Here is a 49,019-nt window from a genome sequence, read left to right on the forward strand (position 1 = left end):
TTGTCGAGCTTCAGCGACGCTGCGAAAGCGGTGGTTCAGGCGATGAAAATGTTGCCTGTGCCGCCGCCATCGCAGCCTCGCCGGGGCTCGACAGCTCCCACATTTGGGCGGTGTTGTTGTCAGGAGTTGTGCTTGGCGTGATGGTACTGCCAACCGAGATCAACCCAGCACTGCCGATCCCCTGTGGGAGCTGTCGAGCTTCAGCGAGGCCGCGAAAGCGGTGGTTCAGGCGATGAGGATGGGTCAGAGCTTCGGCAACTGCCCGACGCGGCCCATCATTTCAGTGACGATCTGCAGGTCCAGCAGGAACTGCTCAACCGTTTTGAACTCACTGTCGGTGTGCCCGGTGTACTTCTCTTCCGGACGGGCCAGGCCAAATTGCACCCCGTTGGGCAAGTCGTGGACCGAGGTTGCACCGGCCGAGGTGCCGAACTTGTGCGGCATGCCCAGGTTTTCCGTGGCGACCGCCAGCAAGGCTTTGACCCACTCACCTTCAGGGTTGCGGTACATCGGTGTATCCAGCGAATAGGCGAAGCTCACGTTGACCTTGGCTTGCTGGTTCCAGGCATTCAGTTTCTGTTCGATCTGTGCCTTGAGTGCCTCCGGGGTTTTACCCTTCGGCGCCCGCAGGTTCACCGCCAGCTTGAAGGCTTTGTCATCCAGGCCGACAAAGGTCGGCGAGGTGGTCAACGGCCCCATGAAGTCATCGGCGAAGCCCACGCCCAATTTGCCGCCAAGGTAATCCAGGCCCCAGTTGTCCGCTGCATAACGCGCTGCATCAGTGATGTGGTTGTGCTTGAGGGCAATCTTGCCGTCGACGCCGTGGATCAGTTCCAGCATACGAGCCACCGGGTTGACCCCGGTTTCGGGTTCGGAGGAGTGGGCGGATACGCCGGTGACAGTGAGTTTGACGTCCTTGCCATCGACCTTGGCGCTGACCTGGAAATTGCCGCCGTTGCGCTTGGCATAATCATTACCGGCCTGCTGCAGGCTGGCCGCTAACTCAGCAGGCTTATCGCTGACCAACGTGGCGACCGACACCGATGGAATCTGGTTGGTGGCCTTGCCGCCGGTCATTGCGATGATTTCCGCGCCTGTGCCTTCGCCTTTGCGCACCGGGAAGGTCGCCATGACTGTGCCCGAGCCTTTCTCGGCGATCACCACCGGGTAGCCGCCATCCAGCGCCAGGTTGTATTGCGGCACGGGGTTGCGTTCGAAGTAGTAGGGAATCGCGTCACCGGCGGTTTCTTCGGTGGTGTCCACCAGCAGCTTGAACGTGCGCGCCAGCGGCAGTTTTTCTTCCTTGATCACCTTCATGGCATACATCGCCACGACGATGCCGTTCTTGTCATCTTCGGTCCCACGGCCATACATGCGGTCGCCGATCAGCGTGACCTTGAACGGGTCGAGCTTGGTGCCATCTTGCAGCACCCAGTTTTCCGGCGTGACCGGCACCACATCGGCATGGGCATGTACGCCGACGACTTCATCACCGCTGCCTTCCAGGGAGATTTCGTACACACGGTTATCGACGTTACGGAAGTTCAGGTTGAAGGATTTGGCCAGGGCCTGGATCTTGTCGGCGATCTTGAGGAATTCCGGGTTTTTGTACTGTGGCAGCCCGTCTACGTTGAAGGTCGGAATCTCCACCAGTTCGCGCAAGGTTTCCAGGGCAGCCTTGCCGTACTTCACACGGGTGTAGATACCGAGAAGGCGATTGATCTCGTTCTGTTGCTCGGCGTTCAGGGTTTTGTTGTCGAGAAAGGCGCTGATAGCCGGGCCGACGTCAGCCGATTTACCCAGCTCGCCCTTGGCCAGGTTGCCGAGGAAGCTGCGGAAATCGGTGACCGATGTCTCGCCGAAGCTCTTCACAATCGCCGCGCTTTGGTCTGCGCTGATGTTGGCGAAAGCGGGGGTTGAGAGTGCCGAAAGGCTAGCCGCGAACAGGGTGGCAACGGCCAATTGCTTGAGTGGAAAGTGCATTGTTTAAGGCATTCCTTTGCAGGTAGTGAGTAGGGTGTTTCTGACAGGCAAGTCGGAAACATTTCCACACACTACCACTACTCAGGTGCCCAAGGTCAATGCTGGCCAGGATGGGGCTCAGGGTATTCATCCGTCACGCTCAAGGCTCTGGCGTAGGGCCCGTCCCACAGTTGCTCATGCAATTGCCCTACACGCCTGGCCATCGCTTCACTGCGCATCACCACCTCCAGATTGCGCGAGTTATCCAGGTAACCGCCCAACCAGTTGCTGGTGCCGATCCACGCCACTTGCCCGTCGATCTCCATGGTCTTGCTGTGGATCACTCGGGCATAAGGGATAAAACCTTGCTTGGCTTCGGGCAGGGTGACGATCTTGATTTCGACGTTGGGCAATACCGCCAGGCTCTTGAGGTAGGGCAGTTCCAGCTTATCGGTGTTCCAGTTGGACACCATCAGTTTGATCGACACCCCACGGGCAGCAGCGGCACGCACGGCGTTGTCGATCACCGCGTAGTACGGGCGGGTTCGATCAGGCCCGTAGGACAGTGGCGCGTAATCGAGCAATTGCACACGCACTTCTTTTTTTGCTTCGCTTAGCAGGCGTGGCAGTTCCAGCTGTGAGTCGCCTACGCCTGGCGGGTTGTAGCGTTGCGGGCTGGCCACCAGGTAGTTGCCGGTGCGTGCGGGCGCCTGGCCGGTGGCCGGCAGCGGCACCGGTTGCTTATCGGCGAGCGCAGCCTGGGCTTGCCAGTCTTGATCGAAGATCTCCTGCACTTGGCCCACGACGGCTGCGTCACTGATGCGCAGCCCGGTTTCGTGGATATGTTCCAGGGAGCGCCAGTCGAAATTCTGGCTGCCGATAAACGCCTGCGTGCCATCCACCAGCAGGTATTTGGCGTGGATGATGCCGCCGCTCAGTTGCCCGTAGGGCAGCACCCGCAAGGTCAGGTTGGGGATCGCACGCAGGCGTTCCAGGGTGGCAGCTTCTGACAGCCTGAGGCCTTTTTCTTCCAGCAAAAAACGAATTTTCACGCCGCGCTTGCCGGCAGCCTCAAGGCGTTCGATGACCGTGTTCATCACCGAGCCGGGATGGTCGACGGCGTAGAACTGGCCGATATCAATGCGGCTCTTCGCACTGTCGAACAGCTCGATCCATACCGGGCCAGTCTGGCGCAAATCGGCGGTGACCAGGGCGGTATCCACCGGCACGGTGTGCACCAGCTCAAACCCCGGAATGGAAAAGTCCGCCTGGGCCAGCGGACTGAGCAACACGCCGGCGAGGCTGGCGATACGCAACTTCATCGAAAGGGACATAGGCGTCTCATCGGACAAAACAAAGGGGCGGGCGTATTACGCGCCCGCCCGACGGGTCACGCTGTGCGGCTGTGCAAGGAGGTTGGTACAAGGTGCGGTACTTCGCCTTGTACGCGGGCTCCGCTGGCCGCGCGGATCAACAGGATCTTCAACTGGTCGTTGATGCGTTCCAGACTGTCCTGGAAAAAGTTGTGGAACACCACGCAGAACAGCGCGATGGCAATACCCAGCCCGGTGGCGAACAAGGCCGTGCCGATACCACCGGAAATCTGCCCTGGGTCGGAAACACCCGCCGTGGCCAGCGCCTTGAAGGTGTCGATAATGCCGAGGATGGTACCCAGCAAGCCCAGCAGCGGGGCGGCGGTGGTAATGGTCTCGATGATCCACAGGCTGCGGGCCAGCGGGGCGCGTGTCTTGAGGTATTGGGTGTCGATTTCGTCGTCCAGGTCCTTGCGTGAACCGTTGGAGGCTTTCTGCGTCAGCACCGGCAGGATCATGTTCAGCGGCAGGCTGTCGCGACGGCTCAGGTTTTCCGGCAGGTCACGCTCGCTGTGCACGGGGGCGCCGAGGGCGTCGATCAACGCCCGAGCCTGGCGGCGCACGTAGGCAAAGTAGATGCCGCGTTCGATGGCGATGAAGATCGCAATGGCCATCGCCGCGTACATCACATAGAAGGTGACGTCGTGGAGCAGGTTCATATCCATGCTGGTGTTCCTCTTGGGTCAGTCTTAGAAATTCGCTTCCAGCGAAACCGTTACGGTGCGGTCCAGGCCAACGATGTAGGCCGGGTCGCCATCGCGAAAACCGCTGTAGCTGGCCGCGTTGGTCTTGGTGGTGTACACGCCGTCCAGGTACTTCTTGTCGAACAGGTTGTCGACGTTCAGGCGCAGGGTCGCGTCCTTGACGACTTTCTTGTCCACCGGCAGGTAGATACCGGCGCCAAGGTTGAACACGGTGCGTCCGGAAATGGCTTCGTCGTTGGTCAGGTCGCCATAGAGCTTGCTGGTGTACTTGCCGCCGAAGGTGCCGTAGAAGCGCCCGTCGTCGTAACCAATGTTGGCCGCCAGCATGTTCTTGGGCACGTTGGCGAACTGCTTGCCGCTGGTGGGCAGCACGATGGGCTTGCCGGCGTTGTAGACGGTCAGGTCATCCTGCTGCTCGGCCTTGGTGTAGGTGTAGGAGGTGTAGTAGTTGAAGTGGTGGGGCAACTGGCCACTCCATTCCAGCTCCAGGCCTTTGTTGACCACGGAGCCCGCGTTGATGTCGGCAAAGTCGCCGTTGATGTCCCGGGACGAAACCTGGCGGTTCTTGAAGTCCATGTAGAACAGGGTGGCGGCCAGGGTCATGTCGTCGCCGCTGTAGCGCCAGCCCAGTTCATGGTTCCAGCTGGTTTCCGGTTCGGCGTCGATCGAGCCGGCGCCTTTGTCGTAGAGCACGTAATTCTGCGGTACCCGCATGTTGCGCGACAGGCTGTAGAACAACTGGTCACGCTCGTCCAGCTGGTATTTCAGGCCGGCGTTGGGCAGCAGTTTGTTGTAGGTCTGGTTACGTTTTTCCGGGCGTTCGTTAAGGCTGCCATGGTTGGTGCCTTCACGCTCGACGTTCATGTAGGCCAGGCCGGCGATGAAGGTCCAATCCGGGTTGATGTACCAGGTGTCCTGGGCCCAGACCTTTTGCGCCGGGGTCACGGTGAAGCGGTCGCGCCCCTGGACCTGGTTGCCGTTGGCATCGACGATGGCGCTGTTGGAATCCGGCCAGGTATCCACTGGCTTGCCGTTGCTCTTTAGGGGAATGAACGGCTGGGTCTGGCTCTGGCGTGCGCGCTCGTACCAGTAGCCGAATTGCAGGCTGTGGTCGCCCAGGTCCCAGGTCAGTTTGGTGGTGATGCCCGGCCGCCAGGTTTGCGTGCGTGAAGGGCGGTAGTACACGCCGCTGTTCGGTGTGCCATCGGCGTTGTACTGGGCGGCGGTGGGCAGGTTGCCCAGATCGAACACGCCACCCTGGTTGGAGCCACGGTTGAGCGCATAGGCGGACGAGCCGACGCCGCTGCCGTTGCCCCAGTAGTAATACGGGATCACCGACAGCGCCAGGTTGTCGGCCAGTTTGAACTGGGTGTTGAGCACGGCGGTGAAGGTCTGGAACGGGTTCTGCGCCAGGGCGTAGTAGCTGTTGTACTTGCCGTTGCTGCCCACGCTCGGCGTGGCCGGGTAGGGATCGTACTTGCGGCCGTTCTGCTGGAACTGCGCCTTGGTCAACTGGCTGTAACTGTTGTTGTCCTGCTCGTGGTACTTGAGGATCAGGTTGGCGGTGTTGCCGTTGCCGGCGTCGAAGAAGCTGTTCCACTCCACCTTGTCCGCACGCACCGCGCCTGAGCCACGCCACATCTGCCCTTCGGTATGGGACACCGACAGCCAGTTGCTAAGACCGTTGATATCACCGGTATTGAGGCGGGCGAAGGTCTTGCGCGTGGCGTTGCTGCCGACCACCTGTTTGACGAACGCGCCGGTTTCCTTGGTCGGGCGAATGGTCACGATGCCGATGTTGCCGCCGCTGGAACCAATGTGCGGGCCGTCGGATTCCGAAGCACCCTGGGTGACGAAGATCTGGTCGATGTTTTCCGGGTCGCCCAGCAGGTTGGAGTACAGCGCGTAGTTGCCGGAGTCGTTGATCGGCATGCCGTCCACCGACATGCCCACCTGGTCGGAGTTCATGCCGCGCATGGTGAAGCGAAAACCCGAGAGGCCGGTGTTGTCTTCACTGGAGATGTTCAAGCCTGGGGTGTACTTGAGCTTATCGATGGCATTGCCTGTTGCTGCCTGCTTGTCCAGTGCTTCCTTGGTCACCGTGGAGCGGCCCTTGATGCTTTCTTCCGGGACCATGTAACCGCCCCCTGCGCTCGCCTTGCCTTGTACCCCAATGGTGCCGACATCACTGTCGCTGGTCTCTGCCATGACCAGTCCCTGGCTCATGCTGGTCGCGGCAACGAGTGCCAGATGAATGCGGGTGAACTTCATCACTGTCGTCCTGATGTCGGGTGCTTATTGCACGCTGTAGTTGAAGGTGGCGGTGAAGCGCTGCTCATTGCGGCCCCCGAAGGCTTGTTCGGGGAACGGTTTGACTTGCTTGATGCGACGCAAGCTGTTGGTGGCGGCCCGGTTGAGCAACATGCTTGAGGCCTGAGTCTGCAAGCCGGAATCGAGCACACGGCCCTGGCGGTCCACCAGCAACCACACCACCACCTCGCCGCTGGGGCGTTCGAGCGACGCCTGGCGCCCGGTGGGGTACTGCTTGTAGGTGTCCAACTCGTTGCGCAAGCCTTTGAGGTAACCGCCTTCCAGGGCCTGGCCATCGACCTTCGGTGGCGCCGGTGGGGCGGGCGTCGGTGCCGTTTGGGCGACGGCGACCGGGGCTGGCTTGGCGGCCACCGGTGGCGGCGTTGGCGCGGGCTTGGCGACCACGGGCGCCGGCTTGGGCACAGGTTTTGGCTTGGGTTTGGGTTCGGGTTTAGGCAGCGGCTTGGGCGGTGGCGGTGGCGCCGGCGCGGCCTCTTCCTCTTCTATTACCGGCGGTGGCGGTTCTTGTTCCACCACCGGTTCCGGTATGACTTCCGGTTCCGGCTCGACCAAGGCCAATTCGACCGCCGACTCGTCATACACCGGCTCGACCTTCAAGGTCTGGGACTGGATACCCAGTGCAATCAGCACCAGGGCGATCAGGGCCGGGACACTGCCCAGCAGCTGACGCGCACGAAACAGAACGTACATGATCAAGACTTACGCGTAGCAATGGACACGGAGGTGAAGCCACCCAGGCGCAGGGTGTCCATCACTTCCACCAGGCGCGAAACCTCTACGCCTTTGTCGCTGTTGACGATGATCGTCGACTTGGTGTCGGGCTTCTCGGCCGCCTTCAAGGCCGGCACCAGGGCATCCACCGTCAGGTCCTTGCCGTCCAGTTGCAACTGGCCTTCCAGGCCCAGGGTGAGGATGAATTTGTTTTGCGGTTTGAGCTGCTGCGAGCTGCTGGCGCTGGGCAATTGGGTCTTCATGCCGAGCGCGGGAATCACGTTCAGGCTCACCAGTACGAAAAACACCAGCAGGAACATCATCACGTCGATCATCGGGATCAGTTCGATGTGCGCCTTGCGTTTCTTGGGTTCGTCCCAGGTTCTCATTCCGTTACCCCGTTATTGAATTAGGGGCAACACGCTAGCAAGCAAAAATGACCGAATGGTTAACTTTAATTGACGGTTTGAAGGCTCTAGGACGGGTCTTTCAGAAAACTTACCGGTCAGTTTTGGCACGTAATGAAACTGACACTCGGGGCGTACATGCTTGAGAAATTTATCTTGAGAGCCAGCTTCCATGGACACAGCATTGCCTCAATTGACTACCGCACGCCTGTTGTTACGAGCGCTTGAAATGCGTCAGACCGAGGTGCTTTTTACCCTTGCCGCCGTGCGTGACGACTGGGAGCGCTGTCTGTGAGCGGCGGGGTAGACCACGACCGGCGCCGGATACTTGGCGGGCTGGCGGTCGCTACCGCGTTTTCGATCCTCAGCCCGTTTGCGCGCAGTGCCGGGGTGGATTATCCGTTCACCCTCGGCGTGGCTTCCGGCGACCCGTTGCCGGATGGCTTTGTGATATGGACGCGCCTGGCGCCGTTGTTCAACGCCGCGGATGGCCGTGGCGGCCTGAGTCGCTCAGTGCCAGTGCGTTGGCGGGTGGCCAGCGATGCGGCGATGACGCGTATTGTGAGGCAGGGGGAGGTGCTGGCGACGCAGCGTTTCGCTCACGCAGTGCATGTCGAAGTGGCGGGGCTGGCGGCGGATCGGCCGTATTGGTACCAGTTTGAAGGGCTCGGTGCGCAGAGCCAGGTGGGCCAGTCCCGCACGATGCCGCCGCTGCAGGCCATGGCATCGGCCCGGCTGGGGTTTGTGTCGTGCTCGCACTGGGAGCGCGGTTACTTCAGTGCCTACCGACACCTTGCCGCGGAGCGGCCCGACCTGGTGTTTTTCCTCGGCGACTATATTTACGACAGCTCTTACGCGGCGGATTCTGGCAAGGTTTTTCGTTCTCACGGCAGTGGCAATGCGCAAAGCCTGAGCGACTATCGCAACCGCTACGCGTTGTACAAGACCGATCCGGACCTGCAAGCCCTGCACGCCGCCGCACCCAGCGTGGCGACCTGGGACGATCATGAAGTGCAGAATGACTATGCCAACCGCTGGTCCCAGGATCCCAAGGTTGCGGTGGCGCAGTTTCTCCAGCAACGGGCGGCGGCTTACCAGGCGTTTTACGAACACATGCCCTTGCGCGCCAGTAGCGTGCCCAAGGGCGCGGACATGCGTATTTATCGACGTCTGGACTACGGCCGGCTTGTACGTTTCCATGTGCTCGACGGGCGTCAGTATCGTTCCGAGCAACCGTGCATCGCAGCCAATGGCAGCCACCAGGGGCATGTTGTCACCACCCCTTGCAGCAACTTGCGCGACCCCGCCCGCACGTTGCTCGGCTGGCAACAAGAAGCCTGGCTGGACCAGGGTTTTGCCCAGTCGAAGGCGCAATGGAATGTGATCGCCCAGGATCTGCTGGTGGCGCCGCTGATCCAGCGCGATCTCACCAACCACAAGCCGGGGCGCTGGACCGATGGGTGGGATGGCTACATGGCTAACCGCTCACGGATGCTGGCGTCGATTGTGCGCAATCGCGTGAAGAACCCGGTGTTCTGGGGCGGGGACATTCATTCGTTCTGGGCCACTGACCTGCATGCTAACGCCGACAATCCGGACTCGGCGGTGGTTGCCACCGAGTTCGTTGGCTCGTCGGTGACCTCTGACGGCCCGCCCTATGACGCGTTCATGAAGATCATGCCGCTTAACCCCCATGTGAAGTTCTTCGACAGCCGCCAGCGCGGGTATGTGTCGGTGGAGTTGGCGGCCGACAGCATGTTGACGAATTTTCGGGCGATCAGTGACCCGCGTGACCCGGCGGCGACGGTGTCGACGTTGAAGTCGTTCGTGGTCGAGCCGGGCAGGGCAGGGGCGATTGCCGTCTAGCCTATTTCTCTGTGGCGCATCGGTCCACTGTGGGAGGGGGCTTGCTCCCGATAGCGGTGGATCAGTTACAGGTAAGCTGACTGACACCCCGCTATCGGGAGCAAGCCCCCTCCCACATTAGTTTCAATGTCATAGCGCACCGACAATGCGCCCTTTTTCTCCGATAGCGCCAGGATCGTCACCTGGCCCAGCTCGCTCAACGCTTGCACATGAGTGCCGCCACAGGCGTAAGCCGGCAATTCACCGAAGCCGACTTCGCGGGTGCCTTCATCCAGCGTCATATGCCGTGGATAGTCAGCGGCGATCCATTGGTTGACCCATTGCTGGAGCGTTTGCGCATCCATGTCTTGCGCGCTTTGGCCACGGATAAAGGTGATCTTGCCTTCGCCCGGCCAGTGGTGGGCCTTGATCGGCATCCAGCCCAGACGTTCGCCGGCGTTGCCGATCAAATGGCCCGCCGAATGCAGGCGGCTGTGCAAGGCTCGACGCTGTGCGTCGACTCGTGCAATGACCGGTCCAGGTTCCAGAGGCCGGTCGACGTAATGCACCACCTGTTCGGTTTCCTGCACGACCCGCAGTACCTGGCTATCGCCGAGCCAGCCGGTGTCGAACGGCTGGCCGCCGCCTTGGGGATGAAAAATCGTCGACTGCGCAATCACGGCGAATTGCTCTTCGTGCGGGGTGCAACTGAGCACTTCCAGCTCGGCTGTCAGGTGGTCATGGGTAAAAAACAGGCGCTCGGTCATGGTCTACATCCGCATCAGGGTTCTGTGGGCAGTATAAATAGTGCGCAGATGAGTGATAATCCGCTCAATTATCAATGGACCTGTGCGTCATGAGCATCAATCTTCCTTTGCCGTTGTTGGGTGAAATGGCGATTTTCGTCAAGGTCGTGGAAACCGGCAGCTTCTCCGAAGCGGCGCGGCAACTGAGCGTCTCCCCCTCGGCGGTGAGCCGCAGCATTTCACGCCTGGAGCAAGCCCTGGCCACGCGCTTGCTGCAACGCACAACGCGCAAACTGCGCCTGAGCGAGGGCGGTGAAGAGGTGTTCAAGCGTTGCCAGGAGATGGTCAGCGCGGCCCGCTCGGTGATGGAAATCAGCGGCCAGTTCACCGATGAAGCCGAGGGCCTGGTACGGGTCAGCGTGCCCAAGGCGGTGGGGCGGTTCGTGGTGCATCCGCATATGCCGGAATTTCTGCGGCGCTACCCCAAGGTGGATGTGCAATTGATCCTTGAAGATCGGCATGTGGACCTGATCGACGACAATGTCGACTTGAGCATTCGTATCACTGACAGTCCACCTCCCGGCCTGGTCGGGCGCCAGCTATTGCCCATCGAACACCTGCTGTGCGCGACGCCGCAGTACCTGGCCGAGCATGGCACCCCAAGCCATCCTCATGATTTGCTCGAGCACAGTTGCATTTACCTGGGGGAAACGCCCGGCGATTCACGTTGGAAATTTCGCCAGGCCGGCAATGCGGTGACGGTTGGCGTACGCGGGCGTTATGCAGCGAACCACACTGGGGTGCGGTTGGATGCGGTATTGCAGCATGTGGGGATTGGCAGCTTGCCGTATTTCACGGCGCGGCATGCGTTGGCGGCGGGCCAGTTGGTGCAAGTGTTGCCAGCGTGGGACTTTATTGCGTCTTACCATGGCGAGGCGTGGTTGCTGCATTCGCCAACGCGGTACCTGCCGCCGAAGTTGCGGGTGTTTATCGATTATCTGGTGGAGTGCATGGCCAAGGAGCCAAAGCTAAATGTGGGAGGGGGCTTGCCCCCGATAGCGGTCTGTCAGTCACCTTTACATTGACTGACCCACTGCTATCGGGGGCAAGCCCCCTCCCACATTTGAATCTCAGTGCTTGAAAAGTCAGTGCTTGCTCTGGTCCTGGGGCATGGCCAGCAGTTGCTTTTCCTGGTTCCAGTCGAACGGTTCGTCGTTCTGTTCGGCCTCATAGCGACGTTCCTCCAGGGCCTGGTACAGGTCCAGTTCTTCGTCGGGCATGAAGTGCAGGCAGTCGCCGCCAAAGAACCACAGCAGGTCGCGTGGCACCAAGTGGGCGATTTGCGGGTAGCGCAGGATGACCTGGCTCATCAGGTCCTGGCCCAGGTACTGGCTTTCGATCGGATCGATCGGCAACAGGGCGCGCAGTTCGTCGAAACGCTCCAGGAACAGCGAGTGGCTTTCCTCGGGTACCTGTTCGGCTTCGCCGACGGCAACCAGGATGCTGCGCAAGTGGTCGAGCAAGACGAGATGATCGGCAACGACGTTGGACACGAGATAAGTCCTCTAAAGCAAAAACGGGCGCGAGAGTATATGCCTCTCGCGCCCGTTTTTATATGACCGCCGGTATCAGCGGACTTTACCCTCAACCTGCATCAGCTCTTCCTTGCTGAAATCATCCACGTCAATCACCTTGCGCCGTGCCGCTTCGGCATCGCGCAGGGTTTGCGCTTCACCTGGTTGCAGCACGCCGGCATGCAAGGCGGCATCGATGGCAGACTCACCGGCAGTCGGTTTGACCTGCCCGCTTTTAAGCGCGGTATGCAGTTTTTTCTGCAACGGATGGCTGGCGCCGAGCAAATCGTAGGCATGTTGCAGAGCGCCTACTGGATCTTCCGCCGCTTGCGGTCGATAGCACCCGGCTAGCAGTTCTTCCAGGGTCGGGTCGCCCTTGGCACGACCGATTACCGCCGCCACTTCGGCATCCAGTGCATCGGAGGGCCCGGTATGCCGACGCCCGAACGGGAATACGATCACCCGCAGCAGGCAGCCGAGTACCTTGTTCGGGAAGTTGCTCAGCAGTTCATCCAGTGCGCGTTCCGATTCACCCAGGCTCTCTTCCATGGCCCAGGCAAACAGCGGCTCCAGATGGTCTGGCGAATCCAGGTCGTGATAACGCTTGAGCGCTGCGGACGCCAGGTACATATGGCTCAGTACATCACCCAGGCGGGCGGACAGGCGTTCGCGGCGCTTGAGCTCACCACCCAGCAGCATCATGCTCAGGTCGGCCAGCAGGGCAAATGCAGCCGCCTGGCGGTTCAGGGCGCGGAAGTAGCCCTGGCTCAAACGGTTGCCGGGGGCTTTTTCGAAATGGCCGAAGCCCAGGTTCAGCACCAGGGTGCTGGCGGCGTTGCTCACGGCAAAACCGATGTGTTGCATTAGCAGGCCGTCGAACTCTTTCAACGCCTGGTCATGGTCTTCGCGACCGGCCAGGGCCATCTCCTTGAGCACGAAAGGATGGCAGCGAATTGCACCCTGGCCGAAGATCATCAGGTTGCGCGAGAGAATATTCGCGCCTTCCACGGTGATGAAGATCGGCGCACCTTGCCAGCTGCGGCCCAGGTAGTTGTTAGGGCCCATGATGATGCCCTTGCCACCGTGCACATCCATGGCGTGGCTGATGCACTCGCGGCCACGCTCGGTGAGGTGATATTTGAGGATCGCCGACAACACCGAGGGCTTCTCCCCCAGGTCAACGGCATTGGCGGTGAGCATACGCGCGCTGTCCATCAGCCAGGCATTGCCGCCGATGCGCGCCAGGGCTTCCTGGATACCTTCGAAGGCTGACAGTGGCACATTGAACTGCTCGCGCACCTGCGCGTATTGCCCGGTCACCAGGCTGGTGAACTTGGCGGCGCCGGTGCCGACGGCAGGCAGGGAGATCGAGCGGCCTACCGACAGGCAGTTCATCAGCATCATCCAGCCTTTGCCGAGCATTTCCTGGCCACCGATCAGGTATTCCAGGGGAATGAACACGTCCTTGCCGGAGTTGGGGCCGTTCATGAAGGCAGCGCCGAGGGGTAGGTGACGACGGCCTATTTCTACGCCGGGCGTATCGGTTGGAATCAGCGCGAGGCTGATGCCCAGGTCTTCTTCTTCGCCCAGCAGGTGGTCTGGGTCATGAGCCTTGAACGCCAGGCCGAGCAAGGTCGCGACCGGGCCAAGGGTGATGTAGCGTTTTTCCCAGTTCAGACGCAGGCCGAGGGTTTCCTTGCCTTGCCATTCGCCTTTGCAGATCACCCCGGTGTCGGGCATGGCGCCTGCATCGGAACCGGCCAGCGGGCCGGTGAGGGCGAAGCACGGGATGTCGTCGCCACGCGCCAGGCGCGGAAGGTAGTGGTTGCGTTGTTCTTCGGTGCCGTAGTGCAGCAGCAACTCGGCCGGGCCCAGGGAATTGGGGACCATCACGGTGGACGCAAGGTCACCGCTGCGGGTCGCAAGCTTCATCGCAACCTGGGAGTGAGCATAGGCAGAGAAGCCCTTGCCGCCATACTCCTTGGGAATGATCAGGGCGAAGAATCCGTGGGTCTTGATGTGCTCCCAGGCCGCTGGCGGCAGGTCCATGGCTTGACCGATCTCCCAGTCGCTGACCATGGCGCAGAGTTCTTCGGTGGGGCCGTCGATGAACGCCTGTTCTTCTTCGGTCAATTGAACCTTGGGGTAGGCCAGCAATTTATCCCAGTCGGGGCGCCCGCTGAACAGTTCGCCGTCCCACCAGACGGTGCCGGCATCGATCGCATCGCGTTCGGTCTCGGACATCGGTGGCAGTACTTTCTGAAACCAGCTGAACAGCGGCTTGGTGAAGTATTGGCGGCGCAGGTCAGGCAGCAGCAACGGCGCGGCCACCACGGCGATGAGCACCCAGAAGATCAGCAGCAGCCAGCCCGGCGCGTGGCTCCAGGCGCCCATCGCCAGCAGGTAGACGGCGACCACGCCCAGGGCGGGCAGGGGGGCAGTTCGGCGGTGTGCCAGGTAGGCAATGCCGACCACCAGCACCAGTATCCACAACAACAGCATATGCAATCCTCCGTGAAACCAGGGGCGAAACCACCAGGGAGCTTAGTCCGCATCCGAACAAGCCGGGTGATCAGGGTGTTACAAGTTGTACTGGGGATACCCATCAGCAGGCGCCGACATTTGGCGTAATCGTCGTTATCTCTGTGGCAGGCCTGTCGTTAAACTCCAGGCTCACTTCGGAGATCAAGCTTATGAATGCGTACTTGAGTCCCAGCCGCTTCATCGATAGTGACCACCCTGCGGTGGTGGAGTTCGCCGAAAAACATCGCGGAACCCGCACGGATTTAAGTGACCAGGCAGTCAGTCTTTATTACGCCGTACGTGAGGCGATTCGCTACAACCCCTACACCTTCAGCCGCGACCCCAACACATTGAATGCCAGCTTCGCACTGGCTGCCGGCGAAAGCTATTGCGTGCCCAAGGCCACCTTGCTGGCCGCCTGCGCCCGTCACTGTGGCATCCCCGCGCGCATTGGCCTGGCAGACGTGCGCAACCACCTGTCCACACCGCGCCTGCTTGCCCTGCTCAAAAGTGACGTGTTCGCCATGCACGGTTATACCGAGCTGTACCTGAACGGCCGCTGGGTCAAAGCGACTCCGGCGTTCAATCAGCAACTGTGCGACGTGTTTGATGTGCCGCCACTGGAATTCGATGGCTTGCATGACAGTGTCTTCCACGCGTTCAATCGCCAGGGCCGTCGCTCAATGGAATATGTGATGGATCACGGGCAATTTGCTGACGTCCCCGAGGCATTCTTTTTCGCGCATATCCGCCAGTGTTACCCGCACTTGTTTGCCGACAATGCACCGACCCTGCTGGGCGATCTGCAGGACGATTTAAGCCGTGGCTGATCCGGCGTATGCTGCTGCCTTCATCCAGCCAAGTTCATCCACAATAAGGCGCGGTCATGCTGAAAATCTGGGGTCGTAAAAATTCATCAAACGTCAGGAAAGCACTGTGGTGCGCCGAGGAACTCGGCCTGGACTATGAGGCAATTGATGCGGGCGGGGCTTTTGGTGTGGTCGACACCCCGCAATATCGGGCCCTGAACCCCAATGGCCGGGTGCCGATGATCGAAGATGGCGATTTTGTGCTGTGGGAATCCAACACCATCGTGCGCTACCTGTGCGCCAAACAGGCATCGGACTTCTACCCCAGCGACCTGCAAGCCCGGGCCAATGCCGAAAAGTGGATGGACTGGACAACCTCCACGCTCGCCGACCCGTTCAAGGCGGTGTTCTGGGGGATCGTGCGCACCCCGGCTGACAGGCAAAACTGGGACAGTATCAATGCCGGGCGCCAAGCCTGTATCGACGCGCTCAAAACCGTCGACCAGGCCCTTGCCGAGCAACCCTACCTGTCCGGTCAGGCGTTCGGCATGGGTGATATCCCTCTGGGTTGCTTCATCTATGCCTGGTTCGAGATGCCCATCGAGCGGCCGGCAATGCCCCATCTGGAGGCCTGGTACCAGCGCCTGCAACAGCGCCCGGCGTATCGCAAAGCGGTGATGACCGCGTTGACTTAATACACACTATTAATACGGGTGACTGTACTTGTGCGGCATGGGCAAGCACCATGCCTGCATTGCATCGTCGGTTGAACTACCTGCGCTGTGCCCTCATCTATTCTTTCTATTCCCTTCTTTGGTGCGTATTCCGATATGAGTTCCGCTCTGTCCATCCGGCAGCTAACCAAAACCTACGGCAACGGTTTCCAGGCCCTGAGTGGTATTGATCTGGACGTCGCCGAAGGTGATTTCTTCGCCTTGCTCGGCCCCAACGGCGCCGGCAAATCCACCACCATCGGCATTCTCTCCACCCTGGTCAACAAGACCAGCGGCACGGTGAACATCTTCGGCCACGACCTGGACAAGTCCCCGGCGGCGCTCAAGCGCTCCATCGGTGTGGTGCCCCAGGAATTCAATTTCAACCAGTTCGAAAAGACCTTCGACATTGTTGTGACCCAGGCTGGCTATTACGGCATCCCGGCGAAAATCGCCAAGGAACGCGCCGAGCAGTACCTGACCCAACTGGGCCTGTGGGACAAGCGCGATGTGCCTTCGCGCTCGTTGTCCGGCGGCATGAAGCGGCGCCTGATGATCGCCCGTGCGCTGGTGCATGAGCCGCGCCTGCTGATCCTCGACGAACCCACTGCAGGCGTGGACATCGAACTGCGTCGCTCGATGTGGACCTTCCTCACCGAGCTGAACGAGAAAGGCATCACCATCATCCTCACCACCCATTACCTGGAAGAGGCTGAGCAGTTGTGCCGCAACATCGGCATCATCGACCACGGCACCATTGTCGAGAACACCAGCATGCGCAACCTGCTGGGCCAGTTGCATGTGGAAACCTTCCTGCTCGACCTGAAGAATAATCTGTCGGTGGCGCCGCACCTGCTGGGTTACCCAAGCCGCCTGGTAGATAGCCACACCCTGGAGGTGCAGGTGGACAAAGCCATGGGCATCACCGCGCTGTTCACCCAGCTGGCGACTCAGAACATCGAAGTGTTGAGCCTGCGTAATAAAACCAATCGCCTTGAGGAGTTGTTTGTGTCCCTGGTGGAGAAAAATCTGGCGAAGGTGGCGGTATGAGTTCCGAACTGCAACCCAACCTTGTCGCGCTGCAAACCATCGTTTATCGCGAAGTGAAACGCTTTACCCGGATCTGGCCGCAGACCCTGCTGCCGCCGGCGATCACCATGGTTCTGTACTTTGTGATCTTCGGTAACCTGATTGGCCGGCAGATTGGCGACATGGGTGGTTTCACCTACATGGAGTACATCGTGCCGGGCCTGATCATGATGTCGGTGATCACCAACTCCTACGGCAACGTGGTCTCCAGTTTCTTCGGCAGCAAGTTCCAGCGCTCCATCGAAGAACTCATGGTCTCGCCGGTGTCACCGCACACCATCCTGATCGGCTATACGCTGGGCGGTGTGCTGCGTGGCCTGATGGTCGGGGTGATCGTGACGCTGCTGTCACTGTTCTTTACCCACCTGCAAGTGCATCACCTTGGGGTCACCATTCTGGTGGTGGTGCTCACGGCGACGATTTTCTCGCTGCTGGGCTTTATCAACGCCGTGTTCGCGCGCAACTTCGATGATATTTCGATCATCCCGACGTTCGTGCTGACGCCGCTGACCTACCTGGGCGGGGTGTTTTATTCCATTACCTTGCTGCCGCCGTTCTGGCAGACCGTGTCGCTGGCCAACCCGGTGCTGCATATGGTCAACGCCTTCCGCTACGGCATTCTGGGCGTGTCGGATATCAAGATCAGCGTAGCGATCACCTTTATGATCGTGGCGACCGTGGTGCTGTATATCGGTTGTGCCCGGCTGCTGGTGAGTGGGCGCGGGATGCGTACATAAGTACTGAGCTTAATGCAGTAAAAATGTTGGAGGGGCGGTGCGACGATTCGACTTGCTCCCGATAGCAGTGGTTCAGTCACACATGCAGTGACTGAGAGATCGCTATCGGGAGCAAGTCCCCTCCCACATTTGGTTTGTGTAGGTTTTTAGTTTTTCAGGGCCAGCTCTATCAGGGCATGCAGTTCTTCAACCGCCAAAGGCTGGGCCGAAAACAGAATACGAAACACCGTCGGCGCCGCGAGCAGGTTGATCAGCCGGTCCACGCTCGGTGGCGCTGATAGCGGATAGCGATCAACCATCACCTGCAACTGCCCGCTCAGGATGCTCACGCAATACCCCGGCGTCGGGCTGCTTTGCACGTCGCGCATCATATTGCGCCCAACGTCCGAACTCATCTCATCCAGATATTGCTCAGCCCAGGCTTGCAGGTCGCCGCGCAGGCTACCGGTGTTGGCCGGTTCGGTATCGGGGCGCATACGTGCCAGGGCGACGTCGGCGAGCAGTACTGACAGGTCGCCCCAGCGCCGGTAAATGGTCGACGGCGTGACGCCTGCGCACGCCGCAATCATTGGCACGGTGACACCGGAACGCTCATGGGTTTCCAGCAATTGGCGCACCGCCCTGTGGACGGATTCTTGTACCCGGGCACTACGGCCCCCCGGGCGGAGGCCTTCTTTGATTGCCATGGCTAAAACCTTAACACAAAGAATTTGCTTTAAGCGTCAGCGAGTAGCACACTCCACAAAAGCAAAATATTAGCTTTAGCGGAGTGTGCCATGATCAGCGTCAATTCCCAGCGGTCCAGCCTGACGTTCCTCGTGATCACAGTGTTGACCTTTCTCGCCGCCTCCAGCGCGCCGACGCCGTTGTACCAGGTGTATCAGGACAACCTGCATTTTTCGGCCGCGATGCTGACGGCTATCTTTGGCGTCTATGCCCTAAGCCTGTTGGCGGCGCTGCTGACGGTGGGTTCGCTTTCCGATTACCTGGGGCGCAAGCCGGTGATCTTTGCCGCGTTGCTGCTGAATATCGTAGCGATGCTGCTGTTTATCAACGCGGACAGTACGGCCTATCTGCTCGCTGCACGTGCATTACAGGGTTTTGCGACCGGTACTGCCACAGCGGTGCTGAGTGCGACGCTGCTCGATACTGACCGGGTGCGCGGCCCGATGCTCAACAGCCTTGCGCCGATGCTGGGCATGGCCAGTGGCGGGCTGGGTAGCGGTTTGCTGGTGGAGTACGCGCCACAGCCGACGCAATTGATCTATCTCACTCTGCTGGGTTTGATGGTGCTGCAGGCCGTGTATGTCTGGCGGTTGTCCGAGACGGTCAGTCGTATACCGGGGGCCTTGAAGTCCCTGGCGCCCACCCTGCATGTGCCACCGCAAGCGCGCCGGGCCTTGTGGTTGGCGATGCCGTTGAATGTGGCGGTATGGGCGCTGGGTGGGTTCTTTTCTTCTTTGGCGCCTTCGCTGGTGCGGGTCGCCACCGGGTCGACCTCGCATTTGATCGGCGGGGGGCTGGTCGCGGTGGTCACGTTAAGTGGCGCGGTCATGATCTACAGCCTGCGCAACCGTGCGGCTGACAAGGTCATGCGCCTGTCGGCGGCGCTGCTGGCCGTCGGCATGGGGCTGTTGCTGGTTGCCGTACAGACGGCCAGCCTGTGGTTGTTCTTTGTCGCCAGTGTGATCGCCGGCTTTGGTTTCGGCGGCGGCTTTATGGGCAGCGTGCGCAGTATCGTCGGGTTGGCGTTGCCCCATGAGCGCGCGGGGTTGATGTCGGCATTCTATGTACTGAGCTACCTGGCATTCTGCGTACCGGCGTTGGTGGCGGGCAATCTGAGCCGGGAGTTTGGCCTCGTCGTCACCACCGATGGCTACGCTGCGGTCCTTATTCTGTTGGCGTTGGGGGCTCTTGGCGGGCAGTTGTGGCAGGGCTCTGCCCGGGGCCGGGCAGCTGCGTAGATATGGCAAATATCTATAAAGTAGATAACAGTTAGAGATATTACCCGTTATATAGATATTCATTCAGGTTCTACCATGACCTCAACCTCATGCGAGGAAGAGGATCAAATCATGACCTGCTCGACCACCCACCGTTACAAACCTTTCAGCCACCTGACCCGTCCCCGGGAAGTGATTCGCCAGTTCACCCCGAACTGGTTTGCCGCCACCATGGGCACCGGGGTGCTGGCGCTGGCCCTGGCTCAGTTGCCGGTCACTTTGCCAGGCTTGCACGCTGTCGCTGAAGGCCTGTGGATGTTCACCATCGGCCTGTTCGTGTTGTTCAGCGTGTTGTATGCCGCCCGTTGGGTGATGTTTTTCCACGAGGCGCGGCGCATTTTCGGGCACTCCACGGTTTCGATGTTCTTCGGCACCATCCCCATGGGGCTGGCGACCATTCTCAACGGATTGCTGTTGTTCGGCCTGCCACGTTGGGGCAGTGATGTCATCCCGTTGGCCGAAGCCCTGTGGTGGCTGGACGTGGCCATGTCCCTGGCCTGCGGCGTACTCATCCCGTTCATGATGTTCACCCGCCAGGAGCACAGCATCGACCAGATGACCGCCGTCTGGCTGTTGCCCGTGGTGGCGGCAGAAGTGGCGGCGGCCAGCGGCGGCTTGCTCGCGCCGCACCTGGCCGATGCCCATGCGCAACTGGTGATGCTGGTGACCAGCTACGTACTATGGGCGTTTTCCCTGCCGGTGGCGTTCAGCATCCTGACCATCCTGATGCTGCGCATGGCCTTGCATAAATTGCCCCACGCCAATATGGCGGCGTCGAGCTGGTTGGCGCTGGGGCCGATTGGTACCGGTGCCTTGGGCATGTTGCTGTTGGGGGGCGATGCGCCAGCGATCTTCGCCGCCAATGGCCTGGAGAATGTCGGTGAAATGGCCCATGGCCTGGGCCTGATTGCAGGTATCACCCTATGGGGTTTTGGCCTGTGGTGGATGTTGATCGCGGTGCTGATCACCCTGCGTTACCTGCGCGCCGGGATCCCGTTCAACCTGGGCTGGTGGGGCTTCACCTTCCCGCTGGGGGTTTACGCCTTGGCCACGCTGAAACTGGCGAACGTGTTGCATTTGGGGTTCTTCAGCATCTTCGGCAGTGCGCTGGTGGTGGCGTTGGCGTTGATGTGGCTGATCGTGGCCAAGCGCACCGTGCAGGGGGCTTATAAAGGCGAGCTTTTTGTTTCGCCCTGCATTGCAGGACTAGCGAATAAGTAAGCAGGATTAGGTAAAGTCGTGGCCTGATAAATAAAGGCCACGCAGGAACACGGACGACGATGAGCCATCCTTCCCAATTCACCTTGCTGCGCACACGGCGTTTCTTGCCGTTTTTCATCACCCAGTTGCTGGGCGCGTTCAACGATAACATCTTCAAGCAATCGCTGATCCTGGCCATCCTTTACAAGCTCAGCATCGAGGGCGACCGCTCTATCTGGGTCAACCTGTGCGCCTTGTTGTTTATCCTGCCTTTCTTTTTGTTCTCGGCACTGGCCGGACAGTTTGGCGAGAAATTCAACAAGGACGCGTTGATCCGTGCGATCAAGATCGGCGAGATCGTGATCATGGCCGTCGGCGCGGCGGGCTTCCTGGCCAATCATCTTGAATTGATGCTGTTGGCGCTGTTTGCCATGGGCACCCACTCGGCGCTGTTCGGACCGGTCAAATACTCGATCATGCCCCAGGCATTGCACGACGATGAACTGGTCGGCGGTAACGGCCTGGTGGAAATGGGCACGTTCCTGGCGATCCTGGCCGGCACCATTGGCGCCGGGGTCATGATGTCTTCCACCCATTACGCGCCGGTGGTGGCGGTGGCGATTGTCGGCGTGGCGGTGCTGGGCTACCTTGCCAGCCGCAGCATCCCGCGCGCGGCGGCTTCGACGCCGCAACTGCGCCTGGACTGGAATATCTTCACCCAGTCCTGGGCGACGTTGCGCATGGGCCTGGGGCAGACGCCGGCGGTGTCGCGTTCCATTGTCGGCAACTCGTGGTTCTGGTTTGTCGGTGCGATCTATCTCACGCAAATCCCGGCGTACGCCAAGGAGTGGTTGTACGGCGACGAAACCGTGGTCACCCTGATCCTCACGGTGTTCTCGGTGGGCATCGCCCTGGGCTCGATGCTCTGCGAAAAGCTTTCCGGGCGTAAGGTGGAAATCGGCCTGGTGCCGTTCGGCTCGTTTGGCCTGACGGTGTTCGGCCTGCTCCTGTGGTGGCACTCCGGCGGCTTCCCGCAGAACGTCCAGGCCAACGATTGGCTCGCGGTGCTCAGCTACGGCCAGGCCTGGTGGGTGTTGTTCGATATCCTCGGCCTGGGCGTATTCGGTGGCTTCTATATTGTGCCGCTGTATGCGCTGATCCAATCGCGCACCGCCGAGAACGAACGGGCACGGGTTATCGCGGCCAACAACATTCTCAACGCATTGTTCATGGTGGTCTCGGCCATCGTTTCGATCCTGCTGTTGAGCGTGGCCAAGCTGTCGATCCCCGAGTTGTTCCTGGTGGTGTCGCTGCTCAATATTGCGGTCAACACCTACATCTTCAGGATCGTCCCCGAATTCACCATGCGCTTCATGATCTGGCTGCTCAGCCATTCCATGTACCGCGTGGAACATCGCAACCTGGAGGCCATTCCGGATGAAGGCGCGGCGTTGCTGGTGTGCAACCATGTGTCGTTTGTCGATGCGCTGTTGATCGGTGGCGCGGTGCGTCGGCCGATTCGCTTTGTCATGTACTACAAGATCTACCGTTTGCCGGTACTCAACTTTATCTTCCGCACCGCCGGGGCGATTCCGATTGCCGGGCGCCATGAAGATATGCAGATCTACGAACAGGCGTTCGCGCGGATTGCCCAGTATCTGAAGGAAGGTGAGTTGGTGTGCATCTTCCCGGAAGGCAAGCTGACAGCCGATGGCGAGATCAATGAATTTCGTGGTGGGGTGACGCGCATTCTGGAGGAGACACCGGTGCCGGTGATTCCGATGGCGTTGCAGGGGCTGTGGGGGAGTTTCTTCAGTCGCGATCCGCACAAGGGCTTCTTTCATCGGATCTGGTCGCGGGTGGTGTTGGTGGCTGGGGAGCCGATTGCTGTGGAGACGGCAACGCCTGTGCAGTTGCAGGCAGTAGTGGGTGGTTTGCGGGGGAGTGTCAGGTAGTTTTCGTTGTTTGTCAGGGCCTCATCGCAGGCAAGCCAGCTCCCACCTTTTGAATTGTGAATACAGTCAAATGTGGGAGCTGGCTTGCCTGCGATAGCGTAGTGGCTTAAGTGGAAATTTTGAGCCCAATCAGCCCGCAAATAATCAACGCCACACTCGCCAACCGAAACAACGCCATGGACTCCCCAAACAGGATAATCCCGGCAATCACAGTGCCCACGGCACCTACGCCTGTCCAGATGGCATAGGCGGTGCCCAGCGGCAGCTCTTTCATGGCCAGCCCCAGCAACCCAAGGCTGACGGCCATGGCGGCAATCGTCAGGGCGGTGGGCAGTGGCTTGCTGAAACCGTCGGTGTATTTCAGGCCGACGGCCCAGCCAACTTCAAACAACCCGGCAAAAAACAGAATGATCCAGGACATGATGACCTCGCTTCTACAAAGTGGGGTCGTCCCCTGGTTAGCGCCTGATAGCGTCGCGAGGTCGTCCTCGCGAAGCTTGGTAGAGTGCCGAAAATGGATCAGGCGATCAAGTTTACGGAGCGGTTTCCAATGCGCGGCGGTCTTCTTTCTCGCTCATGCGGCGGAAATAAGTCGACAGCAATGCGCCGGAAATATTGTGCCAGACACTGAACAACGCACTGGGAACCGCCGCCAGCGGCGAAAAGTGCGCACTGGCCAGCGCGGCACCCAGCCCGGAGTTCTGCATACCGACTTCCAGCGCCAACGACTTGCGTTGCGCCAGCGGCAACTTGAACAAGCGCCCGGTGAAGTAGCCCAGCAGGTAACCGAAGCTGTTGTGCAGCATCACCACCGCCATGATCAGCAGGCCCGATTCGGCGATCTTCGCCTGGCTTGCGGCGACCACGGCCGCGACGATGATCACAATACTGACCACCGACACCAGCGGCAGCACGTCCACCGCATGACGAACCCGCTCGCCCAGCACCCGTTGCGCCACCACGCCGAGCACAATCGGCAGCAGCACCACTTGCAGGATCGACCAGAACAGCTCCATGAACGATACCGGCAGCCAGGCCGAGGCCAGTAGCCAGATCAACGCAGGTGTGAGCAGTGGGGCGAGGAGGGTGGTGACGGCGGCAATCGCCACCGACAACGCCAGGTCGCCGCGGGCCAGCCAGGTCATCACGTTGGACGAGGTGCCGCTTGGGCAGCAGCCGACCAGGATCACGCCGACGGCAATTTCCGGCGGCAGGTGAAAGACCTGGCACAACAACCATGCCACGCCCGGCATGATCACAAAATGCGCGACCACGCCCAAGGCCACGCGCCATGGATGGCGAGCGACTTCGGCGAAGTCTTCAAGTTTCAAGGTCAGCCCCATGCCGAACATCACCAGGCCCAGCAGCGGGACGATGGCGCTTTTCAGGCCGATGAACCAGCTGGGTTCGAGGAAGGCGAGCACGGCAAATATCAACACCCAGTAGGCGAAGGTATTGCCGACGAAGCGGCTCAAGGCAGCGAGTGCACGCATGGGGATGTCCTTGTTATTAGAGTGTTGAATAGGGCGACGCGATCAAATGTGGGAGCTGGCTTGCCTGCGATAGCGGTGTATCAGTCGGCACTACTCTGGCTGACACTCCGTTATCGCAGGCAAGCCAGCTCCCACACTGACCGTGCCCACATTGGATCGGTGTTGTTTAGATGCCCTGTGGGGTTTCTTCCCCGCCCAGCGCTTCCACCAACGCCGGCAGGAACTCACCGAAGGTCAGCATCATCAAGGTAAAGCTGGCATCCAGTTGGCCCAGGGCTTCGTCGCCGCCGTCCTGTTCCGCCTGGTCTTGCAGCAGGTCTTCGAATTTCAGGCGTTTGACGGTCATCTTGTCATCGAGCATGAAGGACAGCTTGTCCTGCCACGCCAAGGACAGTTGGGTCACGACCTTGCCGGTGGTAAGGTGCAGTTGGATCTCTTCGCCGGTCAGGTCCTGGCGCTTGCAGCGCACGATGCCGCCGTCTTCATGGGTGTCGCGCAGTTCGCATTCGTCGAGGACGAAGAAGTCATCGGCCGGTTTCTGGGTAGTGACCCAGTCGGTCATGATTGCGGTCGGTGCGGTTTTTACCGTCAGCGGACGGACGGGCAGGGTGCCGATCACTTCACGCAAGGTCGACAGCAGATCTTCAGCACGCTTGGGACTGGCCGAGTTGACCAGGATCAGGCCCTGTTTCGGCGCGATCGCAGCAAAGGTCGACGAGCGACGAATAAAGGCACGCGGCAGGAAGGCCTGGATGATTTCATCCTTGATCTGGTCGCGCTCCTTCTTATAGACCTTGCGCATTTGCTCGGCTTCGATCTCTTCGACTTTCTCTTTCAGTGCGTCACGCACCACGCTACCTGGCAGGATGCGTTCTTCCTTGCGCGCGGCGATCAGCAAAAAATCTCCGCTGACGTGAACCAGGGGAGCGTCTTCACCTTTACCGAAGGGTGCAACGAAACCGTAAGTGGTCAACTCCTGGCTTGCACACGGGCGCGCCAGCTTGGTGGCCATGGCCGCTTCCAACGCCTCGGCATCAACAGGCAGATCTTGGGTCAGGCGATAGATAAGCAGGTTCTTGAACCACATGGGGTGAGTCTCTCCTCTATACAAAGGGGGGCATTATTCTCTTGATCACGCCGTAGGCCAACCCTGCCTAAGCCATTGGAAGGGCTGAAAAAAAAGATTTAAGAAAGTGCTTGCCAGACATGGGGTCGCTACGTAGAATGCGCGCCACACCGAAACGAAGGGTGATTAGCTCAGCTGGGAGAGCATCTGCCTTACAAGCAGAGGGTCGGCGGTTCGATCCCGTCATCACCCACCATTCGCTTCAAGTGTTACGCGCAGCGGTAGTTCAGTCGGTTAGAATACCGGCCTGTCACGCCGGGGGTCGCGGGTTCGAGTCCCGTCCGCTGCGCCATATTCGGTCACCTGGAACGCTGAACGCCAGGTCACCACAGAAAGCCCGCTTAATCGCGGGCTTTTCTTTGTCCGGAATATGGCAAAAAATCGTACGCGGAACTTTTTTTAAATAAATTGCATTTAAATCAAGACATTACGATTTTTTGGTGTATGATGCGCCCACACCGAAACGAAGGGTGATTAGCTCAGCTGGGAGAGCATCTGCCTTACAAGCAGAGGGTCGGCGGTTCGATCCCGTCATCACCCACCATTCGCTTCAAGTGTTACGCGCAGCGGTAGTTCAGTCGGTTAGAATACCGGCCTGTCACGCCGGGGGTCGCGGGTTCGAGTCCCGTCCGCTGCGCCATATTTTGCTTCCAGGCCCACTGAACACCTGGAAACTACGAACAAAGCGGCCATTGGCCGCTTTTTTTGTGCCCGGATTTTTTCTCGCCGTTCCTCTCCAACCATAGCGTTCGCTCGCCCATCCTAGCGTCCTCATCGTCTTATTTGGGTCGCCAATCCTGCGCTGTCAATCGTCACGCCTCCAGGGTTCGTGCGCAGCCTTTATCCCTATTGAAGAACCTTGTCAATCCTAAGTGCTGATAGGAGTGCCAGTTCGTCTTGCTGCGGTAAGGTCTCGTGGACATTGGTTCTAACGGAACGGCCGAAGATGAATCGCACCTGCATGGCCATGCCTTATTTCGAAATCCCCGAACGTCACCTTGAAGCGTTCAAGGCGTATTGCGCCGTGTTTATCGAAAAGACCTCTAAAGAGCCCGGATGCCTGTACTACGGTTTCAGCTTCAATGGCACCCAAGGCCATTGCCGGGAGGTCTACAGCGATGCCCAAGGGCTTTTGAACCACTTCGTCAATATCGCTGAGCTGAATTCCGAGGCGTTTCACCTGGCTTCAATTGTTCGCTATGAAGTGCATGGGCCCCGAGAGGAGCTGGACAAGTTACGTGGCCCCCTGGCGTTTATGAAGCCGCAGTTCTTCGAACTGGAACAGTGTTTCAGCCGACCGTCTGTGGTGGCGTGAACCCGATGTATCTACAAGAGGCCTCAAGACATGTCAGTTGAACAATTACTCGGCCTGGGTGTGACGAACGCTGCGCGTGCGCCGCGTCAGCCTGCCTTCAGCCTGTTGTTTTTTTCCGATGTGCGCGAAGACATCAGCGCCAGCGAGAAATATGAGTTCGCTCGGTCGTTGACGTTGTTTGGCGATGCGCAGGGTTTTGAGGCCGTGTATTTTCCTGAGCGTCATTTCCACGAGTTTGGCGCGATTTACCCCGATTCCGCAGTAATGGCGGCGTCACTCATCCCCCAAACCCGACACATTCGTTTTCGCACCGCAGGCATCAGTTTGCCCCTGCATCACCCGGCGCGCGTGGTCGAAAGTTGGTCGATGAACGATGTACTCTCTGGCGGAAGGGTAGACCTTGGGTTCGGCTCAGGTTGGAGCCGGCCTGATTTTCTCTTGGCGCCGCACGCCTACGAGGACCGGCGCGAGGTGATGTGGCAACGCATTGAGCAGGTACGTCGCTTATGGGCGGGTGAGCGCCTTTCATTCCCGGGGCCTGGTGGCGATCCAGTGTCGGTCGTCACCTTTCCCCGACCCCTACAGACCAGCCTGAATGTCTGGATCCTGGTAGCGCAGAATACAGAGTCGTTCATTGCCGCTGGCAAGGCGGGTTTCAACGTCTTCACGATGTTGTACGGCATTGACCTGCCGGACCTGGCCGAAAAAATTGGGCTTTATCGCCAAGCGCGCCGCGATGCGGGATTCGACCCGGCTTCCGGGCGCGTCACCCTTATGCTGCATACCCTGGTCGGGCCCGATAGCGCCTGGGTTCGCCGAGCCGTCGAAGCACCGTTCAAAGACTATATCCGCAGCTCACTGGTAGCCCACATGAAAGCACGGGCGACGCCTGACGGTCGTCCCCTGGATGCCACAGAGCAGGAAAACGTCCTGCAATACGCATTTGAGCGGTATTACGAAACCGGCGCGTTGTTCGGTACGGTCGATGAGGTTCGGTATCGAGTCGGCCAAGTGCTTGAGACCGGCGTCGATGAGATTGCCTGCCTGATGGATTTCGGCGTGGACTACGCCGTGGTGCATCAGTCCTTGCCCTACCTTGAACAACTCGTAGCCTCGTTCCAGGAGCGGTCAGCACAGTGAATATCGAACGCAAGAAAGCTCGCCTCGCCGCCGCCATCAATGCCTCGCTCAAGGCCCAGCCTGCCCCGTCCTTTCCTGAACCGGTGGCGATCATCGGGTTGTCCGCCAACGTCGCGCAGTCGGCTAGCGTACGTCAGTTCTGGCAGGCGCTGGATGATGATCGTTCGTTGATCGAGGAGATCCCGGCGACGCGCTTTGACTTCACGTCCTGGTACGCCGGATCGAATATTGAAGAAGGGAAAATGCGCACCCGTTGGGGCGGGTTTATACCCGCCATCGATCAATTCGATCCGGTCTTTTTTGGCATGTTGCCGGCGGAGGCGCGCAATATGGATCCGCAACAACGCTTGTTGCTGATGTCGGTGCGCCAGACGTTTGAAGACGCCGGTTATCGCCACACTGACTGGAAAGGCTCGGCCACCGGTGTATTTATCGCCGCCGAGCGTAACGAATACCACCTCAACCTACTCCAGGCCCAGATTGATCCCGGCGAAGGGCTGGACCAGGCGGCCAGTATGCTCGCCAACCGGGTGTCACATTTCTATGACCTGCGTGGGCCAAGCGAACGAATCGATGCGATGTGTGCCGGCGGTGCCGTCGCGCTTCATCACGCGGTCACCGCGCTGCGCAGTGGCCAGATCAATGCTGCGATCGTCGGTGCCTGCAACTTGCTGCTGCGCCCGGACGTGTTCGTGACGTTGTCGCAAAGCGGGCAAATGAGCCCCGAACCGACCGTGAGATCCTTCGGCGCCGGCGCTGACGGCTACCTGCGCGGCGAAGGCGTGTGCAGCCTGTTGCTCAAGCCGTTGTCGAAGGCTGAGGCCGACGGCGATCATATTTATGGGCTGATCCGCAATACGGCGGTCAATTACAACGGCGGCGACGCGGCGTCAATCGCTGCGCCCAGTGTGTCCGCACATTCAAGCCTGGTACAGGATTGCTACCGACGGGCGGGGATCGATCCACGCCACGTCAGCTACATCGAAGCCCAGGGCATGGGCAACCCCGTGGCAGATATCGCTGAGTGGGATGCCCTTAATCATGGCTTGCTGGCCTTGGGACGGGAGCAAGGCGTGCAGTTGCAGGAAGGCCAGTGCGCTATCAGCACGCTCAAGCCGATGAGCGGACATATGCATGCCGCTTCAGCCATTGGCGCGCTATTCAAGATCATCCGCAGCTTTCAGACCGAAAAGATTCATAAAATCCTCGACTTTGAGCAGCCCAATCTCCACCTGCATACCGCCGGACAGCCTTGCAGGCTCGCTACCCATACCGTTGATTGGCCACGCCAGGCTACCCCGCGCCTGGCGGGTTTGCATTCCTATGGCGCAGGCGGAAACAACGCACACATTCTAGTCGAAGAATACGTGCACCAAGCGCCCGGTCGTGTGGTGCCGAGTCAGGCCCCATTGCTGTTCCCCCTTAGCGCGCCGACCCCGGCGCTGCTGGCGCTGCTCGCGGCACAAATGCACCAGGCCTTGATCGATGAGCCGACGCTGTGCCTGGAAAGTGTCAGCGACACGCTCAAATTCGGGCGCGAGAAATTTGCCGCCGCCGTGGTCATCGTGGCCATGGAGCGCCCAGGCTTGCTCGATGTGCTAGCCCAGTTACACACGGGCGATCTTACGGGCGCAGTTGTCTTCGCCAAGGACGTCGCAGCGCCTACGGACGCGGCGCTTGACCCTTGGGCCGAGCTCTGGCTGGCGGGTGAGCGCCCGATGGCGAAGGCCACCCGCGCACCACGGGTGCCCCTGCCGACGACCCCCTTTGATACCCAGTCGTTCTGGTATGACGCGCCTGCACCCATGGCGGCGTATCCGGCTCCTGGTACATCGCGTACAGGGCGCCGAGCCTGGAGCCCGGACGCCGCCGAGCAAGCGGTACGTGAAGCATTGGCCCAAGCGCTGGAACAGCCTGCGGCATCACTGGATCTGGACGCGCAGTTCAGTGAGTTGGGTTTTGATTCGATGATGGTGCGTCAACTCTGCCGGCATATGCGCGACCAGGACATCGTGGTCGAGCCAGCGGTACTGTTCGAGCACGCTACGCCGGCGCGACTGGTGGCCTGGCTGGCTTGCGCGCCTGCGCAGCGCATTGCCGCCCCTTACCACCTGCCCAGTCCGGGCGCGCGTGGGCAGATCGCGATAATCGGCATGGCCGGGGTATATCCCAAGTCAGCGGATTTGTCGGCGTTCTGGGATTGCCTGGCAAACGCAGGGGACTGCATCGAAACCGTGCCCGAGCAACGCTGGAGCCTTGACGAGCATTTTAACGCGGACCGCCAGCGTGCGATCCAAGAGGGTAAAAGCTACGGTAAATGGGGTGGTTTCATCGAAGGCCTGGATGACTTCGACCCAATGTTCTTTAACTTTTCCCTGGCCGAAGCTACCTACATGCACCCCAAGGAACGTCAATTCATCCAGTGCGCATGGCATGCCCTGGAAGATGCCGGGTATACGCCTGCGTCTCTGGAGCAGGAGAAGGTCGGCGTATTCGTGGGAGTGTCCAAGGCCGGGCACGATAACTATAAAGATTCGTTTTTTTCGATCGCCAACCGCGTGTCTTATCGCTTCGGGTTTACCGGGCCTAGCCTGCCCGTGGATACCGCCTGTTCTTCTTCGCTGACCGCGGTGCATGAGGCCTGCCTGCACTTGCAGGCAGGCGAGTGCACCGTGGCGGTTGTCGGTGGCGTCAATGCCTACACCCACCCTTCCACCTTTGCCGAGTTCGCACGACTGGGCGTGTTATCCGCCGATGGCAAGTCGCGAGCGTTCGGTGCGGGGGCCAATGGGTTTGTTCCCGGCGAAGGAGTGGGGGCGCTGTTGCTAAAGCCGCTGGAACGCGCGCTGGCGGACGGTGATATGGTTCACGGCGTCATCGCCGCCAGTGCGGTCAACCATGGCGGCAAAGCCAATGGCTACACGGTGCCCAACCCCGAAGCCCAGCGCGCCATGATTCGCCTGGCATTGGACCGGGCCGGCGTCAGTGCTGACCAGGTTACCTATGTGGAGGCCCACGGCACCGGTACGGCGCTGGGCGATCCCATCGAATTTCGCGGCCTGGTCGAGGCGTTTCGCCAGGACACCGAGCGCACCGGCTTCTGTCGCCTGGGGTCGGTCAAGAGCAACATCGGCCATCTTGAAGCTGCGGCTGGTATTGCCGGCCTGAGCAAGGTCCTCCTGCAGATGCGCCACGGGCAAATCGCGCCGTCGCTGCATTCGCAGCAGATGAACCCGGATATCGACGCCAGCCTCTCGCCTTTTCGCGTGCCTCAGGCGCTGGAACCGTGGGACGTCGACGGCGAGGGCGCGCAAGAGCGCATTGCATGCCTGTCATCCTTCGGTGCCGGCGGTGCCAATGCCCACGTGATCCTGCGCCAGGCCCCTGTGCGTACCGAACCCGCCGAAGATGTGCGGGCCGACTACCTGATTGTCCTTTCGGCACGCCATGAGGCTGCACTTGTACGACAAGTGGACACCTTGTTAGTGTTTCTGGAACGCAATCCGTCGCTGCCCTTGCGTGACATTGCCTACACGCTGCAGGTGGGCCGCCAGGCCATGAATGCGCGATTGAGTTGCATCGCCACGTCGACAGCCGACCTCATGGATGCATTGCGTCGCTATTGTGCCGGTGAGGCCCACCCGGGCGTGCAGTCCACGACGCTCAAGGACGCCGACCGCCTGAGTTTGTTCGGTCAAGATGAGTCAGCGCTGACGTTGCTTGATCAGTGGTATGCCGAGAGCAAATGGGCGCAATTAGCCCAGTTATGGAGAGCGGGGGAGGTGATCGACTGGGCGCGCCTGGTGGCGCCGGGTACTGCCCGTCGTATCAGTTTGCCGGGCTATTCGTTCGACCGTGAACCCATCCCCAGGGCACCGCAACTGGTGCCTCTTGGCAGCGTGGCCCGGCCCCCGGCGCAGCCTGGCAGGGCGCCCGTACCACCTACCACCGCCGCGACATTATTGGTGCGCCCGCGCTGGCAGCCGGTGCAGGCCTCACCTGCGGCGGCGGCGCCTCGGCGGTGCCACGTCATCCTGTGTGAGTGGCCTGGAGAACGGTCGGATCATCCAGGGTGGCAGGTGCTGACGCCAAAGGGCTTGCCGACAGAACGCTACGTGCACTGTGTCGGGCAAATTGCTGAGCATTTGCGCCAGATCATTGTCGATGCGGCGCACGAAGTTATCTCGGTACAAGTGGTAATACCCGTCAATCGGTCTGCGTGGCTGAGTGGCATTCATGGGCTGCTGAGGTCGGCGCAACTTGAAAGCAGCAAGCTGCGAACGCAGTTGGTTGAAATCGACCAGAGCTTCACTTTTACGCAGGTTCGGCACGCCGTGGAGCAGGCTGCGGCCCTGGAGGTTCATCCTTGGTTGCGGTTCGACGCTCAAGGTGGCCATGCCCGTCAGTGGACGCAGGCGACAGTACTGGATGATACGCACCGCTGTAGGTGGAAGAACGCGGGTGTCTATCTGCTGACAGGGGGAATGGGCGGGTTGGCGCAGTGTTTCGCCGCCGATATTCTCAGCCGTGTCGAAGGCGCAACCGTGGTACTGGTGGGGCGCTCCCCCTTGGGCCAGGCCGGCCAGGATCGGCTGGATGCCCTGCGGCGCATGGGCGGCCAGGTCAGCTATGAGCAAGTCGATATCAGTGACGAGGCGGCTACCGAACGGCTCGTGGCTGATGTGCAAGCCCAGTACGGTGCGCTCAATGGTGTGCTGCATTGTGCAGGAACGCTGCACGATGAGTTCTTGCGTAATTTCAAACACCAACACGGCGATGGGGTGCTGGCGGCCAAGGTGGGCGGTACCTGGTCGATCGATCAGGCGACGCGTCACTGCGACCTGGACTGTTTCGTGCTGTTTTCATCCGCCGCGGCAGCCGTCGGGCACCCGGGCCAGGCGTTCTACGCGGCGGCCAACGGCTTCATGGATGGGTTCGCCGAACAGCGCACCCAGCAGGTCCAGATGGGCGAGCGTCGAGGCCGAACCGTTTCGATTGCCTGGGGGCTGTGGCGCGACGGCGGCATGCAATTGGATGCACAGGCCAGTGCGTTGCTGGAGCGTGAGTCGGGCATGATCCCGTTGAGTCGCGAACACGGCGTTGCGGCGTTTCATCAAGTGATGGACAGTGATGCGTGCCGAATCGTGGTGATAGAAGGGGATGAACAGCGCCTGCGCCGGCGTCTGCATCCGCTGTCGAACGAGGCGACGCTGCCCGCTGATACACGCATGCTTGACGTGGTGAAAAGGTTGGCGGGGCAAGTGCTCGGCATCGCGACCAGCGAGCTTGAGGGTGACCACGACTTTGACAGCTATGGGTTGGATCAGGCGCGCTTTAATCAATTGATCCAGGCACTTGATCGCGAATGCGGGCTTGAGGTGTCGCCATTGGTTTATCGGCAAGTGCGTTGCCTCGACGATCTGGTGGCCCACCTGCCTGCCCAGCTACACGCCGGCACTGCGCCGCGTGCCGTGGCCGGCACCGCCTCAGCGCAAGTGCTGCTCGAGCATGCGTTGCAAGTGCTCAAACGGGTGCTATCCCCTGTGGTGCAATGGCCGGAGGATCGTCTGGACAGTGATGAGCCGCTGGAGCGCTACGGGCTGGACTCGATGATGGTCATGACGATCACCGCCGCGCTGGAGGCGCAATTCGGCGCGCTGCCCAAAACCTTGTTCTTTGAGTATTCGACGCTGCGCGCCTTGGCCGCATACCTGTGTCGCGAGCATGCATCGACGTTGGTGGCGCTGGTCGCCGACGTAGCGGGCACGCTGGCGTCAGGCCCCGATGAGGCGCGGGTGGCCGGTATTGCCAGCCACGACCCCGTGCCTGCCGACGCCGCGCAATCGCCTGCATCCGCCAAGGAGACGTCGCAACGCTTTGACGTCGCCATCATCGGCCTTGCCGGGCGCTATCCCCAGGCCCGCACCCTGGAAGAGTTTTGGCAGGTACTCAGCCAAGGGCGCGACTGTATCAGTGAGATTCCCACCGAGCGCTGGGACCACTCCCGTTATTACAGCGCTGATGAAGACGCGCCGGGCAAGACCTACGCGCGCTGGGGCGGGTTCATTGATGGAGTGGCTGAATTTGATCCGGCGTTTTTCGGTATCTCGCCGCGTGAAGCGATGGCCATGGAGCCCCAGGAGCGCTTGTTCCTGCAGACCGCTCACGAGGCCATTGAAGACGCCGGTTATACCCGCCAGGGCCTGGCAGCCAGCGCCCGTCACGAAGATGCCGAGGGCATGGTCGGTGTATTCGTCGGCGTAACGTACGAAGAGTACCAACTGTATGGGGCGCAACAGACTGCCGAGGGGCGGCCGCTGGTGCTGTCCATGAGCCCATCGTCGATTGCCAATCGCGTTTCGTTCGTCAACGGTTTCCATGGGCCAAGCATGGCCATCGATGCGATGTGTGCGTCCTCACTGACGACTATTCACCTGGCCTGCCAGAGCCTGCACAGTGGCGAATGCCAAGTAGCGCTGGCCGGAGGCGTGAATGTATCGATTCACCCCGCCAAGTTCCTCATGCTGGGGGCAGGCAAATTTGCCTCCCGACGTGGCCGCTGTGAAAGCTTCGGTGCCAGTGGCAGCGGTTACGTGCCCAGTGAGGGTGTGGGGGCTGTACTGCTTAAACCGCTGCATCAGGCCCAGGCCGATGGCGACCGTATTTATGGAGTGATTCGCGGGAGTGCCATCAACCATGGCGGGCGAACCAACGGTTATGCAGTGCCTAATCCGGCAGCCCAGGCCGCGGTGATCAGCCGTGCCTTGCGCCAGGCGAACGTGCAGCCGCGGCAGATCGGTTATGTAGAAGCTCACGGCACGGGTACGGTGTTGGGCGACCCGATCGAGGTGGCCGGCCTGTCCCGTGCGTGGCGGGCTTACACGCCGGACCGGCAGTTCTGCGCCTTGGGGTCGGTCAAGTCCAATATCGGCCATTGCGAAAGCGCTGCGGGCATCGCCGGGCTGACCAAGGTATTGCTGCAAATGAAGCACGGACTGCTGGTGAGCTCACTGCACGCTGAAACGCTCAATCCCAATATCGACTTCAGCGAAACCCCCTTTCGTGTGCAGCGTACGCTGGCACCCTGGGAGCGCCCGCTCGGCTCCGATGGCGTCCCGGGCCTGCGCATGGCTGCCATTTCCTCCTTTGGCGCCGGCGGGGCCAATGCTCACCTGATCGTCAGCGAGGCGCCGCTGGCCCAAGCTGCTCACGCGGCGATGACAGTGACTGCGCCGTTACCCATCGTTCTCTCTGCACGCTCTCGCGAAGCCTTGCTGGAGGTGGCGCAGCGGCTCGTGGACTGGTGGTTGGACGCTGCGGCCAATCGCGAGCCGGACCTGCAAGCCCTGGCCTACACGCTGCAAGTGGGGCGCGAGGCCTGGGAGTGGCGGGTGGCGCTGTTGGTCACTTCGGGCGACGAACTGGTGCGTGAGCTGCGCGCCTTTATCGATGGCGCGCTAGAGGGGCCGTCCTGGTGGTCCGGCTGCCTTCCCGAGGCGCACAGCCTGGCGACGCGTCCCAGTGAGCAAGCCTGCGCCGCCATTCGGCAGATGTTCGACCAGGCTGACTTGGGGGGCATCCTGCGTCGCTGGGTGCAAGGCGAAGCGGTTGACTGGTCACCGCTGTATCACTCGCACCGTCCAGCGCGCCTTGGCCTGCCGACGTACCCGTTTGCCCGGCAACGTTATTGGGCGCCGAGTGAGGTGGCGGTCTCGGTTGAGTCTGTGGCGTCCGTGGCGCAGGGCGGCAAGATTCGCCTGCGTGCACTGGATACTTTGCCTGTGGCTGATAGCGCACCCATCGTGCCGCCCGCGCCGCGGATACTCAGCCAACCCGCGCCTTTAGCGGCCAAGGCGGCGCCGGTTGTCCCAGTGGCCGACGACGAATGTGCACAGTTCCTGCGCCAGAGCCTGGCGGCCATGCTGTATTGCGAGCCAGGCCAAATACGCGACGGCAGCCGCTTCCTGGAGTTGGGCCTGGACTCGGTGATCGCCGCGCAATGGATCCGTGAAATCAACAAGCACTACCAGTTGAAGATTCCCGCCGACGGCATTTATACCTATCCGGTATTCAAGGCCTTTACGCAATGGGTGGGCACCCAGCTTCAGCCAACTCAAGCAACGGCTGCGCCGGTCCAGCGCGAGCCAGTGGCATCGGCACCGCAGCCTGGCGCGCAGGCAAGTGCGCAACGCGAGTCGATCCAGGACTACCTCAAGCAAAGCCTGGGTGAACTGTTGTTTCTCGACCCTGGGCAGTTGCGCAGTGGCGCGCAGTTCCTGGACCTGGGAATGGACTCGGTCACAGGCACACAATGGATGCGCGGGGTCAGCCGGCACTTTTCCATTCAACTAGCGGCCGACGCGATCTACACCTGGCCCACGCTCAAGTCCCTGGCGGATGAGGTCGATCGCCGGGTGCAGGTTGTACACAGCTCCGATGACTTGCTCGATACGATCCTGAACCAGGTGCAGAGTGGCGCCTTGGCGGCTGACAGCGCTTGCGCAGTGGTCGAAGACGTGTTGGCGCAGCGGTAGCAACCATGACTTTCAATGTCGCAGGTAAGTAACGATGAGAACTGCCTATTTGGCCTCCACCGCCTATGTCTTGGGTGAACAGGCCCATGATTATCGCGACGCGGCTTCTTTCGAGGCGGTGTGCAAGCAACACAGCATGCCCGATTTCGCCAGTGTGTTTGGCTGGGGCACCTACTGGCGTACGACACGCTCGGTCGGCGAACTGCTGGTTGAGTCAGTCGCTGGCACATTGGCCAGCAGCGGCTTACGGGGCTGTGACATTGATGCGCTGGTGGTGTGCAGCAGCAATTTCGAGTCGGGCCAGGTGGTGGACTATCTGCCGCTGCTGCGCGAGCTGCAACTGGCTCGCGCCTTCCCGCTGGGCGTGACATGGGGCGATTGCACCATGCTGTTGGCAGGCCTTGAGGTCGCCCGCGCCCAGGTATTGGCCGGGCTGGACAATGTGCTGGTGGTCTCGGCCAATCGTATCGAAGACGAAGCTTTCCGGTTCCAGCATTACGCGTTGTTCAGTGACGGTGCTGCCAGTTGCCTGGTGACTTCAGGGCGCCGCCGCGGCTTCGAGATGCTCGGCAGCCTGGCCAGGTCAAATGCCGGGCTGGCACACGACCCCAAGGAGGATGACACCCGGCTGTTCCGTGAGGTGCATGAGCAGTTTATGCACCGCCAGCAGATTAATACGGCGGACCTGGAACAGGTGGTGTGCAGCAACGTGTTCCTGCCAGTGCTCAAGATCAAGGAAGGCCGGCAGGGGGTGAGCGGTACACAGTTGTATGTGGATAACGTGACGCGGGTGGGGCATTGTTTTTCCGCTGATTCGCTGATCAACCTGTGCGATTACCAGGCGCGTGCGCAGCAGGTGCATGGCGGCCTGGTGATGTTGACTGCCAATGCCGATGGGCTGCGCTGCCAGACATTGTTGCAACGGGTGAGTGATGCCTGAAACCGGCGGGCTACCTTGGCTGTGTGGGCAAACCTATAACCGCTCATAGGTTTGGTCAGGATCGAATTCTTGTAAGTTGAGAATGATGTGGGGTCGCCTGGCGGCCATTCCTCAAGAATTCTCCAAGGGTCGATACTGAACATGGTCAAAGACTTCGACAGCAATGAGAATGCCGGCAATGCGTCCGGGTCGGATACCCACCCGCATGCTTTCGACATTGCGATTATCGGGCTGGCGGGCCGCTATCCCCAGGCCGAAAATATCGAGGAGCTTTGGGAAAACCTCAAGCTGGGTCGCGATTGCATTACCACGGTCCCTTCGCAACGTTGGGACCACGACGCGATCTATGACCCATCCAAGGGTGTCTCCGGCAAGACCTACAGCAAGTGGGGCGGCTTCCTGCGTGGAGTCGATGAATTCGATCCGCGCTTTTTCAACATTTCACCGCGTGAAGCCGAGATCATGGACCCGCAGGAGCGCCTGTTTCTGCAGTGCGCCTACCACGTGCTCGAGGACGCCGGCTACACACGCCAGAGCTTGAGCGCCAAAGGCCGGGTTGGCGTCTATGTTGGCGTTCAGTACACCGAATACACCGCCTTCAGCACCGCACAGACGCTGGTCGCCGCACTGCCTGCCTCCATCGCCAACCGCGTGTCATTCTTCTGTGATTTTCGCGGCCCCAGCCTCACGCTCGACAGCATGTGCTCATCCTCGCTGACCACTATTCACCTGGCGTGTCAGAGCCTGCGCAGTGGCGAGTCGGAGTACGCCATTGCCGGAGGCGTTAATGTGTCGATCCATCCCAACAAGTACCTGCTGCATGCCCAGGGCCGTTTCGCGTCCAGTGTGGGTTGCTGCAAGACCTTTGGCCAAGGGGGCGACGGCTATGTGCCGGCCGAAGGCGTGGGCGCCGTGTTGCTCAAACCGTTGCCCCAGGCCATCGCCGACGGCGACCGTATCCATGCAGTGATAAAGGGCAGTTCAATCAACCATGGCGGACGGGCGACCGGGTTTACCGTGCCCAAATCGTCGGCCCAGGCCGTGGCCGTGCGTTCGGCGTTGCACCAGGCCGGCCTGGCGTCCAGCGACCTGAGCTACATAGAAGCGCATGGCACCGGCACGGCCCTAGGCGACCTGATCGAAATCGAAGGTTTGCGCACCGTGTTCGAAGCTGACGGCTTTGAACCGCAAACCTGCGCCATCGGCTCGATCAAATCGAATATCGGCCATTGTGAAAGCGCCGCGGGGATAGCCGGCCTGACCAAGGTCTTGTTGCAGCTCAAGCACCGCCAGTTGGTGCCGTCGCTGCACTCCACGCAGCTCAATCGCAATATTGATTTTGCCGGCAGCCCGTTTCACGTCCAACAAACCCTGGAGCCCTGGCTACCCAAGGGCGCCGCCGATGCTGTGCAACCGCGCCGTGCAGGTATTTCGTCATTTGGTGCCGGCGGTTCGAACGCGCACCTGGTGGTCGAGGAGTATTCCCCCCAGGCCCACACCCACGTACCGACGTTGCCGAGCGACGTCCTCATCGTGCTGTCGGCACGCACGCATGAGCGCCTGCAGGCGGTAGCGGCGCTGTTGCTGGGGCGCCTGGAGCAAACGCCACTGGCCTGCGACCTGGCGGGTTTGCATGATCTTGCCTACACCTTGCAGGTGGGCCGCGAAGCCCTGGACGCGCGGGCCGCGTTCACGGCCCAATCAGTGCGGGTGCTCAAGGAACGCTTGGTTGCGTTGGCAGACGGGGCCCAGCATCCCGACGTGCTCATTGGCCAGGCGCTCAAGCCGGTACGCCTGCGTGCGGGCGAAACGGCGGTGCCAGTGCAATCGCCGGCCATGGACGATAACCAGGCGGTGATGCGTCACTGGGTCAGCGGCGGTCAGGTCGAGTGGGCGCAGTTGTATCAAGGGTTCCAGCCGGCCCGAATCAGCCTGCCGCTGTACCCGTTCGTTCGGGAACGCTGCTGGGTGCCACCTGCGCCGCAGACTGCAGTGCTCGGGCGCTTCGCTGCACCCGGCGACGGCCCGCATCCGCTGCTGTCACGACAGATCACGGCAGGTGACAGCCAGCAATTTGAAGCGCAGTTTTGCGGCGACGAATTTTTTCTCGACCACCACCGTGTCAACGGGCGCAAGGTGCTGCCGGGCGTGGTCTACCTCGAAATGGCGCTGGCGGCGCTTTCGCGGGTTTCTGGGCAAGCCGACCTGGCCCTGAACAGCATCCTGTGGGTGCGCCCCTTCGAGTGCTTTAACGATCCAGTCACCCTTACCCTGGCTGTGGAACAGGCTCGTAAGGGCAGCGGTTGGGAGTTCGAGTTCTTTGCCTGGCTTACCCGTGAGCCGGGGGGCGAACCGGTGCGCCAGGTCTATTGCCGCGGCCAGGCGTCGGTGCCTGCAGAGCCCGCCCCCCTGGCCCACCTGGACGTGAACGCACTCGCGGCGCTGGCACAAGGCGCGGCGTCGACCACCGAGTTCTATCGCCATTTTGCCGCCGTGGGTATCGAATATGGCCCTGGCCATCAGGGCCTGCATGCCTTGCGTGGCGGCGCCGAGCAAGTGCTGGGGCATGTGCGCTTGCCAGACTTCCTCAAGCCGGGTGATGAGTTCCGCTTGCATCCTTGTCTGCTCGACAGTGCACTGCAGGCAGCCATGGGTTTCACCACAGGCAGTGAGTCATCGCAAGGGCCCCAGGTGCCTTTCTCCCTGGAGCAATTGACCCTGGGCCGTTCCAGGCGCACACCCGCCTGGGTGAGGCTTACTGCACACACATCGGGTGGCGGTCGTGGCAGCTTTGCCTTCGATGTGGAGGTGTTCGACGCTCAAGGCGAGCCCTGTGTGCATCTGCATGGCCTGCGCTCACGGGTCATGGCACGAGCGCCTGCGCCGCCCAGCCTGGCCTTGATGACACCCGGCCTTGAGGCATTTGTCGAACCTGCTTGGGCCGGCCTTTCACACGCTCACCGGATTTACCTGTGCCCGGGCAGCGAAGCTTACGCCGCCCAGGTTGCCGAGCACTTTCCCCAAGCCCAATGCGTACTGCTCGAATCCGGCGATGATCAGGGGCTGACATTGCCTGAGCGCTACTGCCGGGCCGCGCAAGCATTGAGCGAGCACCTGCGCCAATTACCGCACGACGGGCAAGGTTGCCTGGCGCAACTGGTCGTCGCCGACGACGATAGCTCAGGCCTGTTCGCCGGGTTGTTCGGGCTGCTGCGATCATTTGCCCGCGAGCAAACTTCATTGCGGGTGCAACTGCTCCACCTGCAGCCGGGCGATGCGTTGCCGCCACTGCTGCAGAGCGCCTGCACCGCAGATGCGGAACTCGCCCTGCACCGTCGTGATGGTCAACTGTTCAGCGCCAGCTGGCAGCGCCGGCCTGACGAACAACTGCCGGCCGAGCCGGGTGCCGCGCCGTGGAAACCTACGGGGGTTTACCTGCTCACGGGAGCTTCTGGCGCCCTGGCACGCAGCATCGCGCTGGATATCGCCCGCGCAGCAGAGGGCGTGAGCCTGGTACTGGTGGGGCGTGGAGTGCCGGATGACGACATGGCGGCCCATATCGAACAACTCGAGAGCTTGGGCGCGCAGGTGTTGCATCGCACGGCCGACCTCGCGGACGCGACAGCTTTACGCGCACTTGTGCAGGAAGTATCAGCTCGCGTGGGATCGCTCACGGGGGTGCTGCACATCGCCGGCTGTCGTCAGGATGGGTTGCTCAGGAACAAATCGGCCGAGCACCTGCGCCAGGTGTTGCTGCCCAAGGTTGACGGCCTGTGGAACCTGGACTGCGCGACGCAAGACCAGCCCCTGGAGTTCTTTCTGGCCTTTGCCTCCATCGCGGGTGCCTTGGGGAATGCGGGTCAAAGCGACTATGCCTGCGCCAACGCGTTCATGGATCAATTCGCTGAATATCGTAATCGACAGGTGGCTGACGGCACTCGACAGGGCCATACCATCGCGATCGACTGGCCGCTGTGGGAGGACGGAGGCATGCAGTTGAGCCCTGAGCACATGGGCGCGATGACCAAGGCAACCGGCCTGCGGCCTTTGGCGACGACGCAGGGGCTACAGGTGCTGCGCCATATCATCCACCAAGGCGGCGCACGCTGGTTGGTACTGCCAGGGCAGGGCGCCACCTTCGAGGCACTGGTAGCCGGGCTTGGCGTGGGGGTTGCTGCTGCCGTGGCACCGCGCAGTCAGGTGGACCCAAGCGATACTTTGCGTGGGCTGGTCGGGCAGATCCTCAAAGTCGACGCGCAAGAGATCGACGACACCACGGCATTTTCGGACATGGGCTTTGACTCGGTGATGCTGACCGAGCTGGCAACCGCCATCAATCGCACCTACACACTCGAACTGGGTACCGCGGCGCTGTTTGAGCATCCGACGCTGCAAGCACTGGCGGCGCACCTGCAAGGGGCGCGGACGGCCGAATCGCAGCCGCCGGCACCGGGCTTGACACGGGCGCAGGTTGCCCAGGGCGTGCGGGAAGTGGTCGCCGAGGCCCTCAAAGTGCGTTTGGAGGACATCGGCGATGATGATCCCTGGAGTGACTACGGGATGGACTCGGTGAGCAGTGTCCAAATGACCGGGCTGCTCAACGAACGCTTCGATATCCAATTGGCCGCCGATACGTTCCAGGCTTTTGGCAACGTGGTTGAATTGACCACCGCGATTGCCGACATCCAGGTGGTGATGGCGTGTGCCGATATCGAGCGCCAGCCCAGCGCTGGCGGTGGGGTAATTGCTGATACAGCGCTGCTCGATGAGTTGGTGGCATTGGTGTGTCAATTGTTGAAAACCGTCGCGGGCGATATCGACCCGCACACCGATCTGCATGACTTCGGTTTCGACTCGGTACTGCTGACTCAACTGTTGGCACAGATCAGCAGTACCTACGGCGTCGAACTCGACCCCGGGAGTGTTCTGGAAGATGCGACCGTGGCCGGTTTGGTGGCTCAGGTACAGGCGCAGCGCCATGGCGCAGAGCCGGCTTCGCTGCGGGTGCCGCAGGTGCAGGAGCGCCCGGCTCCTCAACGCGTGGTTACCCTGGCGGAGCCTGAGCAACGGGCCAACCGGCAAAGCCCGGTCGTGGTGCTGTTATCGGCCGGCAGTGCGGCGCAGTTACGGCAGGTGGCGGACAACTTGTTGCACCTGATCGACGGCCAGGCCGACCATGACGTGGACCTGCACACCCTCGCCAGGGTGACCCAGGCCGGCAGTGGCTTGATGCCCGTACGGTTGGGGCTCAGTGTGGTCAGCCTGGAGGCATTGGCCGAGCAGTTGCGCGCCTATCTGCAAACCGATGAGCACAGCGCTTACGCTCAAGTGGGTAACGCCGAGGTCGATGCCAGTGTGCTCAATCGCGTCATGGCATTGCCAGGCCTGGCCGATCAAGTGCAGGGCTGGCTGGATCAAGGCGGCACCTTGCCGTTATTGCAGCTGTGGTCCCAGGGCCTGGACGTGGATTGGCGTTCGCTGGCGGGCGCGGACTCGCCAGCGTCCGCGCTCAGCCGCATGCCTGCGTCGCCGTTGCGTGAGCCCGCCCCGGTCGTGACGCTGCTCAATCACGCTGGCGAGCAAGGGCTCTTCTGTTTCCCCGCCGCGGGTGCGGGCGCGCAGTCTTTTCATGCATTGGCCGCGGCCCTTGGCGATGTCGCGCAGTTGCAGGTGCTGGAGTACCCACCGCTGGATACGCAGGCACCGCCAGATCTGTCGATGCAGCGCATGGTCGCTGCGCATGTTCATACCGTCACCCGTCGCTGCCCCGCTGGTGTCGTCCGTTTGCTCGGACACTCTTTTGGGGCCAGCGTGGCTTTCGAGGTGGCGGTTGAACTCCAGGCACGCGGACGCCAGGTGCAGTTGTTCATGCTCGACAGCTTTTTCTATGTGCCTCAAGAGCTTCAAGGTGAGGTGTTGACCAGCGCGCAGTTGCGCTACTTCCTGGGTGATACACCGCTCTGCGCACGCCTGCTGGACGCCCAGGACAAAGGCGCCGTGGTGTCCCTCAAGCAGGTACGCGAGCTGATGCGTGATGCCAGCCTCAACCAGGGCCCCGCACAGGGTCCGGGTGCATGGCTGGCGGCGCAGATCGCCATGAGTGTCGACTATCGCCCCACCCACACCTTCACCGGCGACACCTGCGTGATCATCGCGGCGCAAAGCATTCTCGGCGCAAGCAGTCTTCCCCACACCCTGGCGCGCTATTGCGCCTACCTGACCGCGAGCCCCCATGTGGCCACGGTGGACGGTGGCCATATGTCGATGCTCAACCCGGGCAACGTCCATACCTTGGCGCGTGCGCTACGCCTGCACCTTGATACACCGGGTGGTAAGTCCCAAGGGCGACGCGCAGGCGAATTCTGAAGGTGGAGCGGCAAGGCTCCGCCTCAAGGGCGCGGCCGTGCCCGGGTTTGAGCAGTTCATAGGAGAAACCAGCGTGTCCATTGTTTTTATGTTTTCAGGACAGGGGTCGCAATACCGTCACATGGGGCGGGCGCTGTATGAGCGGCACGCCGGGTTTGGCCGGCACATGCGCGCGCTGGATGAGGTCGTGCGACAAACCGGCGGGTATTCGGTGCTGGATGGGTTGTATGGCGACCAGCCCCAGGCAGCGGCGCTGGACGACATTCTGGTGACGCACCCGGCCATCTTCATGGTCGAGTATGCGTTGGCGCAGTCGCTGATCGAGCACGGTGTATACCCCGACCATGTACTCGGCTCCAGCCTGGGAGAAGTGGCTGCGGCGGCTGTAAGTGGTGCGCTTGACGCCGAGCAGGCGTTGGGCTTTGTGGTTCGTCAGGCTCGATTATTCCATGAGCATTGCCCGGCGGGAGGGATGACCGCCGTACTGGCCGATATCGCCGTGTTCGAGCAATTGCAGGCCGACGGCATCGAGGTTGAGCTGGCGGCGATCAACTATCCGCAACATCTGGTCATCAGCGGGACAGTCTCTGCATTGGCTGCGGCGCAAATGCAGTTGGCGCGGCGCAACGTGGTGTTTCAGAGGCTTGATGTGAACCGCCCATTTCATTCTTCGCACATGGATCCATTGCGCGACGCATTCATTCAAACCAGCCAGGCATTGCAACTGCGCACACCGCGGATGGGCTATGTCTCGTCAACCCTTGGCGGCCCCGTCAGCCAGTTCGCCCCCGAGCACCTGTGGCATGTGGTGCGCTCGACACTGCAGTTGGCCCCCGCCATTGAATACCTTGAAGGCCTGGGCCCCCATGAATACCTCGACGCCGGCCCGTCCGGATCGATGGCCAATTTCGCCAAACGCTGTCGCAGTGCCCACTCGGCATCCACCGACAGCCTCATTCTGAGTCCCTTCGATACCTCGGCACGCTCCTTCGAGCGGCGCATCACTTCTTCGGCACAGCGCGTTGTCAGCGCGGAGATCATGGCTATGAAACAAAGCAAAACGGTGTACATGTTTCCCGGGCAAGGCTCGCAGTTTCGCGGAATGGGTGAGGGCTTGTTCGAACGCTTTGCCGAACTGACGGCCTGTGCCGATCGCGTGCTGGGCTACTCGATCCGTGAGCTGTGCGAAAACGATCCGCGCAACGAACTTGGCCAGACCCGCTTCACCCAACCTGCCCTGTATGTGGTCAATGTACTGTCGTACCTGGCTCAGGCTGGCGATGCCGCGCCCCCCGACTATGTGCTCGGGCACAGCCTCGGCGAGTTCTGCGCTTTGTTTGCCGCCGGCGCCTATGACTTCGAAACCGGATTGCGCCTGGTCAAGCGGCGCGGCGAACTCATGTCCGAGGCCACCGGGGGCGGCATGTCGGCTGTGCTGAATCTGGATCTTGCGACGATCAAACAGGTGTTGCGCCAGGCTGGGAGTACACAGCTGGATTTCGCCAACTTCAATGCCCCGCAACAGACCGTATTGGCCGGACCGCTCGACGCACTGGAAAGCGTGCGTACGCAGATTGAAGACGCCTCGGGTATTTGTGTCGCGTTGAATGTCAGCGCGCCTTTCCACTCCCGCTACATGCGTGGCGCCCAAGAAGCGTTTGCGGCTGAGCTGGCCCGTGTGACCTTCAAGCCCCTGACGCTGCCGGTGATCGCCAATGTCGACGCACGCCCTTATGAGCAGGAAGCTATCGCCAGCCAGTTGGCGCGGCAAATGACGTCATCGGTGCAGTGGGTCGAAAGCATCGAGTATTTACTGCAGGCCGGCATCACCCAGTTCAAGGAGATCGGCCCCGGCAATGTATTGACCAATCTGCAAGCGAAAATCGAAAAAAACCGTTCGCCAGCCCAGCCAGTCGTGGCATCTGCCGTGGTTGCACCGCTGCCTTTGGCTGCGCGGCATGACGACGGCGTGCCGGGCCTGGCGCTGACAGCCGAGGGGTTGGGGAGCGCCGCATTCCGCCAGGCCTACAACCTGCGGTATGCCTATATGGCCGGTGGCATGTACAAGGGCATCGCGTCGGTGGAACTGGTGGTCAAGCTTGTCAACTCAGGGTATCTGGCGTTCTTCGGCGCGGGCGGCTTGAGTACCGCAGCGGTCGAACAGGCCATTGTCGAAATCGCTCAACGCACCCAACCGCGCGCTTTCGGCATGAACCTGGTCTGCAACCTGTCCAACCCCCACAAGGAAATCGAGCTGGTCGAGTTGTTCATGCGTAAAGGCGTTACGGTGATAGAAGCCGCGGCCTTCATGCAAATCACCCCGGCGCTGGCGCTGTACCGGTTGCGCGGCCTGATCAAGGTGGGTGACCGGATCGAGGCGCGCCACCGGATCGTCGCCAAAGTCTCGCGGCCGGAGGTGGCCCAGCAGTTTCTTGATCCGGCACCTGCGCGGGTGGTGGAAAAGCTGCTTGCGCAAGGGCTGGTGACGCCCGAGCAGGCGCAGTGGGCGCAGTCGGTGCCGATGGCGGACGATCTGGTCGTAGAGGCCGATTCCGGTGGGCATACCGACATGGGCGTCACCGTGGTCTTGCTGCCGACGATCATCCGTTTGCGTGACAGCCTATGCCAGGCTGCCGGGTATACCGAACGGGTACGGGTGGGGGCCGCAGGCGGCATCGGCTCACCCGAGTCTGTGGCGGCGGCCTTCATGCTGGGGGCCGACTTTGTGGTGACCGGTTCGATCAACCAATGCACGCCCGAGGCCGGTACCAGCGATGTGGTGAAGACTCTGCTGCAGGACATCAACGTGCAGGACACCGATTACGCGCCTGCCGGTGACATGTTCGAACTGGGTGCCAGGGTACAGGTACTCAAGCGCGGGGTGTTTTTCCCGGCACGGGCCAACAAACTCTACGACCTGTGGCGTCGTTACGACTCATTGGCCGAGCTGGATGAAAAGACCGCCCGGCAGATTCAGGACAGTTTCTTCAAGCGTAGCTTTGATGAAGTCTTCGAAGAAACGCGTGCCTACTACAGCAAGGTTGCGCCGCAGGAAATCGACAAGGCTCTTAGCAACCCCAAGCACAAAATGGCGCTGGTGTTCCGCTGGTATTTCATTCACAGCACACGCTTGGCCATGACTGGCAGCGAGGCGCAGCGCGTTGATTACCAGGTGCATTGCGGGCCCTCGATGGGCGCGTTTAACCAATGGGTCAAGGGTACCGACCTGGAGGACTGGCGCAACCGGCACGTCGACCTCGTGGCCGAGCGGCTGATGAACGCCGCCGCCGCTTATTTGAACACCCGCTTGCGCGCCATGCTGACGCCCGCAGCGCCGGCGCAGACGGAGGGGCGGCCCGCCTACGAGGGCGCCCCCTTACGCATCGCCGGGAGTGTGCGGACATGAAGAATCGACTGTCATCCTTGATTCGTCGTCTGGCCGGGCACACGCACACTGAGGGAGGCGTCGGCGATGCCGCGGAGGCCGGCAAGCATCGTCACCCCGGTGATATCGCGATCATCGGGATGGCCTGCCGGGTACCGGGCGCGGGCGACTACCAGCAGTTTTGGGAGAACCTGGCGAACGCGCGGGACAGCGTCACGGAGATTCCGGCGAGCCGTTGGGATTGGCGAGCATTCTGGGGCGACCCCACGAGTGAAGACGATAGAAGTCACGCACGTCACGCCGGGTGCATCGATGCGGTCGATGCGTTCGACGCACGCTTCTTCGGCATCGCGCCTGCCAGTGCGCGGATCATGGACCCCCAGCAACGCATCATGCTGGAGCTGAGCTGGGCCTGCCTTGAAGACGCAGGCGTGGTGCCGTCCGCGCTGGCCGGCTCGCGCACCGGGGTGTTCGTTGCCGCGTTCAATTATGACTACAAGCAACTGCTGGAAAGCGCCGGGTTGCCCATCGATGCCCATCACTCCACGGGCAACGCAGCGGCCGTGATTGCCAACCGTATTTCGCACTTCTACGACCTTCACGGCCCCAGCGTGCTGGTGGACACCGCCTGTTCCGGTTCGCTGAGTGCCATCCATCATGCCGTGCAGTCACTGCGCCTGGGTGAAACCGAGCTGGCCCTGGCTGGCGGGGTCAACCTGCTGCTGACACCAACCCGGCATATCGCGTTTGCGAAAACCGGCATGTTGTCCCCCACGGGGGCCTGCAAGAGTTTTGATGAAGCGGCGGACGGATATGTGCGCAGCGAGGGCGCCGGTTTGCTGCTGCTCAAGCCCCTGGCCAAGGCGCTGGCGGACGGTGATCCGATCCACGGCGTGATCAAGGGCAGCGCGGTCAATCACTGTGGCAAGACCCATACGCTGACCTACCCCAGCTCTGCGGCACAGGCGCAGGTGATAGAGCAGGCGCTTGGGGATGCGCACATTCCGGCGTCGAGTGTCAGTTATATCGAAGCCCATGGCACCGGCACCCCCAAGGGTGACCCTATCGAGATCCAAGGCCTGCGCCAGGCATTTTGCCCGCAGGCAAGCGAACCGCAGACCTGTGGGGTGGGCTCGGCCAAATCCAATATCGGCCATTTGGAGGCGGCGGCGGGCGTCGCGGGGGTGATCAAGGTCTTGCTCTCGTTCAAGGCCGGGCAACTGGCTCCCCTTTGCCATTTTTCTGCACTCAGTTCGCGGATCGATCTGCAAGGCAGTCCCTTCTACCCGGTGACCCGCCTGCAGCCTTGGGAACCAGCGTCAGGGGTACGCAGGGCAGGGGTCAGTTCCTTCGGATTCGGGGGGACCAACGGTCACCTTATCTTGGAACAACCTCCCGCGTGTGCCGAGGTCGACGTGGCGGCCCGTCCCGGCTGGCTCATCGCATTATCGGCCAAGACACCGGCCAGCTTGCGCCGCCAATGCAGCGCGTTGCATGACTGGCTGCAGGGTGCCGGCGCATCTGCCAGCCTGGCGCAACTCAGCCAGGCATTGCTCACCGGCCGCGAACACCTGGCCTGCCGGCAGGCCTGGGTGGTCAGTGATCGCGACACGCTGACTGCTCAACTACTGGCTGCCTCGCAGGCCGAGGTCCAGGCACCTGAGATGGACGAGGAGGGCGCAGCGGTGCGCCAACTTGATGCCGCACGCCTGATCAAGGCACTGCCGACGCTGGCACACGAGCCGTCGGCCTACCTGGCCCACCTGCAAACGCTGGCCGAGCATTATTGCTGCGCGGTGCCGGTGAAGTTCAGCGTGCTGTTCAGTGACCAGACGCGCCACCACCTGGGCCTGCCGAGTTACCCGTTCGCCCGTGACCGCTTCTGGTTGCCGACCGCGCCGACCGATCTGCTGGAGTACCGCCTGCAACGGCATGACCCGTCGATTGGTGACCATGTGATTGCCGACCAGCATCGGGTCGCCGGGGCTGTGACGCTGGCGGTCGCGGCTCGCGCCTGGGGGGCGCTGCCGGCGGGGGG

The 49,019-nt window shown here is 61.2% G+C and carries 30 protein-coding genes and 4 tRNA genes; 21 read left to right on the forward strand and 13 right to left on the reverse strand.

Features of this window, described 5'->3' with window-relative positions; genetic code table 11:
* Window positions 1-243: 243 nt before the first annotated feature.
* From E4O98_RS22610 to E4O98_RS22635, 6 genes are all read right to left on the reverse strand, one after another.
* Window positions 244-1,983, reverse strand: coding sequence for a dipeptidase (locus tag E4O98_RS22610; RefSeq protein WP_032877050.1), 1,740 nt, complete (start codon window positions 1,981-1,983; stop codon window positions 244-246).
* Window positions 1,984-2,078: 95 nt separating this feature from the next.
* The gene (locus E4O98_RS22615; protein WP_248136283.1) at window positions 2,079-3,296 is read right to left on the reverse strand and encodes a phospholipase D-like domain-containing protein; all 1,218 of its coding nucleotides are present in this window, start codon (window positions 3,294-3,296) and stop codon (window positions 2,079-2,081) included.
* A 56-nt stretch (window positions 3,297-3,352) separates the two neighbouring features.
* Window positions 3,353-4,000: a MotA/TolQ/ExbB proton channel family protein gene (locus E4O98_RS22620; RefSeq protein WP_248136285.1), complete on the reverse strand. Its 648-nt coding sequence runs from the start codon at window positions 3,998-4,000 to the stop codon at window positions 3,353-3,355.
* A 24-nt stretch (window positions 4,001-4,024) separates the two neighbouring features.
* Window positions 4,025-6,310, reverse strand: a complete 2,286-nt coding sequence (locus tag E4O98_RS22625) for a TonB-dependent receptor (RefSeq protein ID WP_248136287.1) — start codon at window positions 6,308-6,310, stop codon at window positions 4,025-4,027.
* Window positions 6,311-6,334: 24 nt separating this feature from the next.
* Window positions 6,335-7,060 carry an energy transducer TonB gene (locus E4O98_RS22630; protein WP_032877047.1) on the reverse strand — a complete coding sequence of 242 codons (726 nt, stop codon included), beginning with the start codon at window positions 7,058-7,060 and terminating at the stop codon, window positions 6,335-6,337.
* A 2-nt stretch (window positions 7,061-7,062) separates the two neighbouring features.
* Entirely contained in the window at window positions 7,063-7,470 is a 408-nt protein-coding gene (locus E4O98_RS22635; protein ID WP_005786670.1) for a biopolymer transporter ExbD, read from the reverse strand.
* A 190-nt stretch (window positions 7,471-7,660) separates the two neighbouring features.
* On the opposite strand from E4O98_RS22635, the gene E4O98_RS27670 reads away from it, so the two are divergent.
* The gene (locus E4O98_RS27670; RefSeq protein ID WP_256584633.1) at window positions 7,661-7,783 is read left to right on the forward strand and encodes a hypothetical protein; all 123 of its coding nucleotides are present in this window, start codon (window positions 7,661-7,663) and stop codon (window positions 7,781-7,783) included.
* Entirely contained in the window at window positions 7,780-9,354 is a 1,575-nt protein-coding gene (locus E4O98_RS22640; RefSeq protein ID WP_248136289.1) for an alkaline phosphatase D family protein, read from the forward strand. The genes E4O98_RS27670 and E4O98_RS22640 overlap by 4 nt, the downstream gene beginning before the upstream one ends.
* A 65-nt stretch (window positions 9,355-9,419) precedes the next feature.
* Here E4O98_RS22640 and E4O98_RS22645 read toward each other — a convergent pair whose 3' ends face one another.
* Entirely contained in the window at window positions 9,420-10,100 is a 681-nt protein-coding gene (locus E4O98_RS22645; RefSeq protein ID WP_103735111.1) for a hypothetical protein, read from the reverse strand.
* Window positions 10,101-10,189: 89 nt separating this feature from the next.
* Between E4O98_RS22645 and E4O98_RS22650 the strand changes: the two genes are divergently transcribed.
* On the forward strand, window positions 10,190-11,164 hold the full coding sequence (locus tag E4O98_RS22650; RefSeq protein WP_248136291.1) for a LysR family transcriptional regulator: 975 nt from the start codon (window positions 10,190-10,192) through the stop codon (window positions 11,162-11,164).
* Window positions 11,165-11,224: 60 nt separating this feature from the next.
* Here the strand turns inward: E4O98_RS22650 and E4O98_RS22655 are convergent, their stop codons facing one another.
* Both E4O98_RS22655 and E4O98_RS22660 read right to left on the reverse strand, forming a co-directional pair.
* The gene (locus E4O98_RS22655; protein WP_003190109.1) at window positions 11,225-11,632 is read right to left on the reverse strand and encodes a PA2817 family protein; all 408 of its coding nucleotides are present in this window, start codon (window positions 11,630-11,632) and stop codon (window positions 11,225-11,227) included.
* Between the two features lie 75 nt (window positions 11,633-11,707).
* On the reverse strand, window positions 11,708-14,155 hold the full coding sequence (locus E4O98_RS22660) for an acyl-CoA dehydrogenase (RefSeq protein ID WP_032877043.1): 2,448 nt from the start codon (window positions 14,153-14,155) through the stop codon (window positions 11,708-11,710).
* Window positions 14,156-14,346: 191 nt separating this feature from the next.
* On the opposite strand from E4O98_RS22660, the gene E4O98_RS22665 reads away from it, so the two are divergent.
* The 4 genes from E4O98_RS22665 (at window position 14,347) to E4O98_RS22680 (ending at window position 17,524) form a co-directional block, all read left to right on the forward strand.
* On the forward strand, window positions 14,347-15,006 hold the full coding sequence (locus E4O98_RS22665; protein WP_248089896.1) for a transglutaminase family protein: 660 nt from the start codon (window positions 14,347-14,349) through the stop codon (window positions 15,004-15,006).
* Between the two features lie 56 nt (window positions 15,007-15,062).
* Entirely contained in the window at window positions 15,063-15,680 is a 618-nt protein-coding gene (locus tag E4O98_RS22670; protein ID WP_005786686.1) for a glutathione S-transferase, read from the forward strand.
* Window positions 15,681-15,815: 135 nt separating this feature from the next.
* Window positions 15,816-16,748 (forward strand): ABC transporter ATP-binding protein, encoded by a 933-nt coding sequence (locus tag E4O98_RS22675; RefSeq protein WP_032877040.1) that lies wholly within the window; start codon window positions 15,816-15,818, stop codon window positions 16,746-16,748.
* On the forward strand, window positions 16,745-17,524 hold the full coding sequence (locus E4O98_RS22680) for an ABC transporter permease (RefSeq protein ID WP_005786689.1): 780 nt from the start codon (window positions 16,745-16,747) through the stop codon (window positions 17,522-17,524). Before E4O98_RS22675 ends, E4O98_RS22680 begins: the two co-directional genes overlap by 4 nt.
* A gap of 146 nt (window positions 17,525-17,670) precedes the next feature.
* Here the strand turns inward: E4O98_RS22680 and E4O98_RS22685 are convergent, their stop codons facing one another.
* Entirely contained in the window at window positions 17,671-18,210 is a 540-nt protein-coding gene (locus E4O98_RS22685; protein WP_032877039.1) for a TetR/AcrR family transcriptional regulator, read from the reverse strand.
* A gap of 90 nt (window positions 18,211-18,300) precedes the next feature.
* Here E4O98_RS22685 and E4O98_RS22690 point away from each other — a divergent pair, with 90 nt between their 5' ends.
* The 3 genes from E4O98_RS22690 to E4O98_RS22700 all read left to right on the forward strand — a co-directional run bounded on the left by E4O98_RS22690 (window position 18,301) and on the right by E4O98_RS22700 (window position 22,682).
* Window positions 18,301-19,488, forward strand: coding sequence for an MFS transporter (locus tag E4O98_RS22690; RefSeq protein ID WP_248136293.1), 1,188 nt, complete (start codon window positions 18,301-18,303; stop codon window positions 19,486-19,488).
* Between the two features lie 111 nt (window positions 19,489-19,599).
* The gene (locus E4O98_RS22695) at window positions 19,600-20,748 is read left to right on the forward strand and encodes a TDT family transporter (RefSeq protein ID WP_032877036.1); all 1,149 of its coding nucleotides are present in this window, start codon (window positions 19,600-19,602) and stop codon (window positions 20,746-20,748) included.
* 59 nt (window positions 20,749-20,807) lie between these two features.
* Window positions 20,808-22,682 (forward strand): MFS transporter, encoded by a 1,875-nt coding sequence (locus tag E4O98_RS22700; RefSeq protein ID WP_248136295.1) that lies wholly within the window; start codon window positions 20,808-20,810, stop codon window positions 22,680-22,682.
* Between the two features lie 106 nt (window positions 22,683-22,788).
* Here the strand turns inward: E4O98_RS22700 and sugE are convergent, their stop codons facing one another.
* The 3 genes from sugE to rdgC form a co-directional block, all read right to left on the reverse strand.
* Window positions 22,789-23,103 carry a quaternary ammonium compound efflux SMR transporter SugE gene (sugE, locus tag E4O98_RS22705; protein WP_010211634.1) on the reverse strand — a complete coding sequence of 105 codons (315 nt, stop codon included), beginning with the start codon at window positions 23,101-23,103 and terminating at the stop codon, window positions 22,789-22,791.
* Between the two features lie 112 nt (window positions 23,104-23,215).
* Window positions 23,216-24,175 (reverse strand): bile acid:sodium symporter family protein, encoded by a 960-nt coding sequence (locus tag E4O98_RS22710; RefSeq protein ID WP_032877033.1) that lies wholly within the window; start codon window positions 24,173-24,175, stop codon window positions 23,216-23,218.
* 166 nt (window positions 24,176-24,341) lie between these two features.
* Window positions 24,342-25,262, reverse strand: coding sequence for a recombination-associated protein RdgC (gene rdgC, locus E4O98_RS22715; RefSeq protein WP_003172886.1), 921 nt, complete (start codon window positions 25,260-25,262; stop codon window positions 24,342-24,344).
* Between the two features lie 159 nt (window positions 25,263-25,421).
* Between rdgC and E4O98_RS22720 the strand changes: the two genes are divergently transcribed.
* The 11 genes from E4O98_RS22720 to E4O98_RS22770 form a co-directional block, all read left to right on the forward strand.
* Window positions 25,422-25,497 (forward strand) — tRNA-Val (locus tag E4O98_RS22720).
* 19 nt (window positions 25,498-25,516) lie between these two features.
* A tRNA-Asp gene (locus tag E4O98_RS22725) sits at window positions 25,517-25,593 on the forward strand.
* Window positions 25,594-25,769: 176 nt separating this feature from the next.
* A tRNA-Val gene (locus E4O98_RS22730) sits at window positions 25,770-25,845 on the forward strand.
* Window positions 25,846-25,864: 19 nt separating this feature from the next.
* A tRNA-Asp gene (locus E4O98_RS22735) sits at window positions 25,865-25,941 on the forward strand.
* A gap of 306 nt (window positions 25,942-26,247) precedes the next feature.
* Window positions 26,248-26,616, forward strand: coding sequence for a hypothetical protein (locus E4O98_RS22740; protein WP_248136297.1), 369 nt, complete (start codon window positions 26,248-26,250; stop codon window positions 26,614-26,616).
* Between the two features lie 30 nt (window positions 26,617-26,646).
* Complete coding sequence (locus E4O98_RS22745) at window positions 26,647-27,756, forward strand: MupA/Atu3671 family FMN-dependent luciferase-like monooxygenase (protein ID WP_032877031.1); 1,110 nt, start codon at window positions 26,647-26,649, stop codon at window positions 27,754-27,756.
* Window positions 27,753-36,290: an SDR family NAD(P)-dependent oxidoreductase gene (locus tag E4O98_RS22750; protein ID WP_248136299.1), complete on the forward strand. Its 8,538-nt coding sequence runs from the start codon at window positions 27,753-27,755 to the stop codon at window positions 36,288-36,290. The genes E4O98_RS22745 and E4O98_RS22750 overlap by 4 nt, the downstream gene beginning before the upstream one ends.
* A gap of 34 nt (window positions 36,291-36,324) precedes the next feature.
* Window positions 36,325-37,230, forward strand: a complete 906-nt coding sequence (locus tag E4O98_RS22755; protein ID WP_032877029.1) for a hypothetical protein — start codon at window positions 36,325-36,327, stop codon at window positions 37,228-37,230.
* A 141-nt stretch (window positions 37,231-37,371) separates the two neighbouring features.
* Window positions 37,372-43,596, forward strand: coding sequence for an SDR family NAD(P)-dependent oxidoreductase (locus E4O98_RS22760; protein WP_248136302.1), 6,225 nt, complete (start codon window positions 37,372-37,374; stop codon window positions 43,594-43,596).
* Between the two features lie 73 nt (window positions 43,597-43,669).
* Window positions 43,670-47,002, forward strand: coding sequence for an ACP S-malonyltransferase (gene fabD / locus E4O98_RS22765; protein WP_223018434.1), 3,333 nt, complete (start codon window positions 43,670-43,672; stop codon window positions 47,000-47,002).
* On the forward strand, window positions 46,999-49,019 hold a 2,021-nt coding region (locus tag E4O98_RS22770), incomplete at its 3' end, for a polyketide synthase (protein ID WP_248136304.1). The genes fabD and E4O98_RS22770, both read left to right, overlap by 4 nt.

Source organism: Pseudomonas sp. W2Jun17 (assembly GCF_023127795.1).
GTDB classification, from domain to species: Bacteria; Pseudomonadota; Gammaproteobacteria; order Pseudomonadales; family Pseudomonadaceae; genus Aquipseudomonas; species Aquipseudomonas synxantha_A.

Coding starts and splice junctions, on each gene's coding strand:
- E4O98_RS22610 (WP_032877050.1), bottom strand. CDS start 1,983: ATGCACTTTCCACTCAAGCAATTGGCCGTTGCCACCCTGTTCGCGGCT.
- E4O98_RS22615 (WP_248136283.1), bottom strand. CDS start 3,296: ATGTCCCTTTCGATGAAGTTGCGTATCGCCAGCCTCGCCGGCGTGTTG.
- E4O98_RS22620 (WP_248136285.1), bottom strand. CDS start 4,000: ATGGATATGAACCTGCTCCACGACGTCACCTTCTATGTGATGTACGCG.
- E4O98_RS22625 (WP_248136287.1), bottom strand. CDS start 6,310: ATGAAGTTCACCCGCATTCATCTGGCACTCGTTGCCGCGACCAGCATG.
- E4O98_RS22630 (WP_032877047.1), bottom strand. CDS start 7,060: ATGTACGTTCTGTTTCGTGCGCGTCAGCTGCTGGGCAGTGTCCCGGCC.
- E4O98_RS22635 (WP_005786670.1), bottom strand. CDS start 7,470: ATGAGAACCTGGGACGAACCCAAGAAACGCAAGGCGCACATCGAACTG.
- E4O98_RS27670 (WP_256584633.1), top strand. CDS start 7,661: ATGGACACAGCATTGCCTCAATTGACTACCGCACGCCTGTTGTTACGA.
- E4O98_RS22645 (WP_103735111.1), bottom strand. CDS start 10,100: ATGACCGAGCGCCTGTTTTTTACCCATGACCACCTGACAGCCGAGCTG.
- E4O98_RS22650 (WP_248136291.1), top strand. CDS start 10,190: ATGAGCATCAATCTTCCTTTGCCGTTGTTGGGTGAAATGGCGATTTTC.
- E4O98_RS22660 (WP_032877043.1), bottom strand. CDS start 14,155: ATGCTGTTGTTGTGGATACTGGTGCTGGTGGTCGGCATTGCCTACCTG.
- E4O98_RS22665 (WP_248089896.1), top strand. CDS start 14,347: ATGAATGCGTACTTGAGTCCCAGCCGCTTCATCGATAGTGACCACCCT.
- E4O98_RS22670 (WP_005786686.1), top strand. CDS start 15,063: ATGCTGAAAATCTGGGGTCGTAAAAATTCATCAAACGTCAGGAAAGCA.
- E4O98_RS22675 (WP_032877040.1), top strand. CDS start 15,816: ATGAGTTCCGCTCTGTCCATCCGGCAGCTAACCAAAACCTACGGCAAC.
- E4O98_RS22680 (WP_005786689.1), top strand. CDS start 16,745: ATGAGTTCCGAACTGCAACCCAACCTTGTCGCGCTGCAAACCATCGTT.
- E4O98_RS22685 (WP_032877039.1), bottom strand. CDS start 18,210: ATGGCAATCAAAGAAGGCCTCCGCCCGGGGGGCCGTAGTGCCCGGGTA.
- E4O98_RS22690 (WP_248136293.1), top strand. CDS start 18,301: ATGATCAGCGTCAATTCCCAGCGGTCCAGCCTGACGTTCCTCGTGATC.
- E4O98_RS22695 (WP_032877036.1), top strand. CDS start 19,600: ATGACCTGCTCGACCACCCACCGTTACAAACCTTTCAGCCACCTGACC.
- E4O98_RS22700 (WP_248136295.1), top strand. CDS start 20,808: ATGAGCCATCCTTCCCAATTCACCTTGCTGCGCACACGGCGTTTCTTG.
- sugE (WP_010211634.1), bottom strand. CDS start 23,103: ATGTCCTGGATCATTCTGTTTTTTGCCGGGTTGTTTGAAGTTGGCTGG.
- E4O98_RS22710 (WP_032877033.1), bottom strand. CDS start 24,175: ATGCGTGCACTCGCTGCCTTGAGCCGCTTCGTCGGCAATACCTTCGCC.
- rdgC (WP_003172886.1), bottom strand. CDS start 25,262: ATGTGGTTCAAGAACCTGCTTATCTATCGCCTGACCCAAGATCTGCCT.
- E4O98_RS22740 (WP_248136297.1), top strand. CDS start 26,248: ATGAATCGCACCTGCATGGCCATGCCTTATTTCGAAATCCCCGAACGT.
- E4O98_RS22745 (WP_032877031.1), top strand. CDS start 26,647: ATGTCAGTTGAACAATTACTCGGCCTGGGTGTGACGAACGCTGCGCGT.
- E4O98_RS22755 (WP_032877029.1), top strand. CDS start 36,325: ATGAGAACTGCCTATTTGGCCTCCACCGCCTATGTCTTGGGTGAACAG.
- E4O98_RS22760 (WP_248136302.1), top strand. CDS start 37,372: ATGGTCAAAGACTTCGACAGCAATGAGAATGCCGGCAATGCGTCCGGG.